49 protein-coding genes (2 of these 49 running past the window's edge) are annotated in these 57,671 nt (G+C 44.8%); 10 read left to right on the top strand and 39 right to left on the bottom strand.

What is annotated here, in order from left to right; all coding sequences use genetic code 11:
• The 3 genes from PRUB_RS22240 to PRUB_RS22230 all read right to left on the bottom strand — a co-directional run.
• Window positions 1-1,128, bottom strand: partial view of an alpha/beta hydrolase-fold protein gene (locus PRUB_RS22240; RefSeq protein ID WP_010384285.1) — the 5' portion only. It extends 57 nt beyond the left edge of the window; the window shows 1,128 of its 1,185 coding nt (coding positions 1-1,128); the start codon lies at window positions 1,126-1,128; its stop codon lies off the left edge, out of view.
• Between the two features lie 375 nt (window positions 1,129-1,503).
• On the bottom strand, window positions 1,504-2,124 hold the full coding sequence (locus tag PRUB_RS22235; protein ID WP_021032874.1) for a glutathione S-transferase family protein: 621 nt from the start codon (window positions 2,122-2,124) through the stop codon (window positions 1,504-1,506).
• A 257-nt stretch (window positions 2,125-2,381) separates the two neighbouring features.
• Entirely contained in the window at window positions 2,382-2,714 is a 333-nt protein-coding gene (locus PRUB_RS22230) for a hypothetical protein (protein ID WP_010384288.1), read from the bottom strand.
• A gap of 656 nt (window positions 2,715-3,370) precedes the next feature.
• Between PRUB_RS22230 and PRUB_RS22225 the strand changes: the two genes are divergently transcribed.
• Entirely contained in the window at window positions 3,371-5,545 is a 2,175-nt protein-coding gene (locus tag PRUB_RS22225) for a phosphatidylinositol-specific phospholipase C domain-containing protein (RefSeq protein WP_010384289.1), read from the top strand.
• A 386-nt stretch (window positions 5,546-5,931) separates the two neighbouring features.
• Window positions 5,932-6,810 (top strand): hypothetical protein, encoded by an 879-nt coding sequence (locus tag PRUB_RS22220; protein ID WP_010384290.1) that lies wholly within the window; start codon window positions 5,932-5,934, stop codon window positions 6,808-6,810.
• 255 nt (window positions 6,811-7,065) lie between these two features.
• Here the strand turns inward: PRUB_RS22220 and PRUB_RS22215 are convergent, their stop codons facing one another.
• The 3 genes from PRUB_RS22215 to PRUB_RS22205 form a co-directional block, all read right to left on the bottom strand.
• Window positions 7,066-8,100, bottom strand: a complete 1,035-nt coding sequence (locus PRUB_RS22215) for a Kelch repeat-containing protein (RefSeq protein ID WP_010384291.1) — start codon at window positions 8,098-8,100, stop codon at window positions 7,066-7,068.
• A 218-nt stretch (window positions 8,101-8,318) separates the two neighbouring features.
• Window positions 8,319-9,347, bottom strand: a complete 1,029-nt coding sequence (locus PRUB_RS22210; RefSeq protein ID WP_010384292.1) for a methionine synthase — start codon at window positions 9,345-9,347, stop codon at window positions 8,319-8,321.
• A 28-nt stretch (window positions 9,348-9,375) separates the two neighbouring features.
• Window positions 9,376-10,350 carry a DUF1852 domain-containing protein gene (locus tag PRUB_RS22205; protein ID WP_010384293.1) on the bottom strand — a complete coding sequence of 325 codons (975 nt, stop codon included), beginning with the start codon at window positions 10,348-10,350 and terminating at the stop codon, window positions 9,376-9,378.
• Between the two features lie 444 nt (window positions 10,351-10,794).
• Here PRUB_RS22205 and PRUB_RS22200 point away from each other — a divergent pair, with 444 nt between their 5' ends.
• On the top strand, window positions 10,795-11,604 hold the full coding sequence (locus tag PRUB_RS22200; RefSeq protein WP_010384295.1) for a sulfite exporter TauE/SafE family protein: 810 nt from the start codon (window positions 10,795-10,797) through the stop codon (window positions 11,602-11,604).
• Between the two features lie 53 nt (window positions 11,605-11,657).
• Here the strand turns inward: PRUB_RS22200 and PRUB_RS22195 are convergent, their stop codons facing one another.
• The 4 genes from PRUB_RS22195 to PRUB_RS22180 form a co-directional block, all read right to left on the bottom strand.
• On the bottom strand, window positions 11,658-12,617 hold the full coding sequence (locus PRUB_RS22195) for a hypothetical protein (protein WP_010384296.1): 960 nt from the start codon (window positions 12,615-12,617) through the stop codon (window positions 11,658-11,660).
• A 274-nt stretch (window positions 12,618-12,891) separates the two neighbouring features.
• Window positions 12,892-13,404, bottom strand: coding sequence for an EF-hand domain-containing protein (locus tag PRUB_RS22190; protein ID WP_010384297.1), 513 nt, complete (start codon window positions 13,402-13,404; stop codon window positions 12,892-12,894).
• A gap of 17 nt (window positions 13,405-13,421) precedes the next feature.
• Window positions 13,422-14,516, bottom strand: coding sequence for a YHYH protein (locus PRUB_RS22185; RefSeq protein ID WP_010384298.1), 1,095 nt, complete (start codon window positions 14,514-14,516; stop codon window positions 13,422-13,424).
• Window positions 14,517-14,702: 186 nt separating this feature from the next.
• Window positions 14,703-15,140, bottom strand: coding sequence for a GNAT family N-acetyltransferase (locus PRUB_RS22180; RefSeq protein ID WP_010384299.1), 438 nt, complete (start codon window positions 15,138-15,140; stop codon window positions 14,703-14,705).
• A gap of 244 nt (window positions 15,141-15,384) precedes the next feature.
• On the opposite strand from PRUB_RS22180, the gene PRUB_RS22175 reads away from it, so the two are divergent.
• Window positions 15,385-16,134: a hypothetical protein gene (locus PRUB_RS22175; protein WP_010384301.1), complete on the top strand. Its 750-nt coding sequence runs from the start codon at window positions 15,385-15,387 to the stop codon at window positions 16,132-16,134.
• Window positions 16,135-16,162: 28 nt separating this feature from the next.
• On the opposite strand, the gene PRUB_RS22170 is transcribed toward PRUB_RS22175, so the two are convergent.
• From PRUB_RS22170 to PRUB_RS22060, 23 genes are all read right to left on the bottom strand, one after another.
• Complete coding sequence (locus tag PRUB_RS22170; RefSeq protein ID WP_010384302.1) at window positions 16,163-16,918, bottom strand: DUF429 domain-containing protein; 756 nt, start codon at window positions 16,916-16,918, stop codon at window positions 16,163-16,165.
• A 50-nt stretch (window positions 16,919-16,968) separates the two neighbouring features.
• Window positions 16,969-17,475, bottom strand: coding sequence for a YfiR family protein (locus PRUB_RS22165; protein ID WP_010384303.1), 507 nt, complete (start codon window positions 17,473-17,475; stop codon window positions 16,969-16,971).
• Window positions 17,468-19,447 carry a TonB-dependent receptor plug domain-containing protein gene (locus PRUB_RS22160; protein ID WP_010384304.1) on the bottom strand — a complete coding sequence of 660 codons (1,980 nt, stop codon included), beginning with the start codon at window positions 19,445-19,447 and terminating at the stop codon, window positions 17,468-17,470. Before PRUB_RS22160 ends, PRUB_RS22165 begins: the two co-directional genes overlap by 8 nt.
• Entirely contained in the window at window positions 19,444-20,691 is a 1,248-nt protein-coding gene (locus PRUB_RS22155) for a sensor domain-containing diguanylate cyclase (protein ID WP_198452411.1), read from the bottom strand. The genes PRUB_RS22160 and PRUB_RS22155 overlap by 4 nt, the downstream gene beginning before the upstream one ends.
• A gap of 528 nt (window positions 20,692-21,219) precedes the next feature.
• The gene (locus PRUB_RS22150; protein ID WP_010384306.1) at window positions 21,220-21,804 is read right to left on the bottom strand and encodes a TetR/AcrR family transcriptional regulator; all 585 of its coding nucleotides are present in this window, start codon (window positions 21,802-21,804) and stop codon (window positions 21,220-21,222) included.
• Window positions 21,755-22,189, bottom strand: coding sequence for a hypothetical protein (locus PRUB_RS22145; RefSeq protein ID WP_010384307.1), 435 nt, complete (start codon window positions 22,187-22,189; stop codon window positions 21,755-21,757). Before PRUB_RS22145 ends, PRUB_RS22150 begins: the two co-directional genes overlap by 50 nt.
• A 348-nt stretch (window positions 22,190-22,537) precedes the next feature.
• Window positions 22,538-23,413 carry a MaoC/PaaZ C-terminal domain-containing protein gene (locus PRUB_RS22140; RefSeq protein ID WP_155946344.1) on the bottom strand — a complete coding sequence of 292 codons (876 nt, stop codon included), beginning with the start codon at window positions 23,411-23,413 and terminating at the stop codon, window positions 22,538-22,540.
• A gap of 162 nt (window positions 23,414-23,575) precedes the next feature.
• Window positions 23,576-24,376, bottom strand: a complete 801-nt coding sequence (locus PRUB_RS22135) for a carbohydrate-binding protein (RefSeq protein ID WP_010384310.1) — start codon at window positions 24,374-24,376, stop codon at window positions 23,576-23,578.
• A 488-nt stretch (window positions 24,377-24,864) separates the two neighbouring features.
• Window positions 24,865-25,749, bottom strand: a complete 885-nt coding sequence (locus PRUB_RS22130; protein WP_040645154.1) for a hypothetical protein — start codon at window positions 25,747-25,749, stop codon at window positions 24,865-24,867.
• 279 nt (window positions 25,750-26,028) lie between these two features.
• On the bottom strand, window positions 26,029-26,676 hold the full coding sequence (locus PRUB_RS22125) for an NAD(P)H-binding protein (RefSeq protein ID WP_010384312.1): 648 nt from the start codon (window positions 26,674-26,676) through the stop codon (window positions 26,029-26,031).
• 16 nt (window positions 26,677-26,692) lie between these two features.
• Complete coding sequence (locus PRUB_RS22120; RefSeq protein WP_010384313.1) at window positions 26,693-27,592, bottom strand: alpha/beta hydrolase family protein; 900 nt, start codon at window positions 27,590-27,592, stop codon at window positions 26,693-26,695.
• Window positions 27,593-27,683: 91 nt separating this feature from the next.
• Window positions 27,684-29,426: a fatty acyl-AMP ligase gene (locus PRUB_RS22115; RefSeq protein ID WP_010384315.1), complete on the bottom strand. Its 1,743-nt coding sequence runs from the start codon at window positions 29,424-29,426 to the stop codon at window positions 27,684-27,686.
• Between the two features lie 64 nt (window positions 29,427-29,490).
• Window positions 29,491-29,769, bottom strand: coding sequence for an acyl carrier protein (locus tag PRUB_RS22110; protein WP_010384317.1), 279 nt, complete (start codon window positions 29,767-29,769; stop codon window positions 29,491-29,493).
• Window positions 29,766-30,593, bottom strand: a complete 828-nt coding sequence (locus PRUB_RS22105) for a fatty acid desaturase family protein (protein ID WP_010384318.1) — start codon at window positions 30,591-30,593, stop codon at window positions 29,766-29,768. The genes PRUB_RS22110 and PRUB_RS22105 overlap by 4 nt, the downstream gene beginning before the upstream one ends.
• Window positions 30,586-31,722 carry an alkane 1-monooxygenase gene (locus PRUB_RS22100; RefSeq protein WP_040645156.1) on the bottom strand — a complete coding sequence of 379 codons (1,137 nt, stop codon included), beginning with the start codon at window positions 31,720-31,722 and terminating at the stop codon, window positions 30,586-30,588. Before PRUB_RS22100 ends, PRUB_RS22105 begins: the two co-directional genes overlap by 8 nt.
• A 4-nt stretch (window positions 31,723-31,726) precedes the next feature.
• On the bottom strand, window positions 31,727-32,758 hold the full coding sequence (locus PRUB_RS22095) for a 2Fe-2S iron-sulfur cluster-binding protein (protein WP_010384320.1): 1,032 nt from the start codon (window positions 32,756-32,758) through the stop codon (window positions 31,727-31,729).
• 20 nt (window positions 32,759-32,778) lie between these two features.
• A complete protein-coding gene (locus PRUB_RS22090; protein WP_010384321.1) occupies window positions 32,779-33,567 on the bottom strand; it encodes an SDR family NAD(P)-dependent oxidoreductase in 789 nt (262 codons plus the stop codon).
• Window positions 33,567-35,246, bottom strand: coding sequence for a choline/carnitine O-acyltransferase (locus tag PRUB_RS22085; protein WP_010384322.1), 1,680 nt, complete (start codon window positions 35,244-35,246; stop codon window positions 33,567-33,569). The genes PRUB_RS22090 and PRUB_RS22085 overlap by 1 nt, the downstream gene beginning before the upstream one ends.
• A 32-nt stretch (window positions 35,247-35,278) precedes the next feature.
• Window positions 35,279-36,613: an NAD(P)/FAD-dependent oxidoreductase gene (locus PRUB_RS22080; protein ID WP_010384323.1), complete on the bottom strand. Its 1,335-nt coding sequence runs from the start codon at window positions 36,611-36,613 to the stop codon at window positions 35,279-35,281.
• Window positions 36,603-38,054, bottom strand: coding sequence for a bifunctional lysylphosphatidylglycerol flippase/synthetase MprF (locus tag PRUB_RS22075; RefSeq protein ID WP_010384324.1), 1,452 nt, complete (start codon window positions 38,052-38,054; stop codon window positions 36,603-36,605). Before PRUB_RS22075 ends, PRUB_RS22080 begins: the two co-directional genes overlap by 11 nt.
• 52 nt (window positions 38,055-38,106) lie before the next feature.
• On the bottom strand, window positions 38,107-40,698 hold the full coding sequence (locus PRUB_RS22070) for an aminotransferase class III-fold pyridoxal phosphate-dependent enzyme (protein ID WP_010384326.1): 2,592 nt from the start codon (window positions 40,696-40,698) through the stop codon (window positions 38,107-38,109).
• 14 nt (window positions 40,699-40,712) lie between these two features.
• Window positions 40,713-41,792, bottom strand: coding sequence for an acyl-CoA dehydrogenase family protein (locus PRUB_RS22065; protein WP_010384328.1), 1,080 nt, complete (start codon window positions 41,790-41,792; stop codon window positions 40,713-40,715).
• A 441-nt stretch (window positions 41,793-42,233) separates the two neighbouring features.
• Window positions 42,234-43,499 carry an NAD(P)/FAD-dependent oxidoreductase gene (locus PRUB_RS22060; protein WP_010384329.1) on the bottom strand — a complete coding sequence of 422 codons (1,266 nt, stop codon included), beginning with the start codon at window positions 43,497-43,499 and terminating at the stop codon, window positions 42,234-42,236.
• 967 nt (window positions 43,500-44,466) lie between these two features.
• On the opposite strand from PRUB_RS22060, the gene PRUB_RS22055 reads away from it, so the two are divergent.
• Window positions 44,467-44,898 (top strand): hypothetical protein, encoded by a 432-nt coding sequence (locus PRUB_RS22055; protein ID WP_010384330.1) that lies wholly within the window; start codon window positions 44,467-44,469, stop codon window positions 44,896-44,898.
• 315 nt (window positions 44,899-45,213) lie between these two features.
• Here the strand turns inward: PRUB_RS22055 and PRUB_RS22050 are convergent, their stop codons facing one another.
• Together PRUB_RS22050 and PRUB_RS22045 are read right to left on the bottom strand one after the other, a co-directional pair.
• Window positions 45,214-45,699, bottom strand: a complete 486-nt coding sequence (locus PRUB_RS22050; protein WP_010384331.1) for a TlpA family protein disulfide reductase — start codon at window positions 45,697-45,699, stop codon at window positions 45,214-45,216.
• Window positions 45,689-47,794 carry a TonB-dependent receptor plug domain-containing protein gene (locus PRUB_RS22045; protein WP_010384332.1) on the bottom strand — a complete coding sequence of 702 codons (2,106 nt, stop codon included), beginning with the start codon at window positions 47,792-47,794 and terminating at the stop codon, window positions 45,689-45,691. Before PRUB_RS22045 ends, PRUB_RS22050 begins: the two co-directional genes overlap by 11 nt.
• A gap of 275 nt (window positions 47,795-48,069) precedes the next feature.
• Between PRUB_RS22045 and PRUB_RS22040 the strand changes: the two genes are divergently transcribed.
• Together PRUB_RS22040 and PRUB_RS22035 are read left to right on the top strand one after the other, a co-directional pair.
• Entirely contained in the window at window positions 48,070-48,453 is a 384-nt protein-coding gene (locus tag PRUB_RS22040) for a nuclear transport factor 2 family protein (RefSeq protein ID WP_010384333.1), read from the top strand.
• Between the two features lie 47 nt (window positions 48,454-48,500).
• Window positions 48,501-49,109: a LysE family translocator gene (locus PRUB_RS22035; RefSeq protein ID WP_010384335.1), complete on the top strand. Its 609-nt coding sequence runs from the start codon at window positions 48,501-48,503 to the stop codon at window positions 49,107-49,109.
• 82 nt (window positions 49,110-49,191) lie between these two features.
• Here the strand turns inward: PRUB_RS22035 and PRUB_RS22030 are convergent, their stop codons facing one another.
• The 3 genes from PRUB_RS22030 to PRUB_RS22020 form a co-directional block, all read right to left on the bottom strand.
• Window positions 49,192-49,692, bottom strand: coding sequence for a GNAT family N-acetyltransferase (locus PRUB_RS22030; protein ID WP_010384336.1), 501 nt, complete (start codon window positions 49,690-49,692; stop codon window positions 49,192-49,194).
• Between the two features lie 131 nt (window positions 49,693-49,823).
• Window positions 49,824-50,453 carry a LysE family translocator gene (locus PRUB_RS22025; RefSeq protein ID WP_010384337.1) on the bottom strand — a complete coding sequence of 210 codons (630 nt, stop codon included), beginning with the start codon at window positions 50,451-50,453 and terminating at the stop codon, window positions 49,824-49,826.
• A gap of 72 nt (window positions 50,454-50,525) precedes the next feature.
• Window positions 50,526-53,330 (bottom strand): tetratricopeptide repeat protein, encoded by a 2,805-nt coding sequence (locus tag PRUB_RS22020; protein WP_010384338.1) that lies wholly within the window; start codon window positions 53,328-53,330, stop codon window positions 50,526-50,528.
• A gap of 285 nt (window positions 53,331-53,615) precedes the next feature.
• Here PRUB_RS22020 and PRUB_RS22015 point away from each other — a divergent pair, with 285 nt between their 5' ends.
• Entirely contained in the window at window positions 53,616-55,148 is a 1,533-nt protein-coding gene (locus PRUB_RS22015) for a hybrid sensor histidine kinase/response regulator (protein ID WP_010384339.1), read from the top strand.
• A 19-nt stretch (window positions 55,149-55,167) separates the two neighbouring features.
• Here PRUB_RS22015 and PRUB_RS22010 read toward each other — a convergent pair whose 3' ends face one another.
• The gene (locus PRUB_RS22010; RefSeq protein ID WP_052026449.1) at window positions 55,168-56,250 is read right to left on the bottom strand and encodes an alpha/beta hydrolase; all 1,083 of its coding nucleotides are present in this window, start codon (window positions 56,248-56,250) and stop codon (window positions 55,168-55,170) included.
• An 84-nt stretch (window positions 56,251-56,334) separates the two neighbouring features.
• On the opposite strand from PRUB_RS22010, the gene PRUB_RS22005 reads away from it, so the two are divergent.
• Window positions 56,335-57,282: a LysR family transcriptional regulator gene (locus PRUB_RS22005; protein ID WP_010384341.1), complete on the top strand. Its 948-nt coding sequence runs from the start codon at window positions 56,335-56,337 to the stop codon at window positions 57,280-57,282.
• An 86-nt stretch (window positions 57,283-57,368) separates the two neighbouring features.
• A protein-coding gene (locus PRUB_RS22000) for a hypothetical protein (protein WP_010384342.1) crosses the window boundary here: on the top strand, window positions 57,369-57,671 show its 5' end (the start). It continues 663 nt past the right edge of the window; 303 of the gene's 966 nt are visible here — the first part of the coding sequence; it begins with the start codon at window positions 57,369-57,371; its stop codon lies off the right edge, out of view.

Genomic DNA, 57,671 nt, shown 5'->3' with positions numbered 1-57,671 from the left:
GTTCAATTGAGTCGATTTTTTATAGGCGTCTAGCGCTAACTTATACTTTTTCTCATACCAATATGCCTCGCCCAGGCTGTCCCATGCGTTATAAGACTCTGGATAATACTCAGTATTCAACTTAAAAAAGTCAATCGCGGCTCCGCTGTTGGTGGGAAACTGGTTGTCATACAGCCTGTTATATCCAAAGAAATTCACTAAACCCTCTCTGGGTTTAAGGTTTACACCTAATTTATCCGAAATACTTTCGAAATGCGCTTTTAACTCTGCAGCAGGCCTAAATCTGATGGCATCATCAATCATGAAGCCACTAAAGATACTTTTCAAACCTAAGTAAAAGCTCATTATTTGCATTGTATGGTGGTTTTGATCTGTACCAAAAACCTCTGAATGGACGTTTAAGCCTTTAACAGGCGATGCCTCTAGTTTTTGGATGAACTCAATAACATAGTTTTCTTTAGGATATAATGAAGGCACTCTGTCAGATGTCGAAACAAACAACTGGCGTTTGCTAAGTTCTTTTTTTGAAAATTCGCTATAACGCTTGAGCATTATTTGATTATCCCACCAAAGGCTTGGATCAATGGCTATATAGGCATTAAAAAACTCCGGTGTTTGGTACAGTGAGTGAATAACCGTTAAACCTGTGAAGGAGTAGCCTGCCAAAATCCGGTAATCCGCGGTGTGATAATTTTGCTCTACGTGGGGTACTAATTCTGTTTGTAAGAACTTTAAAAAGTTATCAGCGCCTCCTGTCGTTTCCAGCGCCTTTGTCGCTACCCCGCCCCATTGCACAAGTGAATTTGTAGGAGCGCTGTCGCGGACACGATTCTGACTGACAATTCCAACAACTATCATTTCAGGAATTTGGGGGCTGGCATCGGAACTCATTTGTTTCGTGATGCCCGAGAAAGCATGAAAAAAGCTATTTAGATTTGCATCAGTGAAATACAGAACCGGATATTTTTTATAGCCATTTTTTCTATAAGAACTAGGTAAAGATACCCAGTATTCTCTGTTTTCATTTAGAACCTTTGACTGTATTTGATACTTTTTACCTATAACAATCTCTTCAGCAAAAACATTCAGTGTAATGAGTGAGAAAAGAAATAATAATAGCTTTTTCATCGTTGCAAACCATTCCTGTGATGATGAGTTTGGGTGTGGTACTTAACACTGTATTCGTATCCATGGCAGTTTAAGCGCATTTTCAAGCAGGGAGAATAACACTCAAGAAATAACGAAAAACTAACACCCAGTTGTTAACAGCTCAAGTCAAAGCATGCCGGAAAAGCCGAGCCATGAGTTTAACTGGACTCGTATATATACAGAAAGAGGCTATGTATCGCAGGTTAATAAGTGCCGGCTCGCAAGCATCCGGGATGACAGCTGAGTTTGTTGGGTTCGACATGAGTAGGCTAACCGCTTTGCCCGGACACCCTCGATAAATGTAGGCTGGAGGGCATGACCAAATGGGCTAACCACAAAGGCGCTAAGCTGCCCCTATGGTTTTTTTAACGTGCAATGCTCGCGGTTATAGAGTCGATCCATATACTCATTAATGTTAGGGAAGTCATCCAGTAGTTTTTGTTCTTGTCCCCAACAAAGTGTGTATGCAAGTACGATATCTGTGGCCGAAAATTGATCGTCAACCAGGTAGTCGTGCCGGGAAAAGTGCTTTTCTAACGCAGCGGCCGCTTTTTTATACAACATGTTATTTTGCGGGACAATTTCCCGAACGTGCTGCTCTGCTGGCAAAACAAAGTCCATAGAGTTGATCTCGGTTGACTGTACAAAAGGCTCCAGCTCACTCAATGTAAAACAAACCCATTGGTTATGTAGGTTTCTCAACCAGCTTGAAGGCTCTGCGATCAGCTTCTTATCTGGCACCAGGTCGGCTATCGCCGTGACAATGGCCGCTGACTCAAAAAGGGGCTGCCCATTGATTAGCACCGCAGGTAGTTTGCCCAATGGGTGAATATTTAACAACTCCGTAGACTTAAATATATCTACTCCGTTTTGCACAGACTCGAATGTTAACCCTGCCTCAAGCAACGCCCAACGTACCCGGGCAGACCTTGTCGGGCCTAATTCAAACAATTTGATGCTAATTTCTTCAACCATAATCGCTCGGTAGTTTTCTTTATCCAAAGTTGTAATAGTTTTGAGCTTGTCCCCACGAACAAACGGCAACTAATGACTCACAAAGATCTTCTTCAGAGCATTGCTGTGACCGCTTCATAAATTCACAAACCCATCGGCTTTTAAGTGGATGTCCACATAACCTCCACATGAGTGGATATCCACACAGTATCTTCCTTGCAATACCTTTTGTTATGAGTTTTGGGTGGGTCTCAACGAAATGGCACTAAGTGTTAACTTTATTTCGCCATTGTCAGCATCGCTATGACACATCGTTTTTGTGAGGGGAAGTAATATTCCTGGGCATTAAGAAACACTTTTACTGGCTTTCCCATCGAGAATGCAGCAAGCGCAGCGGAAACAAGGTGTGTATCACTTTTCCTTATTGCAGCAAGACTTGTATTGCAATCGCCAGACTCAAAACCACCCTCAATTTGTAATTGGACTACATCCGGGTGACTCGACATATTCGCCCCTGCAAATGCAATTGAAGTGATTTTGCCCTCATTGGCCGCAAAAACGCTGGATGAAAAAGCACTTATAAATAGGCCTAACAGTATTTTATTTTTCATTGTTTCCTCAGATATGGAGTGATCGAACAGGCTTGGTTTTGACGTGTATGTAATACACACTAATTATTATTCGTTCAGGCCGCTGCCAGAATGACGTACTCTGCTAACATTCCAGTTGATTTGTTGGAGTAACTTTTGATAAACAAACTGTACGCATTTTCATTTATGCCACACCATTACTCATATCTGTCAGCGCTATCACTTACCTTTATTAGAACCAAATAATTACTAATTTACAAGCACCTATGACGCAATCGGGCGATTTAGAACAAGGTGGTCGTGATGCTGTAAGTTGGTAGACCCCGGCTCGCAAGCATCCGGAAAGACGGCGGGGTTTGTTTGGCTCGGCTGTAACGAGATATTATGGCGCTGTACGTGACAACAGCCCTGCTTTCATAGCTTTATTTCAATCACAGTTTTGTGAAAAATCTTCATTTCCTTTGTCCATAAAACGACCCTGACGTCCAGATTCGGTCCTTTTCTAACCTCAAAATGAAGCGAGTTATATTTCTACCTGCCAACTTTAGAGTTTAAACTCTTTTCTTCACACTTCTTGCACTTTTCACGCCTATATTTGCCGCGGTTGCTCGTACAGGGTGCGTAAACAGCGCCCTGGTTAAGGACCAGCATCACACTAAAAGGAGAGGATTTTTACTATGAAACCAAGCAATACACTGGCGCTGCTGCTGGCAGGTGCGGTAGCGACATCTTGCGTATCATTTGCAGTCAGTGCCGCAATAGATACCGATGATGAGAAAGTCACCCGACTGGACCTGCAAGGGCAAATAGATAACTTTGCACCATTTTCTAAAACTCTGTGGGCCGGGGCGCACAACGCCTATGCCTCACATGCCTGGAGCAAAGGTACTTATACCGACGTCAATCAATACTATTCACCCAAAAGTCTGCTTAAGCGCGGCATTCGGGTAATGGAGTTTGATATTTATCCGGAAGGCACCTTTGACTCTACCCCTATGCTGTGCCACAACTCGCTGGAAAACAAAGCCATTTGTTCAAGCTTTCATGCAAAGCTGTCGGAAGGGTTAGACGACATTAAAGACTTTCTGAAAGACAACCCGGACGAAGTGGTGTTACTGAAAATTGAATCGTACAAGCATAACGACCATAAAAACTGGCACAACAAGATTGGCGAGCGCCTGCAAAAAGACATCGGTGATTATTTGTTGATGCCCTCTGACTGGGGCTATGCCGATAAAAGCTGTGCCTCTTTGCCGGTGTCGCACCTCACCAAACGCGACATTCTGGCAGCGGGTAAGCAGCTGGTCGCGGTGGTGCAAACTCCCAGGGATCACAGCAACCTGTGTTCCTATCACAGCAGTGGCAGTTACTCTAAATTCTGGAATACCGTGTTTATCGGCGTTGATGCCTTCGATGCCAATGGTAACCTGCAAAGCAATCAGCCATTTTGTCAAAATGGCAGCAATGAGTGTGTAAACGGCGATCAGACCGCGCATTACCTTGCCAACAATATGACAGTGATCATTGATGGCGCCACTCAGCTCAACCCGGATGGTCCGAGCTCAAGTAAAACCGGCAGCAATGTGATCAGCAAGTGGGCCAACAAAGGTGCACAAATTCTCGAGCTGGCGCTGGTCGAGGCCAACAACACCAGCGCTGCCAGCGGCTATGGTGCCAATGAAGTCCAGATTGAGAACTTTATCTGGTCATGGAAATCAAATCGACCCAATGGCTCTGGTGACTGTGCGAGTCTCGAAAGCGATGCTGCGATTGTTGACAAAGCCTGCTCCACTTATCAGTACCATGCCTGTGTAGATGACAACCGTAACTGGCAGCTGACCACCAGCAAAGGCAGCTGGGACATGGGCTTTGCGAACTGTCAGAGTCTGGGTGGCAGCTTTCAGTTTGCGATGCCATTCAACGCCTATGAACATGTTCAGCTGCAAAACGCCATTGGCAACAGTTCAGAACACCATTGGGTGAACTATTACAAGGCATTCGACTCTTTCTGGTTGTCTAACTCTGCTGAACATATTGACTGGCAGTACGTGAAAAACAACGCGGTGGGCTCGACCAATAAAGGCGACTCCTTCAACGACATTGCTTTATTGAAGCGTAAAGCCCTGGTAGGCGGCACCTTTAACCTCAGCTCAGTACGGGTTCGCTCAAACAATCGGGTGGATGGATTTCAGGCTTGTTACGAGACCAAACAAAGCCTGTCGCATACCAGTGTCGGCACATCCGAGTTGTGTGTTACTTACGGTGGCAGCGGTGGTAGCTGGGGCAATAAACTGACCTTTGATACCAGCAAAGGCGAGCACCTCAAGACCCTGCAGATATGTAAAGACGACGGGAAATATGGCTACGATACTGTGTACTACCTGAAGCTGACTTCCAGCAATGGCAATTCAGTCAAAGGGGGAAGTGCCTCTGGCAGCTGTACAACCTACTCAGCCAGTGCCAGCCAGCAACTGTTTGCCTTTCATGGCACCGAGAATAAAGAGCTGAATTCACTGGGTGTTTACCGTATCGCCAGTTCACAGGTCAACGGCGGGCTCTATGCCACCGGCTGGCTTGACCGCGATGACCCGGCCAGTGGTGATAACGAGCTGTTTAGTTCACACCAGTCTGCGGGCAACATTGCAGCCAGTTGCAGCACCAGTGATGTTGCAGGTGTCATTGCACGAGTTAAAGGCAGTAAGCTGGACTCAAGCCTGAGTGGCCAAAACCTGGTCAACAACAGCTCTGGCTTTGCCTGCTGGAACTCCAGCAATGGCGGGAACAGCAGCTACACCACCTGTGAAGACTACGAAGTGAGATACTTCTTCACTAAAGCAAGCTGCTTGCCTTAAACTGAAAAGTAAATTCAACGTTTTTATCTACTATATTAGAGCTGACTTATTCTTATTTGCCTTTTCTTTTAGTCAATCATAGATAGTCTGCTCTTTCTTCAAAGACCTTTATCCTTCCTACAACATTTATAGGTTTACAAAACCAGTCCAAAGATTACATCACAGTATAAATATTAACTTATAAAGAAGTAAATCCGAACATCATTGAAGTACAAATGTTGTTGATTGCTGAGGACTAGATATTGTCGAAACTCATAAGCAGTAAAACCTGTCGACTGAGTTCAAACTTTTTCTACTCGTGAAAAGAACAATAATTGAAGAGCTATTGACTATTATAGCAGTGAATATTAGATTAAAAATGTGTAAATTTTAGTAACGAGGAAACCATGCCAGCAAGAATACTTTACGATGGTAGGGAAAGTTGGGACGAAACGGTCAAAGGGATGATTCGTTGGCGAGGTATTCTTGCTGGCACGTTTAGCAGCGTAGTTATTCCAGCTTTGTTAATTTTCTTTTCTACAACAGGAGCTCCGTGGTGGGCTGACTCCCTAACATGGGAAACCGCTAGAGATGCAATGCTCAATGGAGCTATAATCTCACTAACAATTGGAGCAATTTGTTTCTTCGGCTTACTTTATTTAAGAAAGAGAACTATCAGATCATTAAATGTAAAGTACCTATCGCATCAAGTTTCTCATAAGGTAAGAGACTGGCATACTCGATTGAACAAAAATCCAGATGATGTTTCGTTGAGTGATGCATTAAATGATATCTGCAATACTGTACAAAATTTATTTAAGGAACTAATACCTCAAAAAGATATCCAAGTAATAACACGAATCATATCGGAAAAAGATGGGGAGCTTTACTACACAACAGTGTCTAGAACAGGAGGCCTAAGTCCTTCAAGAACAAAAACTTCTGAACCTATTTCTGCAGATTCTGGATTAGCTCGCTACCTTAGAGATCGCTCTGAAGGAAAAGGAGCAATCATTTGTAATGACATTGATAAATCAATTCAATTTAATATACTAACGAATACGCAAAACCACAAAAATTACCCTCAAGAGATAAAAAACTTAATGGCTGTTGGACTAAATGCATGGGATGGCACAGATGAAAACATGCTAGGTATACTATTTATAACATCTAAGAACATTAATGTATTCGGACCCAAACATATTGATTGTTTAGGCGGGGTTGCAGATATAATTGCAGGACTAGTATCTTCAATTATAATTAAGAAAGGCAATATTAGTGAGTGATTCTATATGAGACTATTTTCTTTTTCTAGAGCAAAACCAGAATCTTTTATCACAAATATAGATGATGTAGTATCCGATCAAAAAAATAGAGCGGTGTCTCTCGAGTTTGCTAAAGCATCAACAAAAGTTATTCAGAAGGAGCAATCACGATCGTTAAGGCGTGGAAGAAAGTTATTGTACAAAAAGCCAATTGACACCATATCCAAGAGCACAAAGTAACTTTAAACGGACACCCCCTCTGAGTTGACTAATTGGCTATTCACTTTCTTGTATCGACAACGTCATGGTCGACGACAAGGTTTCTTGTGGCCCCACCTTAGCCGCACCGCCGATAATATGAAGTTGCTCGTTTAACGAGACAGAACCATGTCCGTGACGTGGCTGAGGCAAGTCCGGCAATGCCTGCCACTGGTTGGCCTGCGGATCGTACGCCCAAACATCATCGAAAGCTTTACCTGCCTGCCAGTTGCCTTGAGGGCCAAACACCTCTCCGCCCGACACTATGATTTTGCCATCCAAAACACTGGCCGACAAACCGCCAGAAGCCACTGGCAGCGGTGCAATAGGCGTCCAGGTTTCGGTTTTTGTATCATACACTTCCGCGTAACTAAGGTTAGCCCCATCCGGGCCTGATGTACGCCCACCAATGACATAGATCTTATGGCCAATGACTGCACTGGCGGCGGAATTTCTGACCAAGCTCGCTGACTTCAGCTTTCGCCAGTAGGAGTTGTTAATAAGCACATAGTGGGCGTCGGTATCGACATTTTTACCAGCCTCTCTGGAAACCGTTTTACCGCCAATCACATGAATATTCTTACCGACATTGGCATACACAGATTCAGCCAATGGAATAGGCAGCGATGGGCCGGTGCGCCACACTTGTAAATTACCATCCAGGCGGAATACAGAGCTTTGAATTTCCCAGGCGCTGCCTTTAGCGCCCGTAAAGCCGCCGATACCATAAATGAAGTGCCGATTACTGACCATGCCAAGGTGGTGGCGTGGCGCAGGTAAGGACGGTGCTTTTGTCCAAAATTCTTTTGCCGGGTTAAGTAAAAAGACATCTGTACTTGGGCCCAAGCCCGAAAAGGACGGTGAATCAGAGGGAGTGAATCCGCCCCCAACAAAAATACGTTCATTAAATACAGCAGGATATACCTCTTGCAATGCCATAGGTAAGTCTGGACCTGCTGTCCAGTTGTAGGCCTGGCTTGGTGTGTTGCTCTGGGTGGCCTGAAGTGAACCCGATAGCAGCAGACATAGGATACTTGCTGATAAATGTCGCATTCTTGCTCCTTAAAACTCTGTGATCTGGTTATACGTTGTTGTAATAGCACAAGATCAGATATTGCGCCGTCATCTCACGTACTGTTACCGCAAAATATAACCAACATCAACAAAAAGCCGTTGTATGCACTGCTCAGTGAGTCCTAACCCAGCTTTATGCCACAGAGATAAAAGAGTAAGCAGACACACTCATCGGCATGTCTTGCTCGGGCTTACACTTATTTAGTCAGCTCCTGACGCACGATTTCAGCACCGGCACTGAGCGCATTCAGTTTGCCCCGGGCAATATCACGGGCAAGCGGTGCCATACCACAGTTGGTGCAGGGGTAGAGCTTATCGGCATCTACATATCTTAGCGCTTCTCTGAGTGTTGCTGCGACTTCCTCAGGCGTTTCTATGGTATCTGTTGCCACATCAATGGCTCCCACCATGACTTTTTTGCCTCGAACCAGGGATAATAACTCAACAGGCACCCGCGAGTTGTGGCACTCCAGTGAGATAATATCTATGTTCGACTTTTGCAGCTTAGGAAATACTTCCTCATACTGGCGCCACTCTGAACCCAGCGTTTTTTTCCAGTCTGTGTTGGCTTTAATACCGTAGCCATAGCAGATGTGTACTGCGGTTTCGCACTTAAGGCCTTCAATGGCACGCTCCAGACAGGCAATGCCCCAGTCATTCACTTCATCAAAAAAGACATTAAAGGCTGGTTCATCAAACTGGATGATATCAACACCCGCCGCTTCCAGCTCTTTAGCCTCCTGATTCAGCACCTTGGCGAATTCCCAGGCCAGCTTTTCGCGGCTCTTGTAGTGATCGTCATACAAGGTATCAACCATGGTCATCGGACCGGGCAGTGCCCATTTGATCGGTTGATTGGTCTGCTGGCGTAAAAACCGTGCATCCTCAACAAAGACCGGCTTCTGACGACTGATCGGCCCAACAACCGTTGGTACGCTGGCATCGTATCGATCGCGGATTTTAACTGTTTTACGGTTTTCAAAATCTACGCCGTCAAGGTGCTCTATAAAGGTAGTCACAAAGTGCTGACGGGTTTGCTCTCCGTCGCTAACAATATCAATGCCTGCCAGTTGCTGCTCCTGCAACGACACCCGCAGTGCATCTTGTTTGCCATCAACGAGCGCCTGATCTTCAAGTTTCCAGGGTGACCACAACACCTCTGGCTGTGCCAGCCATGAGGGTTTAGGTAAACTGCCGGCGGTAGACGTAGGTAAAAGTGTTTTCATCATGTTTGCCATTTATTCTCATTAACTATCAGGCGTAATTCGCCGACCACTGCTCAAGGACACTTTGGTAAGGTTTAATAAAGTGCTCCTGGGCAAATTTTCCCTGCTCCACCGCCAGTCTGCTGCGCTCCTCACGGTCATACACAATTTGCGTCAGTGAATGGTCGAGGTTTTTCAGGTTTGGCTGGTAGCGTTGACCTGCCACCGCATTGGCGTTGTATATCTCCGGGCGATAGATCTTCTGAAACGTTTCCATGGTGCTGATAGTGCTGATTAACTCCAGGTTAGTGTAGTCATTCAACAGATCGCCGAAGAAGTAGAATGCCAGCGGGGCAACACTATTTGGCGGCATAAAGTAGCGTACTTGCAGGCCCATTTTCTTAAAGTATTGCTCGGTCAGCGAGGACTCATTCGGCTCATACTCATAACCCAGCACCGGATGGTGATTTTCAGTTCTTTGGTAGATTTTGCTGTCTGACACGCTCAGGCAGATAACCGGCAGTTTCTTAAAGTTTTGTTTATAGGCGCTTGAGTTCACAAAATGTTTGAACAGTTTGCCGTGCAACTCCCCAAAGCCTTCAGGAATGCTAAACTGCGACTTCCCTTTGTTGTGGTCCAGCAGTACCACACTGAAGTCATAGTCTCGTACATAAGATGAGAAGTTATTGCCGACTATACCTTCGATGCGCTCACCGGTTTTATGATCAATGATGTTGGTCTTCAGTACCTCAATCGATGGGAAAGCTTCTTTGTTACCCGCCACGTCGATATCTACAGAGATGATTTCCAGCTCAATGGCATAGCGATCTCCATTGGGGTTATCCCAGTTAGCCAAGGCATTGAAACGATTATCGATCATCTTGAGTGCGTTACGCAGGTTTGCCTGACGGCTTTCCCCTCTGGCCAGGTTCGCAAAGTTAGTGGTGATCCGTGTGCTGTCTGACGGATGGTAGTTTTCATCAAAAATGATGCTTTTAACTGTAAAAGTAAACTCGTTATTCATGGCGTTCTGGTATCCAATATTCTGTGATTAACCCAAATGTACAATGTGCTCTTCCCGGTGCAGCGCATGCACTTAGCCATCGTTAAGCTAGCCTGGCGTTTGGAGCAATTACATTGTTACCCGGACAAGCACTTGAAGAAAAACGGTTTAATTTCACCTAAAACTTGAGTTGTATTCATGGTTACTGCGAGATGCCTGCATTTTGCAGGGGTCTCATGGAAAAACGGGAATAAAAACACCTAGAAATAAAAACATCTAGCCATCTAGATGTTTAAGTTGAATTTACTTCATGTAAAACGTGAGGAATATTCAAAACTTATCTGAAAAGCCACGGACATTATCTTGATATACTCGCTCAGAACGTGGCGAACTGGTTACCAACAGGCTAACCGTCGATGCACTCGCCACCCGTCTAACCCCATATAATATAATGAGAAAAACGGAATGAGTGACTTGTTGTTATTGATTGCATACTGCGCCTTGTTAGGCAGCGGAGTTGGTTTTCTGGCCGGGCTCCTTGGTATTGGCGGCGGACTGGTTATTGTCCCGGTCCTGAGCAGTATTTTACTGTATTTTGCGGTCCTGCCCGCTGAGCAGGTGATAGTTGCCGCCATCGCTACCTCGTTGGCCTCTATTCTGTTTACCTCTACTTCATCAGCCATCGCCCACCATAAAAATGGCAATGTGCCCTGGGAACTCGCCCCCTGGATTATGACCGGGGTTGCGCTGGGTGCGCTGATCAGTGGTTTTTTAGCCGCCATGTTGCCCGAGCAAATCGTGCGCTGGGTCTTCGCCGTCAGTGTGGTCTTGATTGCACTCAAAATGTTTTTTGGCAGTAATAAACCCGCATCAGACGAGCGTAGCATGCCAAACAAAGGACTGTTAACGGGGTTTACAACCATCACTGGCGGGCTCTCAGCCATGATTGGTATCGGTGGTGGTGCATTGCTGGTGCCCCTGCTGACGTTTTTCTCTATTGATATGAAAAAAGCCATTGGCTGTGCTTCAGCCTGCGGTATCGTGATAGCGCTGTTTGGCTCTGTGGGGTACATCACGTCGGGCAGTGCACAGTTTGCCTTGTCAGATGGGTTTGCCGGGTTTGTATATTTACCTGCCCTACTGGGCATAGTGTGTACCTCGTGGTTTACCGCACCATTGGGCGCGAAGTCTGTTCAGCATTTGCCCGTTCCGACCATCAAAAAGCTGTTCGCGGGCTTGCTGGTCGTGGTGGCCGGGAACATGATTGCCTTTTAACCTCATACAGCAGGCAGCGGCTTAGCTGCCTGCGAGTTTCTTACTTGCAACTATCAGAAATCAGGAAACAGGTTGCACGCTTTATCGGAGTATATATAACAAGGGTTTTGGAATACCTTGTTACTCATACTAATGGTAAAGTCTCCGGACAGGTCAACATAGAACGACGCCCCATCCATCTTTTGTACAGAAGAGGACATCTTGATGTACTTACCTGGCAACAAGCTGGTCAGTCTGTTTTTCACAGACACACCCAATGAACCAAATTTATCATCCGGAATTGCCTTGTCCAGCGAGAACATAGCCTTACTCCAGCCATTCGTCTTTGAATTCAGATAGTCTTCAATCTTGTCGCGGATCACGCCTTCGACTCGGCTATTGATGAAATTACTCAGCACAGGGACACTGATACCAAAGATCCTGGAATCAACATCCACATCTAAATGGAGCGGATCAACTTTAAGGTCATAGGCCTCACCTTTCACAAAGTCATATTTTGCGTTAACAGAAATACGCTCAACCTTAACCGTTGCGTACGCGCTCGCAATCATTGAAGGAACATTTTTCAGGGTATATTTTGCTTTGGCGTAAAACCCAAAGCCATTCACATTGGCGAGGATCTCACCATTGTGATTGGCCGTAAGGGTTGTCGACAGGCCACCTTTTAGTTCAAAGTTGGTGTACCTGTGTCTGAGCGAGCTGTTAATGCCATTTTTCAACTCGTCATCCAGCCTGGTTCTGAGTTCCGTCTCCAACTGGTTGCGCAGTGAACGCTGTCGGGCAAGTACATCATAAACAGGGTTGTGAAGATCTGGCGACATGCGTACGCACTTTGACTGACTACCAGCACTGATCCAGAGTCTTTGTACTTCTTCTGATTCATGATAGCGGTTCATTTGAGAAGTGATCATAAAATCATCACACTCTCCGGGCGCTGATGCCTGCGCATCAGTTACAAAAGAGGCAGCAAGGCTACTTACGAGCAGGGGTAAAACGAACTTAACGACTTTCACTGTCATTCTCCTTATATCATTTGTGATGTGAGTTCGAAGAAATGGTACACAGCGAAAAATCGCACAACAATTCAAAATGGGGACAAAAAAGCTCAAGTTTCATCAAGAAACATAAGGTTAGCCATATCTTGTAACAGTTCCTGCTTTCTTGTCACTATTTTTAAGCTTAACTTTATGATTTATAAGAATAGAAAAAGAAATTGTGAGACACTGCTGCATGGCGGAACAAATGCAGCAGTCAACCCTCTATTGTAATCACTGCCCTTGAAATCTGTTAAAACACCTTTGCAATAGGCTGCTTTGCTGTCAGGGTAAAGCGCTGCGTTAACCCCAGGCGCTTATATTTAGCACGCATGGCTAGCTGCTTTTCGTTGTTTTTGCCGTACAAGCCATTGTGAAACTGCAACCCTTGCTGGTGATCAACGCCAACAAATTTACCCATCACCACGATTTGGTCAATTTCGCCCTGGTCGCCATGGTGTGCGGTTTGTGGTGACAGCATCAAACCTTCGATGTGCTTTTGGGTCTCTCCCTGGGTCATAAAAACCTGCGCCTGGATGGCTTTAAACAGCGTATTGTGAGCCTGTTTAAACTCCTCGACCGACAAATGGCCATTCTTATCGGTATCCGCCTTTGGAAAACTCAATGGGTCGATAGCCACCACCAGATAGGCACCTGACTCGTCAAAGTTCAGTGTGCCCTGCTCGGCCACCATTAAATGTGCATGGGCTGCGCTGCTGAGTGAAAGGCCAGCGGCCATCAGTAAACCTGTGATGAAATTGTGCATGCTTAAACCTCCGCTAACTACAACTGGCCTTTGACACAACGCTGAAAATACGGGTATGTGTCGGTGGCATAATAATGATAGATGCCCTGAGGGAACTCAGGCGTTACACCATAGCGGCCATTACATTCATCCAGGTCACCACTGCCTGCCACGTATTCCCAGTCCTGTGCAAACGTCCCTAAGGCGTAAACTGATGTGGCTGGCCGACTGCTGCTGACGTTTTGTACCAATTGATAGCTGCCCGTCATCACCTTCAGGGCCGACTCAGCGTCCTGTGCATCGCTATAACCATACCGGGCATAAATGGGAAAACCGTCAGCTGCCCAGCCAATCAGGGTCATACTGGACTCTGACCCACCGCGCATCGCAATAAAGCCTTCCGGCATGCCATGATAATGATACGAACCATTAGGCTGAACGTGGGCGTTATTGTCGTCGGTGCCAAAGTCAAAGCTCGTCTGACCAAGCGCTTCTATATGCCAGTTACCTGTGTTACCGACCAAGCTACAACTGTTGCCCGCGTCGTCGCAGGAACCCGCAGTATTCGCATCAATCTTAACGCCGTTCAGCACATAACCCGTTGCCCCTCTTGGTCCTCCCAGGGTTGAGACTGTGTCTGTCTGCTCAGGTGTGAGCGTATAACTGATGGCTACCGCCGTTTCGCTGATGGTATTGGGGTTTCCCGGATTAGGAAAGGTGCCGGTCTGATGATCGGGGATGCCATTCGCAGTGAGTTGCCGGGTGGTGCCTGTGCAACTCCAGTCAGCATTGCTGGTCATTTGCACCGACGCTGAGTCATTGAACTCATTATAAAAGTAATTACACAGTACTCCCTCGGTCGAGCCCGACGTTAGCGCAATACCTGTGTCTGTGTTCAATTCGGGGTCTTCTGACGCAGAATCATCAGAGCCGGTGCTATTATCGCCCGTATTGTCTGTCGTACTATCGCTCACTGTTGCAGAGCCTGAACTGCTGCCACTGACCTCACCACTTGGCGAACTCGACTGCGCCTGAGTACTGCTGTCATCCCCAGATCCTGAACCACCGCATGCGGACAACACCCACATCGATACCCACACTGCCAACAACGACCTTTTATGCACTGTATTCATACTAATCACTCCCACAGAGCTGAACATCTGATAGCCTGTTACTATCTCTGATCTCACTATATGAGTGGATTGTGCAAACACCGCGCAAAGAACGTGCAAATACTGTGCAAGGTAAAAACCCTGCACTGCCAGCTAACCTGCAGCCGACGAACAAACATGGAGCCAGGCATCCAGTGAGGCAAAATGTTAGAGTAATTTTTCCATTAGCAGTAGCGGCTTGCCCTGATACTCGCTGCGGTCAAACTGATCGTATCCCTGCTTTTGATAAATATGGATCCCTCGGGTATTTTCGGTAAACACATCCAGCCAAACACGTTTACGCCCCAACTCATTGACGCAATAGTGTTCCATGCAACGCATTGCGTGTTGACCAATACCAAGACCCTTTTCGCTAACCACAATTCTGCGAAATTCCACACTGGTCGTATCATCCAGTGAAAGAATGATAAAGCCAACCAGGGTTTGGCGCTCGTAGATAGATAAATAAATAATCTGTGCCTGCGCCATCGCGGCAAGGTGTTGCTCTGCGCTGCAGGGAATAATAAACCCGGCAGTATCATCCGCACTTTCCATCTCCACAAATCGCGCTATTTCTGATGGTTTTGATTTTTTTAGTTCTATCATAGTACTCCCCGGCTTCTGAGCTCAGGCATCCTGACTTAAATAACATCGGCAAAAAGCCCACTAAATGCCCAACATTCATCAGTCATTAACTTTACAGGATCAACTGTATGCTGGCGATGTGCTTATTAACGCTAAACCTGCAATTGCAGCGCGCAGAAAAGGCAAAAATACAACCCCAGAAACTTGACAAAAAATATACATAAAACTAACTTATATCTCACTAATCACAAGGAGAGGATTTGAAATGAAAAAGTTACCACTGACCGCATGGATACTTGCGGCATTACTGAGCCATAGCACACTTGCGCACACCAACAGCCAGATTAATAAGCAGGCAATGGCTGAGTTCAAAGAAATGCAGGTGGCATTTGATGAAGGCGCCAAAACACTTGGGATAAGTGTCGAGCGCTATGCCAATGTCACTCAGAAGTACGAACGCTTTATGACCAAACTGGCTGCCCCAAAGGGCTATCACGACAGTGAAGTGCCTGATGACATCTTGCCTTTCAACCAGATCCCTGCGGTACAGGAAGCAAAGTACCATGCTGACGGCTATTCCCCGGAATTTGAACAACGCCTGAGAGCCGAGATCAACCAAAATGATGCCCGCCTGGCCACCTATCTGGGTCTGACAACCGAACAGCTTCACCCGTTTGTGAAGCAGTACGCTCAGTTTGTGATGGATGGCAGAGTCATGAGCGACAACATGATGGGGAAAGATAACTTCTCCGTCAAGGCTATGGAAAGATTCGAGTATGTGTGTCGCTCAGAATGCGGCAGCTTTGGTATGACTAGTCTGGATTATCTTCACTTACGAGAAGGACTGCGAGCACTGCATTCAGGTGGCTATTATACCGACGTTAAAGTTGTTACCCGCAATCGTGATGGCTCTTACCATGACACAGCTATCTGGCGCGTGCGTATGGATGGGCGCATATGGCGGGAGCGCGCTGCAAATTGCGACAGTGAGTTTGGTTGCCACCAGGAACCCTAGCCGCTTCAGGTTCCCTTGGTATTAAATTCTATAAACACTTTTTCAGGCTTGGCGACCACGAAATACACGATATTTGCGGCACCCAGATATACCCTTGCTTGTGACAGCCATAGGTCATCCCCTGAGCCTTTATCTGGTACAGCCCGGCTATGTACAAACAAAAAATGGCATCCAGTGCGTCTTCATTACTTTTGAGGGCTTGCCCGCTTAACGATTCAATATAGCTCTCAGACAAGATATAAGAGAATGGCTCTGGTACCTGGAGTGCCAAGACCTTTGAGGAAGCGAGCTGTGCAATTAAACTGGCCAGCGCAATCTGGCCGGACTTTCGAGTGGCCACATCCCCTTTCTTATAAAGCAACCTTTCAGGCAACTCAAAACACTCGATCATCGCAGGATGTGGATAACACTCAATTTGCCATTGTGAGTCAGTCAAATGCCCAAACCCAAGCTCCTGCAATGCCATAGAGAGTACAACACTTGACGCATCGGGATATAAGGTGGTGTTTGAGGTATGGCAAGACGCCTTTCGAGACCCATACTCTCTGCTGAGCTGTTTTTCACACTCCCGCTGACCGGTTTGATTTTCAATGATCAACGGCGCATCGATCGCAATACCTGTAAGCGAAGGTTCGTTCGCGATGAACGCCATCACATCCGCGATCCCAAACAATGCAGGCTCTAGGGCCTCCAGAGACAATACGCCCTGGTCCAATTGCCCTATTGCCGCTGCGGATGGATTCTTTTCACTATGCCAGGCCAGATCGACTCCCATCAACTTCATTTTACTCTCCTTTACGCTTTGCTATTTTTATTTGCCGCGCTTTACCTGATTCACCGTACCTCAGTGGCCAGCTTTAGTAAATGTGCACTGAAGTTCAGGCCATGCCGTTTTGCGTCCGTCAGGTTTACACGAAAGCTGAGATTATTGGTATCTGCTATCAGGCCTATCATGGCCCCCTGACGAAACCCTTCGCTGGTATCTGCCACCACCAACACCGGAGACTGTTCCAAATCTTCCAGCCAGTACTGGGTTTGCTGTCTGTTTTGCTGGCTTAAAAACAGAATATCGCATCGTGATACTTGCGCGTTGTCTGGCAGCTCAATAACCTCTGTGTCATCATCCACTTCCTGTTCGTGCAGCAGTGAATTAATGGCCTTAAAAAGATCCGGGTTACCGACCACACAAAAGCGCAGTTTGTCGGGCGGAGGTGGCGGCCACTTACTGAACTGGCTAAATCGATATAAAAACGCTGCTTTGAGCTCGTTCTCACTCAGGTTCTGAGCCTTACCCTCAGACCAACACAATAACAAAAACACAGCAACGAGCAGCTTAATCATTGTTCCAGCCCCAGTTAACCGACAAGTGCACCTGACGACGACGCTGCAAATAAGGCACAAATCCGTCGTCGGTAATATCAAGTATTTCTTTGTCGGTGATATTCCTGACTCCAAGAGCAATGAATAAGTCCTCCTTATTTTGCCAGTTTACACTGACATCATGGCTGGCAAAGCCTGGTAAATGGCTGTCAAAAGTTCTTCGTTTACTGACGGCATAAGAATTCAAACTCAATGTAAAGCCTGAGCGGCCAAGCGGTAAGCTAAAACGCACCTTACCGATAAACTCCGGCGAGTTGGCAATACCAAATCCGCCTTTTAGCCGCGAGCGCTGAATAGCCGTGCTGGCGATCAGTGACATACCATTGGCCCAGCGTTTGTCTGCACCAAATTCAAAACCATGACTGCGAATGGGCGGCGGATTAAAGTAGATTGGCCGAAAAAAATCCTGATGGATGAGGTTGTCTATGTTGGCGTAGTACAGCGTGCTAAACGACGACAGCGAATCGCTCCAGCGCTGTACCAGGCTGAGTTCATTATAATCAATGGTTTCATTGTTCGGATTTGGCTCATTGAATACGTTGTTCGCATTTCGTTCCAGAAAATTTGCGACTCTGAACGCCCGACTGTGACGCAATAGCAGGTGGTGCCCCTCTGTGACACTGTATTTGGCTGTAAAACTAGGAGACCATCTGGCTGAACTAAAGTCAGAGTTATCATATCTCAGCGCCCACTGAAATTTGAATTTGGGGGTAATACGCCACAGATCCTGAACATACACGCCATAGCGATTCTCGTTACTTTTTTGCTCAAAGTTAAACTGGGTGGGCAGGCTTGAGCGAGAACTAAACTCCTGCCGGTGGTCTTTTTGAAAGTCTATTCCCACCATAAATTCGTGATTTTCGACCCCCAGAAAGACTAGCTGCCCATCCACATTACTCCAGCGTCCCGAATTCATTGGGCGGACAAATTCAAGCCCGCCATCAGGTAAGATAAGCGGAAAGTTACGGATCAGGTCGTTACCATGGGTGGAGATATGAAAATACGCTTCTATGTCATCCGAGATGGTGTCATCAAAGGTCAGCGCCACAAAATAGGCTTCATTATCGAGTGTCTCTAGTTCCGGCGTCATATTCACTGGCGCTCCCGAGCGCAGTACACTGAAACCATCAGGGAAGCTGCGTTGGCGCCGTGAAGCCGCAGCCTGAAACTGAAAGCTGCCACTTTGATGGCTGAACATCGCCCTACTGCTGCTTTCTTTGTTCAAATGTTGCCAGGCCAGCAGTTCGGGCGGTGCACCCGGTACAGGAAAGTTGATAGAGCGTAACTTAGAGCCGCTCAGAGAAAGCCAGCTATCCGCGCCGCCTTCTGAACGAAACCCGGCTGTAATCCGGCCATGCTGTGTCTCATCGTTGGTCACAGAGAATGCGGTGTTCAGACCACGCAGTTTGCTGCTGGTCTTAGTGACGATGTTAATTACCCCAAGCAACGCGTTGTTCCCATACAAAGCAGCAGATGCACCTGGGCTATACTCCACCCGCTCTATCAGCCCCACATCGACAAAATTTTCATACCCAATAAGCCCGGCATCCAAAAGGTTCTCGTTCATCCTGGTGCCATCCAGCAAAAACAAAAAGCGCGAATTAAAATCCCCGGGCCGGCCTATCCCCCTTGCGCCCAAATAGATGAAAGAGCTGTTATCCCGAGTCGTGATCCCCACAAACATAGCCAGAATGTCTGCCAGTGATTGTAAATTGAACTGCCTGATGTCCTTATCAGTGATCACGTGAGTCACGGCCATACTGTCACTACTGGAGCGTTCAATTCTGGACCCCGCTGAACTTTGCGTGTTACTGGGTAACTGGTTGAGCTGCCGACTCAGTAAATCTTCCAGATCGGGGAGCGGGTCATTTTGCGCCTGAGCAGAGGCGCAGAGCATGTAAATCAACCCGGCGATAAGATACAGCTGTTTCATACTGGTGCCTGTTTGCTGAATACCTTGAAGTTATTTTTCCCGGCACGTTTAGCAGCATACATGGCATCGTCGGCACAATTGAGCAAATCCATGGGCGCATCCGCATCCAGCGGCGTATAAGCAAGGCCTATACTGATCCCAATTGGCATCACAGTATCTTTAACCATAATGGGCCGGTTAATAATGGTGACAATCCGCGCGGCCAGTTTTTCAGCGTTTTCTGTGGATTCTATGCTGGGCAGTAATAGCGCAAACTCGTCACCGCCCAGTCGACAAAGCAGATCATCACTACGGATCATAGCGCTGATCCGGTTTCCAACCTCAATCAGGGTTTCATCACCTGCATCATGGCCATAATTGTCGTTAACGAACTTAAAATTATCCAGATCAATGAACATCAGGCAACTCAGCGGCCTGGGGTTGCATCCCTCGCAGGTTATTTCTTTGAGTAACTGATTCAGCGCAACCCGGTTGGGTAAGTTGGTGAGCGGATCGGTGCGTACCATTTGTTTGAGCTGCTGACCCTGAGCTTGCTCTTGCTCTAGTTGCTGTTTTAGTTCAGCCTGGGAAATATCCACCCGCTTGAGTAACTCATTGAAGCTACGCGTTAGAATGCCTATTTCGTCATCCCGGATCACATTCGCGCGCAACTGAAAGTTATGCTCATTGGATACCCGCTGAGCCAGCTCCGACAAAGTGATCAGGGGCATCAGGGCCTGGCGCTGCACACGTGTCAGCAAGAAAACAGAGCCTGTAAATAAGGCGGCGATCAGCAACGCCAACATCAGCACCAGTTGTAAATACCAATACATCATGCCGGTTAAGTCGAGCACCATGATCAAGTCACCCTCAAGCTTACCTTTGATTGACACCGGGTAATATAAGCGCATTCGCACGCCTTCGTATTCGCGCTGAGATTCAGTGCCAACTTGTTGATATAAAGAAGAAGACGGCACAAAACTAGGCTTGGCATACTCGCTGAAAACCTCACCTTTGGCATTACGCAAAGACACAAACAGCACATCTTTATTAATCCCGACTAACTCCAGCTCTTTGCTGGCTGTATCTGCGTCATTAAACACCAGCATAGGTACTACGTTATGCGCCAGCTGAGCGAGGTTAATTTCCGCGGTTTCCGCCTGACGGTCTCGGACCACAAACCACAACAATATCGAGGTTAGCGAAAAGACCAATAGCATACTGCTCGCCATCACCGACAAGTTAAGCTGAGTTAATCTCTTCACAAGAGACATAGAAGGTAACGGCTCGCTCAAGTGCCCCCCAACAAACCAGACGACTGTATTATCTTAATAAATATAGAAGAGAGCTGTTCAAAAAACAGTAAGTAGCAGGTAATTAGGGAAATTTATTAAGTTTATTACAACAAACGATAGGTCATAAAATAGCCAGGTAGATATGTTACTCAGTAATCGAAGTACCTGAGAGGCGGGCTCAGAGACACAATACAACTTGATACGCTTTTCGCAGCTATCAGCGTGAGTGAGGCTTCTGCGAGCGCTAACCTTGAGTTACAACACAAATTTCTCTTGGTTATCAATCTTCGACGTCATTAGCACTAGCAAATATGTTGCTAATATCTTGTGCCAACACGCAAAACAGCCCATAACTGTTTTTGCCTGCACCCTATCCAGCTAAATGTTATCTTTGCCGGGGCCAGTTGTTATCAGGCAAATCGTTCCATCATTTGCTTCTGGCGCGTTATCAACTTTCAATAAACTAGGCCAGAGTCATTGAGTTACGAGAGTGAGTTTCTAACTTTTATATCGATTAATGAGGTTATCAAAAGCACGCCAAAAGTGCGATTGTTCACTGTCTTCAAAATCAACCCATTTCAATTGCTGAGAACCCAGATACAGTGAATAGAATTCAAATACAAAGTGTTTGGCATCTGTGTCCTGTTTAAAGTCACCTTTTTCTATTGTTTTATTCACCAGATTCTCAAGGAAAGAAAGTAACAAGGTTAAATCTCTTTTCAACTTGTCTCGTACAGGCCCGGGTTGATCATCAAACTCACTCGTAGCGCTGATATAGATACAGGACTGGGCCTGTTGGCCATACCACTTCTGCCAGAGTTCAACCGTTTTAAGTAATCGCTCAAAGGGATCTTCAATATCGTTCAGAGGCTCGATAACCTGTTCGCGAAAAACCTTATGGGCATACTCCAAAACCGCGAGCTGTAAATTCTCTTTGGATTTGAAGTGGGCAAACAATCCTGACTTAGACATCTCAGTAGCCGCGGCTAAACTGCCTATCGTTAAATCGTTTAAGCTGGTGCCTGTGGCAATATTAAGCGCAGTTTCTAAAATTTGTTGGCGGGTTTGTTTGCCTTTTCTCATTTGATGCCTCGATGCGATTAAAATTAAGTAGGTCTATTAGTACACTCGATAAACAGGCAATGGCTGTTAACATTAGCGCGACAAAAGCTACGTTATGATTGACGGGTAATTGATGAAAAATAGCTGAGTGTATAATGCCCCACCCCATCCCCAAATGGAATAATATACTGATAATTCTAACCTCTTTCACCTGTATCTGCTTTTCTTCAAAAAGCCAAAGCGCCAGGCTAAGTGTTAAATAGGCAGCACCTAACAGCCGTACAAACATTGGAGAACCCACCGCATTCAGTCCCAAACCTTCCAGTAGCTGCATTGGAAAGAATGTGAATGGTATCGCCCAAAATATAACCAGCAGTCGTGCAGATAGTTTTAGTCTTGAAGTCATTTCGGTGTTTCCTTTTTTTTAGATAATAGCACGAACGTTCGTTAATACAACTAAAAAGTTGACGGAAACTTAATCAAAATTGTCCAGCGTCACCTGAAGCACTTAACCGCCTCGCTACAAGGCTCAGGGGATGGTCTGACAGCGATCCAGGTAGATGCCACAAAGCGCCATGCACCGGGAAGATAAGGGAAGCAAAACGTGATAGGCTGACTTTGATAAACAGTCTCTCAAAACCAGCAAGCTCCAGACATAAGCCAATCTTGAACAATTGACACATGCATTAAGCGAAAAACAAAGATTGGAGCCTGACCATCGCTCTGATACCTGATAACACTTGCCAGCAAGGTATCAAAGTGACAGCCAGTGGCCCGTCAAATGTTGTTGCAACAAATTGTTTGAATACATGCTAAATTTTCCCTGGTTTTGTTCTGACTGATGAGAAAAGATAATCTCAGCAGGCAAAAGTATGGGGTTTTTAAACTTTACATGTGCCTCAAAAGCGGGCGGCAGTACATCGGACAAAGCAGACAAAGCCCTGCCTTTACTCCACATGCCATGAATAATATGCCTTTGAAAACCATATAACTTTGCAGTCAACGGGTACAAATGGATCAGATTGTAATCACCTGATACTTTGGCGTAATTGCGCCCCAGATTATTGGCTAATGTCCAATTTTCTGTTGCTCCCTTAGGCTCAATGGGCTTCCTCAATGCAGGCATATTGCCACGGGCAATCGTTTGAACTTCTTGCCTGAGCAAGTTTGTGCTTGCAGAACGCCAAACGAGTTCATCCCCAACATACGCTTCTGTATTTAAAGTAAATTGCCATCCTCTTTTATGAGAGATCAAATCAGATGAGTAACATTTGATATCGAGACTCTCATTAATATGGATCGGACGTAGTTGACTGATAGTATTTTTTATATGCACTAATCCCATCAATGCGAAAGGAAAAGATTCTTCCAATACCAAAGACATCTGTAACGGAAACGCCATAATATGCACAAAAGTAGGCGGAAGTTGCTCACTTTTATTCCATCCGATCACCGAATTAAATTGCCGTAGTTTCTGTTCAGAAACTCTCATCCCTTGACACTTTAATACGGTTACAGGTAGTGAAGGAGCACCTATAGCTACTGTTCGCTTGCAACTAGCCCGACCTAGCAAACCTATCGTATTCGGTAATGCTTCGGGCTCTATTAATAATGTTGAATTATCTGACACTATTCCTCATCTCCATTGATGCCAGGGATTAAGCCGGCCTTAACCAGATCTTTGTACGACACACAACTTCAAATATTAATATTTACAAATAAAACGCCATGGGTTTGTGCTGAACGTTTGGTGTTAAAGGGGCGTTCGTAACGCCCCCTTTTAGGTCATAATTTATTGAAGCTTTTCCCAAGGCTCTCCTTGAGTGGAGTATTGCTTAGGATTCTGATTGAAGTTCCACCATTTCGCACGATAACGCACACCCTCGTAAACGACTTCGTCTCCACCTACGTACTCCCGGTCAGCCTGCCAGGTAGTGCCAACAGCGGAAATATCTGTCCATTGATTCGCTAAACAGATAACGCTGTCAATTTCGCTATCAGAAGACTTAGTGCCGTCTGCAAAATCACAGTAGTTTTCACTTTGCTTGTAAGCACCAATGATTCTTTGTGCAAACTGAATCGCTTGTTCCTTTGTGGGTATTGAGCATGAGCCGTCTTGCTTAACAACGGCCTCCCACTTCCAGTAACCTTTACTGAAATCCATTGGCCCACCACTGTTTACGTGCCAAAAGCTACTAGGTCGAGTCGCTCTGTCCAAAGTGGCCGCCGAGTAATCAGTTACCCACATATAGACCCGACGTGTTGCACCTAAGTCTTTAAGCGTTTCGAATTCCTGAGGAAGGCTTACCAAAAACTCAGATAAGGCTGCATATGAAGATTCAGCACACGCCAGCGTGTTACCGGGGATCTCTACATTGTGACCGTACGTATTGAGCTCTCCATAAAAACCCCATTGAACGTGGTTCGGAAAGGCAAACTCTTCATAACCAAGTATAGGAAGGTATTCTGCTCCAGAGATTGTGTACCCTTTGATTTCAACTTTTTTCATATCACTTGCTTCAGCATGTGAGATGCCAGCAATCGGCAAAGATAAAAGCATAGCCATGGAGAGCATTTTATTTTTAATATTCATTGGAAAGTTCCTTAAACATAAACCCTTAGAAATAAATCATCTCAAGTGAAAACCACTCACCCGTTTTTATAATAAGCACCTGATTTTCTCTACTTACAGGGATAACACCCAAAAGAAAACCACGCACAATTTATAATACTTCTAAAACCAATCAACTGAGAAAGCTCTTAAACCCGACAACGCCTTTATTAAAAACCCACTAAGACCTGGAAGCTCGCTCCGAAATTTATTGCATCAACCGCACACACAACTGGCAATTGAGAAAAAGAAATAACCAACAAATAAAAACAACTTAAAAATCAAAAAACAATAAAAGCGTAAAAACTAATGGCAAATAAAAACCTGTTAAATAGAGACCAAAAGCCTTCCGCTTACTTTTAAAAAAACGTCATTTATAGCAAAACCAGGGAGTTGGCTTATCTTAAATAAGCTCAGGCCAACTCCAACTGCATGCTTAATTAGAGAATCACTTTTTAAAAATATTATTTTTATTCTGGCTGTTCTAATGCGCCCCTGTTTGAAAGAGAAGGGTCAATTTGACTTTTCCTTGTTCGTGAGTAAAGCAAAAGCGCAAAAGTGACTGTACACCCAATTAAGGAGAAGTACGTGAAGAATGAAACAACATGTGGAACTGATATGAAATCAGGGATCCTGGCAAAATCATAACCTTGATAATTAATATCATATAAATAGAGTAACTTTGCATTAATGATCATCAAATGACTTGCCGTCAGGATTCTGGTATGGAAGAAGTCTCCTGATTTCATCGCTAAGACAACTGAAGAAAGGTGTAATATTGGCACAATGACCTTAGGGAGGTAACTATTGTATTCAACAAGTAAAACACCTGATATCCAGAATAAGTATAATACTTGAAGTAGTTTTGGCTCATTCACTCCAAATATTAAAACTCTTGATGAGTCTGTGACCTTAGCGCTAAGCCCCTTAGTGTCTTTGAAAAAAAGAAGGATCCCCACAAAAAGCATGAAAGAATTCAACATCAAAAGGTAAACTTCTTTGGTATATTGAGCATAGATGAACCCACCTACCTGTAAGAAGAACCATCCACCAAACAGGAGCTTCAATCCCCTTTTAACATTCTCACCCAAATTGATTTTATGTGAAAACAACAGTAGCAAGACAAATATATTAAAAACTGTTTCCAGCACAATCAGTCGACGAGTGTAAAAATCAGCATAATCAATAAATGGAATTAAAAGAACAGGAATACCAAGAACTATTAACACTTCATATTTAAAGCCTTTTCTCGCGAAGGCGAGAATCCCACTCAAATAAGCGTAACTGACTATATAAACGATAGCCACGGAACAAAGAAAAAGAATAACTTGAGAGACCACTTGGTTTTCCAACATACTTACGTCCATTTCTTTTCATCTATTACACTCTTACTTCTAGCCTATTAAAAACTTAAGCACAGAGTATTATTATTTATTTCATGCACCCATGGTTACATAAAAGGCAATTGCTGTAAACAGTATAATTTACGAATCTTCATTAATAAATTAACACGAAAAACAGTTGAAAATAACTTGACTCTTTCAGCCAAGCTAAAACCCACCACCTACATAATATTAAAAGCGATGAGAACCCATTAAAAATACAAAATACCTATTCTATTTATTTATAACTTATTATTTTATTAATCTAAAAACATCTTCCAATTCATAAATATGATAACCACCTTGGTTTTCTCGTGCAGCGTTGATCATGGCACTTGCAACACACCGGCCATCTATTGGACGATATTTTCTCATCCAGGGTATCAATGATAAAACCCTGAGTACTCCTATCAGGAGTGTTTCACCAATTCGCAGTGATTCCCGACTTCCACCTAAAACAGAGGGTCTGATAATGCTGATCTTTTCAAATTTGAGCTTTTTGACTGCTGTATCTAGCTCACCTTTCATCCTTGAATAAAAGACAGCAGATTGAGTATCGGCGCCATAAGAAGACAACAAAACATAGTTTTTAACCCCGCTTTGGCAGGCCAGTTCAGCGACTCTATATTGCATATGAAAATCGACGTTGTACTGAGCAGCGCGCGTTTTTGCGATTTTAACCGTTGTTCCTAAACAAGAAAAAAGCACATCATAACCGTCAAACATATTGTCATCGGGTAATTGATCAAAGTTCACAATACTCTGTGATAAACGAGGGTGGGTGATCCCCGTTGCCCGCCGTGCCAGGACTTTAACGTGCTCAATAGAGCTATCTGCCAGCAGTTGCTCAAGCAAGCTTTTTCCCACTAACCCTGTCGCACCTATAAGAATCGCTTTCACATTAAATTCCAACTAGTTAGGCATATAGCTTGTGATAAAAAACAGCCAAGGATTCCGCAGATCTAATAATGCCACGATGCCCCAGATTATTTGTTTCTATCAGGCTGGCCTCAGGCCATGCATCGACCAGTACTTCACTTTCAATTTTTTTCACATACGTATCATGATTGTCATGAATGGCTACTAACGGAATGGATATATGCTCGATATTTGCGTAACCACTGTAGGTATCCCAGCTACTATCACAAATACCGTATCTATTCAGAACAACTTCCGACAGGTGGCGCTTCATTGTTTCAGATAGATTTAATTGGGCAGAGAGCTTTTCAAATATGCCATAGAAACTGGACGGAGCACTGATAATGCCTATTCGCTGGACTGGCAGGCCAGACTTAACTGCGTTAACAGCCGCAAGCCCCCCGAAGCTATACCCGATTATGCTTCCTATGCTATTGAACTTTTGATGTAGTTGTTGAATGCAGCCGACAAAGTCTAGCAGATCTGATTGCTTACCTTCCGATTGACCATGAGCGACCGAATCAAATGCCAGCACACAGTGATTTTTTTCCACAAGAAGCTTGATCAACGTCGAAAAATGAGAAGACTTGGATTCCCACCCGTGAACCAGAATCACGTCAGGCTGTTTCCCTCCCCATATGTAGTATTTACAGTCAACCCCGGGCCTTAAAGTAAACGTATCAGTGACATCAGCGGTTTTTAAGAACTGATCTTTAGGATCATTTTTTTTAACTCTGGGTCTAAAAATGAGGTCACCCATCATGTTCTTTGTGTAAGTTGGCAAGATAACCTCGGCCACTCTGACAAAGTTACGGAAGCATTTCAGAGTCAACCCGCCTTTGAACTCAGGTCCATCATATTGCTTGTATGACAAAGAAATTCTATCTCTGTATTCCATCGTAGACATTCTCACTATACGTCTTTATAAAAATATACTGACCACTCAGATAGCCCCTAAAAACACCAATTTCTTAGGGGCTTTAGCACACTTAGAGTGAACTATAACTGCCCTGTAGGTAGTTATTTTTCACCTGTAACCGCTTTACCTTGCCACTGGTTGTTTTCGGTATGGTGGATTGCTCCACAATGACAACCTCACCTGGGCGAATGGCATGTTGTTCAAAACACTGTGCGACTATCTGCTCTTTGAGCTCCTGTAACTCAACTTTTCTTTGCCAGGACCTTTCGATCTCCTGCACTATGATAAGTTGTTCACTGTCCTGATCGATGGAAATGGCAGCGCCACTATCGGCCCTCAATGCAGGCGATACAGACTGAACCGTGTTTTCAATGTCAGAGGGGAAGTAGTTTTTTCCATTGACAATGATAAGCTCCTTCAGGCGTCCGGTAACAAATAGCTCTTTCCCATCAAAGAACCCATAATCGCCGGTTCTGGCAAATGGTCCTTTACCATCAGAGGTGTACGCCTGAAAAATATCTTCGGTTTCGACGGGCTTTTTCCAATACCCATCGGCAATACTCTCACCGGCTAGCCAAATCTCGCCTATTTGCTTTTCACCCAGTACTTTTTGTGAGGAGGGGTCAACAATCAACACTTGGTTTTCAAGCACATCACCGGTACTGACCAGCTCCCGACTCTCATGGCCCGGTTCAGTGAGTATGACCTGATGAGACTGTAGCGCTGTTTTATCCACATTAACGGTTTTGTATGCTCTCCCGGAATCACATCCGGAAATAAACAATGTGGCCTCCGCCAACCCATAACAGGGATACATGGTTTCCTTTTTAAATCCATAGCGGGAAAACACTGCGGCAAAGTCCTTAAGGGTTTGAGATTGGATTGGCTCTGCACCATTAAATGCCACTTGCCAGGAGGACAAATCAACGTCCTTCATTTGCTTTTCGTTATGATGCTTCAAACAAAGCTTATAGCTAAAGTTGGGGCCACCACTCGATGTCGCACCGTAACGTGAAATCGCTTGTAACCAACGCATAGGTCGTCTCAAAAACGTCATTGGCGACATGATATTAGAGGTAAAACCACCGAACAGAGGTTGTATAATTCCGCCAACGAGTCCCATATCATGAAAGGGTGGTAACCAACTCACTACCTCAGAGTTAGGTGTGTGCCCAAACTTTCTATAAATCACCCCAGAGTTATGCACCAGGTTGCGGTTAGGCACGATCACCCCCTTGGGGTTACCGGTTGAGCCAGACGTATATTGCAAAAACGCAATTTTTTGCGTGTCGATAGAGTGGCTCTGCCCGGCATATATACCCAGTTCATCTACCACGATGATGTCAAACGCATCCGGTGACAAATTTTCCTGTTTAAGCCAACTGAGCAAACGATCTTTGAGCGCAGAGTTTGTCAAAATATAACGAGGCTTACAGTCATTGATTATTACGCGTAGCCTGATACTGTCCGAGTGAGATAACATCGGATACGCTGGAACAGCCGTCACACCGCCGTATAGACAGGCATAAAAGCTGGTGATGTAATCCAAACCTGACGGAAATACAAGCAGTGCACGATCAGCCTCTAGCCCCTCAGAAACCGGCGAAAAGCTTGCTGAAATCACTCGCATTCGTAGCAGCAACTCAGCATAAGTTAACTCTTCATACTCATCCAGCCCATTATGTAAAAACCGGTAAGCAACCATGTCTGGCTGATTTTCCCCTCGCCACTGACATATTTCGGCAACTGAATTGGCCGTCAACCCAATTTCAGAATGAGGAACATGATAAAAATCATCAGTATTTTGCGTCATTGTAATACGACCCTTTAAATAAATTGACCCAATGAAAAACACTCAGTGTTGATACCGTGTGTTTTTAGCAAACCCCATTTTCTTCACACAGTGACCTTAACTCTCCCAGCGTTTTGCACTCAAATACCTGGGCATCCGACAGAGTTATGGAAAAAAGATCTTCAATGTTGCCAACCAATTCAAATATTTGTACTGAATCCAATCCGAGCCGTTGAATACTCATATTATGAAGATCGTCTTCACTTTCTAAAGACGTGAATACGCTTAATGACTCTGCCTGTACATTTTCAATGGCTTCACATAAAACCCGATAAAAAGGTAGATTTTCAATTTCGCTTTTCATGAATTATCCTTACTAAATAGTCCTGCTAGATGACAGCCTTTTACGACTTTGCGTTCTGTTTCAGCAAGCATTCGTTCTCTTGCCTGAGGTAGTTTGGTCCAATGAATCTCCGGCTCATAATGGTGCTCCTGGTGATACCCATTATTAAACCAAAGAAGGTTATATACGGAGGTATAGCAACTGACTGAGTTACTCAGTTTGTTATCAGGGCTGCATCCATGGTGCTCAGCATAATTTTCTAATGACGCCATTGAGGTGCCGATATAATGAACTGGCAAGACAAAAACCAATACAGCCCATGGATTAATGATCGTAAGACCGGTGATGAACAGCGCTAACACCACGATTTCAATCAGAACAAGGCTCCCATTGCGCTGACTCGAATCTTTATATAAAAATGCGATTGATAATCTGAAGTAGCTTAAAAGTGTATACCGAAGCATTCCTTCTTCTTTGCCATTTTTGCCGTAATAATATAAAGATGACTTATCTTTAGGCGGCTCACCGTTTTGCCACTTATCATTGTTATGAACGTGGTGATTTATGTGATGCGACTTATAAAATGATTGAGGCATGATCAATCCAAGGGTATTTAAAATCGAAAACCACCCATTGAGATAATCAGATTTAAAGAATGTATTATGAATAAAGTTATGAGCAATACACTGATAGTTTGTACACATCAGCATGATATTTGCCAACGCAAACATGCATAAATTCATAATTGATAGTTGCTCAAAATAGAGTACAGGCAAAACCCAGCAAGCGACATGCAGCATACTCAATATGACCAGAAATAAGTCTCTTCTGCTGTGCTTAAACATCTTGCTTTCTCCAGTTCTGTCTCTGGGTAGCCATTACTTTTCGCTCAGCATCCGTGGCATAGTTCTCTTCCCAGTAAATCAGTTTGTCTTCCATCATTCGGAACCAATAACCCGGGACGAGCGCCTTCATCATCTGGACAACATATCCATGCTCAATCATCATGTTTTCGTTTGTTGATCCCAACAGCCAATATTCTTTGTTGGGATTGGCATGGTGATCGGAATGTCGAGTCAAATTTAACAATGCCGAAGAAGAGTATGAGGCAATACAATCCCAGCTATGCTCAGGTCTGACTTTGGTCTGAGGGATACGCACCAATCCATAATGCTGGATGTAATTGGTACTTTCGTAATTGGCCTTAGACACAAGCATGATGATCAGATACAGCATCACTCCCATCCAACCTGCAAGGACAAATGTACAGGCAGCAATTGCCAGCGTGACAAAATACCAAGGCAGGAGCTTGTTACCAAAACTGAACGCTGAGCGGGATGATCTTGCTAACCGAGCTTTTTCAAATTGCCAGGCTTCTCGGTGCTGTCCGAGCGCGGAGCGCAGAATAAAGCGGTATAAATTTTCACCACGACGCGCTGTTGCGGCATCTTCTTCTGTACCAATATTCTTGTGATGGCAGTGAACATGCGAGATAGCAAACTGGCTGTCACCAACGATTGCCAGGGACACATGCCCCATAAACATATCCAATTTACTCAGCGTGCGATGCGTTAATTCATGGCCAACCACCATATTAATGCTTATCACAAACCCGGTTCCGACAGCTGCAACTACGGAACTGATAAGAGATGGATTTGCCAGCTCAGAAAGAGAGATGCCGGTCAGTTCCATTATTTTGCTTAATACCAGGCCATGATAGTCACTGGCGGTTACGCACACCGAGGCAACGGCCACGAAAGACAACAGAATATGCAAATACATAAACCCATTCAAAATGAAAGGAAAGCGGGTCGGCTCATCGTTTTGCATGGAGTCTGTAATTCTGTCGAATACTAAATAACAGACAAGAATGAAGAGAAAGTTAAGTAGCGGATACCAACCCCCTAACAAATTAGCGATAATCAGCAAGGGTAAGTAGAGTAAAGGCACTATAGAAAATCGTATATATTTCATTTTATTACCTAATATCAATTGTGTTATTTCCAAACGATTCAGCTTCTATGCTTGAGGCTCGGACTAAATATCCTTTGAGTAGCTCAACACATGAGTTTATGAGTGGCTCAGAGCCGCACATTAGAAAGTGCTCAGTACCAGTCAGCTTTTCTGCCGCTTCTAAGCTAAACATGTTCTGCAAAAGTTCTGGTGCTCGGACTGGTACAAACCCGCCCTGTTCATAATTTTCACGCGACAAAGCAATCTGAAAATCAAATCCAGGGTAAGTGTCTTTAAGGTGGTTTAAACGGCTAAGGTCGTAGGAGTGGGCTTTATAGCGCACCGCATGAATGAGATGAACATTAGAAACCTTTCCAGATTTCATCCATTTTTCCGCGATACCTAACACCACCCCTAAAGCCGATCCTCCGGCAATAGCGACACAACGATTAGTATCGGGAAACGCATGGCCAAACTTGCCTTCAGGCTGCCCCAGCTCGACGGTTTGGTTTACATTGCTTGCATCCGTCAGCCAAGGGGAGCAAATACCTTGCTCTTTAACGGCAACATCAATGCTAATCCGGCCTTCATCTACGCCTGCCACAGAATAGTAACGACCTTGCCCAAGCGCGGGTATATTTACCTCCAGGCTCTGCCCGACTTGCGCTTCTAATGCTGTCTTCAATGTGATCCGAGAAACGTTGTCACTCAGCGTTTCAACCGTCTCAATCAAAGCGGATTCAAGTAACACATCCTGGTCCACTTCATTCACAAAACTCAATTTAAGGTCACTTTCAGGAACCGCCTGGCAAGAAAGAATGTAGCCTTTGCTTTGCAATTCTGGAGAGAGATAAGCCTCCAGGTCTACCAACGAGCTACACTTGCCGTCCGTGACTTTGGCCAGGCACTTTTGACAAGATCCGACCTGACATGAGTATGGGACTTCAATGCCTTCATCAATAATACTGTCCAAAATGGTACGTTTTCTGTGCAGCTTAAACGACTGACCTTTTACTTCGCCGTATATAGGTGGTTTCTTTTTAAAAAGCGAAAACATGGTACTTTCCCTGCGTAAAATTACTGATTAATCTGTGCGGTTATTTGACGAGCTAACCACCTAGGTGCCAGGCGAATCGAGAACATGGCTATCTTGTTAACCATCCCGGGAACCACGACAACGCGTTTTTTAAAGAGCCCTTTTACACCAGCAGCAGCAACCTCATTGGCACTCATCACGATGCCAAATAACCCTTTAGCTAACCCTGTATCAGTCGAGCCAGCACGATGATGAAACGGTGTGTCCGTGGTTCCTGGACACAAGGCACTGCAAATAACATTGTGCTTTTTAAGCTCAACGGCTAAACCTTCGGTAAAATGCAATATGTAGGACTTTGTTGCGTAATAACTGCTGTAGTAGGGCCCAGGTTGAAAAGCAGCCAGCGATGCTACATTCATGATGTAGCCACGTTTTTTAGCAATAAAATGTTTCGCGATAAAATGGCTGAGTGTGACTGTGGCCTTGATATTAATATCCAGTAGCCTGTGTTGCTCTGACAAGGAATTGCCCACAAACTCCCCACTCAACCCGACTCCAGCATTGTTGATAAACACTTCCACCTGGTCGATGTAAGGCTCCAAAGCTTGCATAAGCTGCTCAATTGAGGATTGGCACGTCAAATCATATGCCAGTGTAATAACGCCTACGCCATAGTTGGCGACCAGCTCATTACTGACTGTTTCAAGCCTGTCAGTGTCTCGCGCTACCAAGATCACGTTATATCCACGCATCGCAACCTGACAGCTTAAGGCATAGCCAATCCCAGAAGATGCACCAGTAATAACGGCATATTTATTGTTTTTCTTCATCACTTTGAATCACTTCCTTTCGTACGAATTAATTTTAAGATCTCTCGGATCTGCTCTTCTGTGATTTGAATAAATTGGGTGGCTGAAATAGGCAGTAACTTTTGCTGACAATAGAGTACTTCTAAGTAAATTCCGTCGTGTTCGACTCGATACCCAACCCCTATCATATTTGGCAGATGACAAATGGTACCAAACCCCTTTACAGGCGATTTAGCTGTACCATTTGAAACCATCATGTCCCGGTGATATATAAACTTCATTGCTGGCAAGAAAGTAAAAACGATTTTTCTTAAAAATTCTTTTAAGTGGGTATTAAAGTTGTTTCCAAACGTAGAATAGTAAGTCATACCTAAAAGATGACCTATTAACCCCAACCCTTGCTTACTTCGCTTTATATTCGCTCTATGCATTTCTGATCCCCGCTGAAGTAATGCGAATTTTTTATCTTCGGAAGAAGCGGAGCTATAATGCCTAAATGCGCCAGACACAGGATTTATAAAATCTAAATTACGACTTGTCATATGCGACAAAGAGATCGGTTCAAAGACTGTAGGTGGGTGCCCGGCACTTTCTCTGAATGTTTCATATACACAAAGCTGTATCAGCATATCTGGTGATATGCCATTATCATGAGCACAGCTAAAATCAGTATCTTTAATATATACTGACGCGTTTTGTGTCGTAGATATAAGCGCTGTCAAATAGTGCTTTATTTTATTGGCTGATTTTTTTCCAAGAAATAAGTCACTGGCATCATTATCGTAACGAACGGGTTCCGGTAGCCTTTTATCCATGCCATCCGATAATTCATTTGTGGAATACTGAGAAACTCTCTCAAACAGCTGGTTTGCTTTCATTCCATCTACGCTGGCATGCTCACACAAAAGCATAATACTTTGGTGATAAAAGTTAACGCACAGCTGAATAGACTTATCACAAAACCGATTGTCTAAATGGTCAAATCTGCTTGGGTAGTCAATCTCTCTGTCAGGTGTATTATCTAAGCACACGACAAAACGACTATCTCTCAACATGTCTAAAGTACATTTTAAGGATGGGTGCTTGTCCATATTGTTCGACCACATAGCCCAATCCCGCCGCTTGTAAGAAGCACACTCAGATAGTGTGATAGCGACTCCTTCTTTCTTCGTGACATTGCCTTCAGCGAGCAGATCATTAAGCGTTTTTGCTAAACGACCTGGGTCCTCAGCGTAAGCTAATGGCACCTGGAAAACAGAGCCTTGGTATAGCAGAGCAAAATAGTCGTTTTCTTTAGGTACATATAGCCGATCACATATTCGACCGGGGATCCTACACCTTCTGAACTCTTCTGAGATCTCCGTATCTTCCTCAATAGCCAGGAATAGCTTGTTGATTAGTTCTGATACTTCTTGGGTAAACTTTTTACTTTCTGGTGACTGGGTCACCAGCAAAGGAAAGTTATTGTAAAATGGGAGGCTTTCTCTGCAGGACAAATACAGCTGAGCCACACTTTTTCGATGATGCAAGCGGCCAGGAGTACGCAGCATATCGACAAAATAAAAAAATGAAATGCTCAACACAAACACTATTGAGTTTAAATGACTGGAGAAAACATTGCTTCCGTTAACCAGTTTAACGTGCTCACAGATCTGCCGATAAAATCGGATAAAGCTTACTTTTTGTCTTGTGCTATTCATTTTGCTACCTACTATTTTTTATTGCCCATGACTTACCCACCACGCAGGTTATCCATGATATTCAGGTAACGAATGTACGAATTACTGGCAATTGGTAATAATGGGATAGGTGACAAATAAGGTGCTTTTTTTCTGTGCCAATAAAGGCCAGCCTGAGATGACGATTCTTTTTGTTGCTGTGCGTATGCAGCACCATAAGCGAGTGACAGTGCCAGGCCATGGCCACACCAGCCAATCACACTGTCGATACTCTTGCGATATGAGCTGATCACCGGGAAGTTATCCAGCGTGACACCAATCGTACCTGTCCATACTTTTTCAATATGGAGCCCAGTCAGACCTGGTAAGTACTTATTTACTCCGGCAGACAGTTCTTGATAGACAGAGCCTGGCCCATCACTTCCACGGCGTTGTTCGGCGATAATGCCGGAGGTGGAATAAAACGGTGCTCCACCACCAAAAATTAACCGATTGTCCGCTGTCAGCCTGAAGTAATTGAATATCTTCCTGTTATCAATTACCGCATTTTCAGTTTTAAGTGCTAGTTGCTGGCGTTGTTGTTCAGACAAAGGCGACGACATCATCAATGAAGTAGAAACAGGGATCACACGCCCTTTTTGAATACCCAGAGAATGAGAAAATCCGTTCGTTGATATAACGGCGCGCTCGAAATTTATACGCTTTTTACCAACCCACGCATGCCCTTCTTCCAGCTCCGTGCAAGCTGAATTAAGGATAATTTCACCGCCCAGGGCGGTAATTTTATCGGCCATAGCGCGTAACAACTTCACCGGATTGATCGTCGCAGTATTGCTGTATTCAAGGGCATATCGGTAGCGCGGCCCATTGACGATCGCCTGTACCGAATGTTCATCATAGGTATTTAACTCAAACCCATTTCGATGCAAGGCATCGGATTCAAGCCTCAACTGCTGATCATTCGATGAGTTTGTCGATACTTTAAACTGGCTGCCAACGGTCAGGTCGCAGTCAAAAGCTTCCCTTTTTATCAAAGCGATACTGCTATCAACAGCATCTAGCGTATGCTGGAACATGGTGCGCGCTTTCTCTGGGCCAAACTTTTTTTCTAATCGGTGAAAAGGCGCACCAATGCCAGGACCAAGCATGCCCGAATTACGTCCACTGGCGCCCGAACCAAGCGTATGGGAGTCTATCAGCACGACCTTTTTCTCTTGTCCAAACTGCTTAAGCAGGTTGTACGCTATGGACAGACCCGTAAAGCCCGCGCCAATGATCAAATAGTCACATTGGATGTCTCCACTTAAACTTCCGCCCTTAAAGGCATCAATAGAGGGGACCCAAGGATTACCAGTGCTGCGGATATCTTGATTTGTTTTATAAGGCATTGGTCAACCTCATCAGTCGAATCAAATGCTTGAATCGAAACTTCCCGTGTACCACAAAATACTCAGGCGTTTGTTCGATGGGCTTCCACTTGTTCTTATAATTCACCTGATCCAATGCCGGATAAATTTTCTGTCCATGGCGCTCTAAAAAGCCAATAATGCGCTTCAGAAGCGGGCTTCTGGAAGGGAAGGTATCTTGTGCATCGTTCACACCGAAGAATGGCGTAAAGCCAAAATTAAGATAACGTTCGCCCTCAGACTTAAACCGATTAATCGCTTCAGCGTTAATAAGCTCCATCGTTCCCGGAGGCGCATCATTAAGGCGACGAGTCAAATCATGCATCCACCCCTGATACTGGCCAAAACTAGGCACATAACTGATATAGCCGATGATCTTGTCATCTTTAACTGCGACAAAAATACGTTCTTTGTCCAGGTCATTGGCTTCCAGATCGCCGACCATAAATGACAGCAGCTTTTTGTTACCTTTTTCCTGAAGCCATGAACGAGTAATCTCACTCAACATCTCTTTTTGCTTTTCGCCTTTAAAGATATCAGCGCCCAGTTCGTGGACCGTCACGCCAGCTTTCGCCGCTCTTTTAATTTTATTTCTCAGGCTCATAAAGTGCTTACCAGCCAAAGTAAACGACTCAAGGCCCAGCGTGTAGGAGCAACCCATCTGGTTAACCTGAAACCCTTTTTGCTCAAATAATGCGGCCTGTTCCTGACGAATTTGAGCCCCCGCAACTTCCCGTTTGTGCGTCTTCGCGAAATCAATGAAGCCGTCCAGTAAAGCCGCTTGATCTTCATTGTCAGCAACAATGCCAGCTAAAATAAACAAGCAGCTGCCGTCGTCCTCATAGGGGATATAGCCAACAACGCCATCTATGCAAAAGGTTGATATGTTCTTGTTTAAAGCCAGGAACAATGACGGATGATCACCGTACTTTTCAGTGATCATGAACTGTCTGACTGGGTCAATAGGCTGAGATGGTAATTTTCTCGCGTCTGTAATCTGTTGCTCGAACTCTTTATAAATAGGATGTTTCACCGGTTCAAAAGACAGCATTCGGGATTTAAGTCCATTACCAAACAGACTGCGATCGCCAAACAGATGTATCAGAATACCCATTAATGCCCACTCTGGTTTAACAAAGTAGCACCAGGCTAAGGCAACCAGACCTGCCGTGAAGAAGTTGTGCGCAAAGTTATACAAGACGTAATAGATTTCGGGCACTTTCCCCTTATATTTGCGATAGGCGATGGCACCAGGCAGGTAACCTATTAAGTCAATGTAAGCAAACAGGAGAATAAACGGGATGATCCGTACTTCCTGCCAGTGGTAAAGTGTCACAGCAACACTGATCAACAGTAAAAAGCCGTACTCCAGTCTTCCCAATAATCGGGTATTTTTGGTTTCAAAATTATTTACAGTATCCATATCACCACTCCAAAATCACACGTTGAATGTTTCATCGATAAGCACCTTAACTTCAGACATTCGTAATGGATTTGTCTCGATTGATGAAGTGGCGAAAACCATGTTTTTCAGCGATTTTGCTGACATCGATTGCCTGCTTATATGAGATTTCTTTACCCAGACTGTAATTTTGCTCAACACCATCCATACCGAGTAAAATGGTCTCAGACAGGCACGCCAAATTCACGCCTGGACGGCAACCTATGATATTACAATCACTTAGCATAGCCCGGCGGTCAGGTAAGTAGACGAGGCCGCCTTCATGGACTTCTCTGTCTTTATGCTCATCCAACACATCAAATGGCCGGGCCACATCAAATATTTTGCAGTTTTTAGGGAAGATTTCGGCAGAGATGAACGCTTTCCCTTCACTGGTCGCTGACAGAACACAGTCGAGGTTTTCGCTGACGTTTTCTGTGTCAAGACCAACAAACAGGTTAAAGGTTGACTCTCCCTGAGCATGCCCGTGCTCAATCACCTTACGCATCATGTCTGGGACTTCGGGCGGCTCACTCTGAATAAGCTGTTGTTTAACATTCAGAACATCTGCATATCGCCAGAATTTACCCGCTGCGGAACCTGGGCTAATTTCCGGAATTTCATTTAATACCTCAACCAGTGCATTTCTGAGGTTGACGTATTGCTCATCCAGTGGCGTATGTTGACTGCCAACCACATCCACGACGCCAAAACGATGAGACAGATCCATGAGTGCAATCCGGCCCACAGAACCTCGTGCACCAATGACCATCAGATGCCTGTGCTCAATATCATCAGCAAACATTTCTCTGATGGCGTTACACGTTGATATCGCTGTCCAGCAATTACCGGTCGTCAAATGAAAGTCGTCTGAGGCGATATCCAGTCCACCGCGAGTGATCACCGAGGTATACGCGCCAAGTCCTATTAGATTCGCGTCAAAGTGTGATGCCTTTTGCAGGTACTTTTTCATGAGTTTTGCCTTGTTGGCTCGGCTCAGCTTTAACATACCCGTTGGGCTTATAGGACTATAAATCATCGCCGCATTGACGACGTCTCCCTGACCGCCGGTCATTGAGAACTCAAACACAGCTTGTGGTTCGTTTTCGATATCTCCCAGTGCAAACAGCCACTGTGACAATTCCATCTGCTGTTGTTCAGAGAAGTTTTCTTTGACTTTTTGCGGCAACCCCCGACGGATATCTTCCGCACTGGTTGAATGGAACAAAAAGGCAAGGCGGTATTCTTTACCCTCAGTTGGTGCAGGGAGTAATTGAATTGGTTTAGGTTTTTTCTTTTGCTGCTTTTTGGTTTTTTCTATTTCAACAACCGGTTTATAGCCAACCAGGAATCCCATGAGCTGGTCATAGCGCTTCTCACTGAGCAGCTCACAGACTTCTTCAAACGCGCCTAAAAACCGGCTAACTTCACTCCTGCTCACATTCAATGCTGGCTGAAAACGAATGGCTCCACCAAGCTCTGTTCTGTTAAGCATGGGCATGCAAAAGATGCCTTTAACATGGACTAAATAGCCGCAAATTAGCAAAGGCAGCAGGTCGCTTCTGTGTGCGTAGCTGACAATGTAATTGCCTTTAGTCTCGAGATCCTTGAAGTTTAAGGCATACATCAAACCCAGGCCGTTAAACGAAAAGTGCTGTGGGTAGCGTTCCTGTAATCGCGTTAAACGCTCAACGATAACCAGTTCAAGCTCTTTCACATTATTCAGAACTAAGCGATCCTGTGCCTCCAAAGCATCCAGTACTCCCAGGCCAACGGCACACGCTAAGCCACCATTAGCGAATGTAGAGCTGTGTTTGGAGTCAAACTCTTGCTCATATGTGCCCCGTTTCATGATCATGGCACCAATGGGAATAAGTCCTCCACCCAGGGCCTTAGACAACAGCAGCAGATCTGGCTCGATATTAAATCGGTGCGCCGCTAATATCTCACCGCTCCGACCCATGCCAGTTTGGATTTCATCGAGTATGAACAAAGTGCCATACGTCTTGCACAACTTAGCCGCATGCAGAAGATACTCTCTGTCTGCCGGGAGCATGCCACCTTCCCCCTGAACAGGTTCAATGATGAACGCAGCATATTTCCGGGTTTTGAGGGCCTGCTCTAGTTCAAACAGGTCATTCAACTCCACTCGGTCATATTGATTTTTATCAACGATAACTGGATCACTGTGGCGGTCACTGCCTGTTGCCGACAAAGCAGCAAACGTTTTCCCATGAAATGAGTTATTGACCGAGAGAATATGACTTCTTTGTGTTTTCAGGCGGGCCAGTTTAAAGGCCGCTTCCACCGTTTCAGTTCCTGAGTTACTAAACGTTACGTATTCATATTTATCGCCTGCCAGTGCAACCAAACGCGCTGCGAGCTCTTGCGTACTTTTAGGCAAAAATGGCTGAATAAAATTAGGTTGTTCCGTTGCTAGATACTCAGTTACTATTTGAGTTAGTTCACTGGAGTTATGACCTAACGGTAATGCCCCATATTGAGAAACACCATCAAGTATTTTCCGACCCTCATTGTCATAGTGATAAGATCCCTTACTACGAACAATGCTCAAATCTAACTTAAACTGTTCTAAAATCGACTGGCGATAAGGTTGACACTTCACGACGCTAAAACCTTTTAGTTCTTTAGTTGTTGTTCAAAACCGAATTGAGTTACCGGGTGAAAAGCCAGTAAATCGATTGTTCTGGATAAGTAATGAGCGGTATCATCAGAAAGGTACTTATGTGCACCAATACTTTCAAAAACGATATTCCTCACATCTTTAAGCGACTTCTGTATTTGATATCGTAAAGACAACACTTCCGGCACCAACCACTCCAGGTTCTCTGGCGCAACTTTGTGTGACAACCCGCATACACTGTAACGGCACTGTGCCAGCGTTCCTGTAACGGGAATGAAAATAGAAGGCGCCTGAAGCGCAGCAGGGTTAAGACGCCCGACTAACGATTTACACACGCCTGTATACGCAGCACCAATAAATAAATTGAAGTTCACCAGGCCTGTACTCAGATACATTTCAAATGAATCGTCTTGCGCAAGCACAGACCATTCATTAGGCACAATGACGTTATTAAAGATCACTTCATGACTGTCAGTACTTTTGAGGATGTCTCCCGGCCAAAAAGGCTTTCGTTCCAACCCTTCAGAGCCATTAGAAACAATGGCCACCCCAGGTATGCCTTCTGCTGTAATGATAGAAACAGCAAAATAGTCAGCTACATGGCTCATCGTACAAGGCTTTTTGCTACCGGATATGATGATGTAATCTTCCTCGGTGCTGGTCGCGGCTACACTGGTATGAAATATATCTTGGTTCCCTGAGCTTTCTGCAAAGGCAGAAGCGACTAAGGCATTGTTTTCAGATATGTCTTTGAGCAATGGCCCAGCAAACTGAAAGGAATTCGGATACATGGAAATGGTAGAAACAACGTGAAAATGCATGCACAACATCAATGCAGCTGAAGGGCAAACCATGGCGACGGAGTACACCACTTCCAATGCATCTTTCATTGGCATTTCCAGCCCGCCAAACTCTTTTGGCACGATCATAGAGGGCAACTGAGTGCTTGAAATCAGTGCTTTAATTTGCGCTGGGGTCATAGATTCCAGCTCAGACAATTCATACTCTCGCGTCAGGGCATAAAACTGCTCCAACGGAGCCAAAACAGGCAAAGAAGAATGGTTAAATGAATTCATGATAGAACAATCCTTTATAAAAATTTTTAGTGTAAATGCCTTCACATATAAACCCGAAATTCGCTTTTTCCTCAGTCACAGTTGAGTTGGTAAAGCATTTTAATTTCGAGTTATGTACTGGTTATCTGTCTCCAATAAACACAAAGCAAACCTCAAAGAATAAGCTTTAATTTTTGCTTAATAGCTTAATAAAGAATGTCAGACACCTTTAAAAAGTGACTCATTATCAATGTAATTTATTATGCAACCACCCTACTTTAAAAAACACGCAGCTAGCCCCTATGCGGTTGTTGTATACAACCACACCCACCAAAAAACACAGAGTTTAGTTCAGTAGCCTTTTAAGAAAATAAAGGCTCAATGTGAAAATAAAAAATCATTTTAATTACATAAAAAATAACCAAAAACAACAATTAATTAAAAGAAAACCAAGTAAAAGCTTTACGCTTTAAACGCTCTTAAAAACTGAGCCCTTACCAATCTGGCAAGAAACGAAAATGTAATAAGGTCACTTAAATTGACTTCACGATTCAAAAACAGATCAAGTTTATTTGCAACTTTCTGGTCATACACCGCTGAGGAAAGCACCGCTCTTTCAGGTGGAAATATGTAGTTGAACTCTCTACCAGATGAGTAACTTGAAATAATAAATTCATGTTCTTTTAATTTCTTTTTATGTATAATTTCATAATCTCTTACACTATTAAGTAACGCTATCGGGTCATTTTCTAACAGGCTACGGCACGTTTTCTCTACCAGCCAATCAGCGCTTAACAGGCCAAATGCAACGCCAGTTCCAGCATAGGGATCGATTGACAACATGGCGTCTCCGATCAGCGCAACACCTTCAACTTGATGCACGGCCCTTTGAGTATCCATATTAGGTCCAACCGTGATATTAGCCACACGTTCTGCGCTATCCATATCAGGGCCATCTGGTAACTCCTTGAAAAAATTATGAAAATTAGATTTGTAGTCTTTTTTGAATTCTGCTAATTGCTCATCATGTAATCCAATACATAATAAGGTGAGATCACCATCACAGGGGAATGCGTACGCAACATGTTTTCCCCAAAACCACAGTTGTGAGATAAGGCCTGATGTAAGTTTCAGGTCTTTATAATAAGACACATAAAATGTTCGGTTATTTTTTCTTTTTTCGTAAGATGCGTTAATCTTTTTAGCGACAACCGAATTACGCCCGTCCGCTCCAACGATAAGATTTGCGAAAAGTTTGTGCTTTTCGCCTCCGTCTAAATCAGCAGCTTCTACACCGATAACTTTTTTAGGGCCCGAAAATATAAGCGTTGTCATTTTGTAACCTTGTAGTAAAGTTACATTTTCATGCGCCGCAGCCCTTTTTCTTAAAATGGGATCTAACGTTTTACGACGAACATTGTATCCATGATGCTCAGCACTTACAGCTGGGTCTGGTTTTATCCAACCCCACTTAGTCCACAACTGTATAAAGTTTTTAATTGCCCCAGATTTTTCAATCTCATCAACAACCTTTAACTTTTTCAATATAGGAGTGGCTACTCCTTGTAAAAAGTGAGTACAAACAGGTTTATAGCTATTGATGTCTTTTGACTTTTCAATCAGACCAACCGACAACCCTTGTTCTGCATATAAAATTGCCGCAGCACTGCCAACAGGCCCAGATCCGACAATTATTACATCATACTTATTTTTACATTTATGTTTCATTTCGAGCTTCACCGAACATACAACATACATTGGGTTAAAATTTATAATACATACGGGTACAAAAGACAAGCAATTGGGGAATAAATGTCTAAAAAAATGAAAGAAATAATAAAACAAACACTTAAAATGAAACATTAAATTAACAAAACATTGGGAATATTTATGATGAACCTATGCTTTTACAGGAATAAATTAACTCTCAAATGACCGTAATTATGAGAATTTGCATATACATTTAGATGAATTATTAAATTATTAATAGAGCGGTTCAAATTGACGCTGATTATATACAGAAATCATCGTTCCTAACTTAATGTGAGAAACCCGCATCGTCACCTGTGACGGGAATTTAACCGCTGAGGCAAAGTTCGTGACACGATTAATCAGACTCAGGTCATCACCTGTAAAAATGGACAGATACACAACCCATTAATTTGTTACCGAAGAGAGGAACCCGGCTACAATCAGCAACCAGGTAAAAGTGTCGAAAAACTGTACGCAAAAAACAAAATCGTGTGTATAAAAAATGTCTACATATATCTAACAGGTGACGTGCCGTACTGATTCTCCAAATAAACACATGCTCCATGCGTATCACACGCACGCTTACTTTGGGGTCATAGGTTGTACTCTTGAACGTGAACATGAACGCTCAATTTAATACAAAAAAACTGGACAATCCTTGGTTTTCAATCACAATTTCCAATCACAAAATAAGAAGGGTAGAGCGGGTATGAATGCCCATGTTGATGATTTTTTGTGAAGTCAATTTTTAACTTGCCTTTTTAAACAGGTACGGGTACTTTTTTTCTGCGTGGAAGAAAATGACGCTCGTCAGCTTACAAAAGCATACGCCAGACGGACAATTTGTGCGGTAGGCCAGTCTGACAGCTAAACACCCATATTAAGAATGATTAACAGGATCAAGGGTGTTGATTCCACCTACCCACAACACATAAGGAACATCATGATAGAACTTACACAGATAGGTGCGCACCTCATCTTTATTGGTATTGCCTTCTTCCTGGTCGGTTTAATACAAGGTGCGCTGATACCAGCTGCAAAAAATTCCCGTATGGCGCTTTCTGGCCACCTCACCGCTGTTCAGTGCGCCATGGCACTGGCGATCTTTGGCATTATCTGGTCACTGGTTGAACTGCCTTATTATTTGGAAGTTTTTGCTGCGTATGGCTCTGCATTGGGGTTCATACTTATTTGGATCGGCATCACATTTGCCTCATTGACAGGCGCAAGTAAAGCTCTGCCCATCGCTGGTGCGGGATTCTCAGCAAACGTCTCCGCAGAAATTATGTTGAAAGTATTGGTCGGTATTGGGTCGCTATTATCGTTAATCACCTGTGCTTTATTGGTGTTTGGATTATTGTCATTACTTAGTTAGTGAGTAATTGATGGCTGAAAAAGCTAGGAGTAGCCGTTAAGAAGCCCTGGCTTTAGTTAGCAATAATATATAAATGCGAACAGCAAAATGCCCACATTGACCAGTGGGCAACAAAGCGTGACTTACAGGCAACAGTGCCCAGTCACACGTGTGAGACATCAACTCGATAAAACACACCCCATTACGTTGAAGCACCAATGTGAATTTTTTTAAAGTTACCAAAGTGGTTTCTACGTCTTCTTATCATAGCCTGACCAGTGCTATTGATTGATTTAACAACACATCAATCACTTTATGTTATGTCTGATTGCTAACTCAGAGGCACTGTGTCACTTGATGCGCTTTCAGCAGTGTAGTTAAGGTTTGCTGTGAACGATAACCCTGGGTGTAAAACACCAGCTCCCCTTGATTATCAAAGATCAAGGTCATCGGGACCGGCGGTTTTTTTCCTAACGCCTGAGTAAATTCACGACTGCTTAAAAAGGCGGGGAACTCATTGTGTTTTCGCTTAAGTGCGCGACGTAAATCACGGCGATTACCATTCACGCCCATCATCACGGGCTGAACGCCGGTACAAGACTCGACCAGGTTGCTCAGTGCGACATGCTGCTTTTCACACCAGCGACAGTTTGGCATAAAAAAAGACATCAGCACTGGCGCCCCGGTAAACGGGGCCAGGGTTTGCAGTTCGCCATAAGCAGCGTCATCAAGACGCTGCATGGGTTGTGTATAAAAGTCAGTAGCCTGACTCTCATACACCAGGCAAGTGGTCAGCAGCATGGCCACCCATTTAAAATTCATAGGTGAGCCCGAGGTAAGCCTGTCTGCCTCTCAATGGGCCATGAATATACACCACATCATAACCACCTTCAGCATCATACATCAGCGGACTGCCCATATCTTCAGCCTGATTATAATCAAACAAATTGCTGGCACCGGCATACAAACTGAGTGCTTTGGAGAGTGGCTTAACCACTTTTAGGTCAACCGTGACATAACTCTCAGCTGTGGTGGGTTTAGCAAACTCGCCGCTGGCATCGTTAAAACCTTCATAGCCATATTCTGTCAGATCGCGACTCGCCACCCAGATTGCGCTGGTTACGATTTCCCACTCATTAATATGCAAGTCGGTGCTAAGCGTCGCGCGTTTTTCAATCGGTGCGATGCCAAATGAGGCTTTGAATGTTTCGTCGTAATGATACTGCTCCGCGATTGCTGACACAGTCAAAGTATCTGAAACCTGCCAGTTTGCCGAAATATCCACTGCGGTCACTGCGGCGGTTTCAGTCAGCTGAGTGAGCACCGGCGTGCCTGAGTCAGTATGAGACAAAGCGGCCAGATGCTCCACTTTGGTATGCGCGGCTGAGGCCGTAACAGTCAGCATTTCTGTCTCATAGCTGAGTGAGTAAGTCGCCGATTTTGAACGCTCTGGTTCACTGACCTCTACCTGAAAACCTTTACCGGAATCCAATATGCCGTGGTCACTTTCAAAAAAAGATAAAGGTGCGCGATAACCCTGCCCTAGTGACAAACGAGAGGTAAAAGTATCATTGTGGAAATAACGCATATCGACCCTGGGAGACAGGATGGTTTTGTCGATTTCAACGCCAGGTTTTTGTGGGTCAACGAAGTCGGCCTGGATCTGATCCAGACGTAACGCGGCAGAGACCTCTATTGACTCGTTTGGTAACCAGGTATCCTGTATATAAAGGCCGGTTGTATCGTAATCAAAGCTATCCGACACATAATTTGCAGTGCTTTCGAGCGCAGCAGACGAGGAGCGCATCGTCTCATCTCGCTTGTCCGCGCCAAAAGTAAGCAGGTGCTCAGCATTCAGATCATAGTTAAAGCGCACCGAGTAATAATACATAGTGTCTTCAGCATAGTAATCGGTGCTTTCATAGAACGAATCCTGAATATGATCCACATAAGCCAAGCTGGAGGTCACGTTCAGGCGGGATGAAATCTCATGTAACCAGCTCAGGCTGGCTTCTTCACGCTCCGTTTTTACCCATTCCGCAGTTTCCCAGGCATTGCCGATGTAGCGATTTCGCACATCATCACTCACAAACAAAGCATCCGCTTCACCCTGGCTGACACTGGCCAAGGTAGCAGAAATACTGGTTGCAGTATCACCCAGAACCGGGCCACCAAACACTTCTGATTGGGTTTGATTCAGCCGCACACGAATATTGTCTGAATAACCAATATCATGAGATACCATTAAAGTCAGTGACTGATTGGTCAGGGCCGGATTTTCACTTACGCCGTTACCATCACCGTCAAACTGATCTTTGTTATCATACTGACCAATCAGGGTTGCCCGGGTGTTGCCGTCAGTACTGATGCCACTTGCCAGCGCAGAGATCAGCTTATATCCACCGGTACCCGTCGCCATATCCAGTTCAATTTTATCTTCGCTGGGTTCAGCTGTAACCAGGTTAACCGTACCGCCAATGGCTTCCGGCGCAGTAAGTGATGCACCAGCACCACGGGCAATTTCAATACGCCCGATGCCAGATGCCGCTACTGAGTCCATGCCGTAAAAGCCAGAAATCATAGTATGCATGGGGATGCCATCAACGAGAACATTAGTATGCTCTCCTTTTAATCCATTGATCATGATCCGCTTTGCACCACACATAGCACACTCATTAGACACGCGAATGCCAATGGCATTTTGGATTGCATCTGCCAGGCTGGAGGACTGAGTGTTTTTTATATATTCGTTTGAAAGCAGCTCCGTTTTGGCAATATCGTCTTTTAATGCACCTGACTTGATCAGGCGTGAGCGCACCCCTTGTACCTCAATTTTTTCTACTGACTTTTCCACCCCGGTTGCAGGCGCAGATGCAGCTGACGCAATGACCGTCAGCGTTGACAAAAGCAATGACATGTTTGTGAGATCCTAGTTCTTATCTTAGTTACAACGCGCCAAATGTTATAATATAACATTTCAGTTTTCATTAAATTGGGGTTAAATACTAAAAACGTAAGACGAAGTGAATAATTTAGTCACAAGACGGCGCACAGATCTGCCATAAAAATCCAGCATACTTAGGCTGTTTTTTACCATTGAGCCTCTTGCCAAACTGTACCTCAGCCGATTTAATAACTTCAGCCTTGCGCAAAATCGCAGCGGCAAACATGGTTTATATAAGGAGAATTGACATGTCAGAACCCACTCATATTGATCTGGTTGAGGCTTATATTCATGCCTACAATACATTTGATATTGCTGCGATGCTGGCACTGTTAGATGAGCAGATCGTTTTTGAAAACGAATCTAATGGCGAGATCACGGCCAGCGCGCATGGTAAAGCGGCGTTTGAGCAACTCGCTGTAAAAGGGGCTGCGTTATTCGAAACCCGCCAACAGACAATCACAGAATTAGCACTCGAAGAGCAGGCCGCCACAGCCTACATTCAATACCAGGCAACGCTTGCAACGGATCTGCCGAATGGCTTAAGTGCCGGAGACACGCTCCAACTTGAGGGCGAAACCCGATTCCGTTTCCAAAACAATAAAATTAGTTACATCAAAGACGTGAGCTGAGATACCATCAGCCAAGATAGTTTATTCAGCCCTGAAGGAGCAATTGCATGACCTTTGAACACTATATGGCATTATTTATCGCAATGTTTGTTGTCGCCATCATACCCGGACCTGCCGTATTCGCCATTACATCGGCCTCCCTTGCCAGTGGATGTAAACGAGGCATATTTATGACTGCGGGCTTACTGCTGGCCGATTATGTGTTCATTTTGCTTGCAATTTCTGGTCTGGCGGTCGTTGCCGAAGTGTTGGGTGGCGCTTTTGTTATCATCAAGTATCTCTGCGCCGCCTACCTGATCTGGATGGGCATTTCCTTGCTACTAGCAAAGCCTGGTGCTTCGGCCACTGACACGGCAACTCATAGCACCCAATCGGCCGTACTGAGTGGTTTTTTGCTGACGCTGAGTAACCCCAAAGCCATTGTTTTTTATGTTGCTTTGTTTCCTACCTTTGTCGCAATAGAAAGTATGACCTATACGGACATTTTAGGGATCATGGCATGTGCAACGCTGGCATTTGGCTCAGTTAATCTGGGGTATGTTTATTTGGGCGGTCAGGCCAAAAAGCTCATATCTACACCACGACGACTGACCATGCTCAATCGCTGTGCCGGCTCGGTGTTAGCAGCATCGGGCGTGACGGTTGCTGTTCGCTAATCTGATCAACAGAGGCCACACCGTTATACGTGTGGCCTGAACAAGGCTTAACTGAGTATCAGAGACACTGTTAAATTCACGTTCAAAGCTCTATAGCCAGAATACAGCTATTTTGTGAGCCCGCACTCCGTTTGTCCGGATCATGAAAAGTATCAAGGATATGAAATCCGGCTTTTCGCATCATACCTGCCGAAGCCAGATTCTCCTCATGTCGCTCAATTAACACTACTTCAGCGCCAACTTGTCTGGCCTGTGTGATACACGCCTGTAACAGGGCTGTGGCAATACCTTTACCGCCATGCTGACTTGCAACCACCACATCGCCGATAAAGTACATCAATTTCTGGTGCGTATATTTGTTGAGGTAATCCGGGCTATGTGTTGCGTCAATCAATACCGAGCAGCCGATAATTTCGTCATCCTGTACTGCCACCACGGCACTTGCAGCCCCACGTTCGAGCAACTCAAACTCAGCATTCACCCCGTCTTCGGTGAGGTAATTCCATTCATTCTGACCATGCTGCCATAGCAGGGCTTTTAGCGTGTCGGCTTCGGTCGGCAAAGCGAGTCGATAGGTGATCATCTGGGTATTCCTTACGTTGTTATTATCTGTCAGACCTGATTTAACCGCCTTTCCAAGAGCGTACCATACACTTTGTCTTTCAAAGTCGTGATGATACACGCAAGTGTAAATGCCCTTTACACTACACCCGGTCAAAGCGTGGTCATCGGTCCCGATAACTGTACCACTATTTCCTTTAAGACCGGTAGTACAGAGATCACCAATAGTCCCGCCATCGCCAGATTAAAGCGCTTACGACTGGTAGCACTGTTCAACCAGGTTTTTAGCAGTGAACCAAACAACAGCCAGACACCAACACACGGAAAGGACACTAACAAAAAAGTGGTGGCAATCAGCATAGTCTGAGTATCAACGCCACCACCTACAGTAGTAAAGGCAGCGATCGCGCCAGTCGCCACCACCCAGGCCTTACCATTGATCCATTGAAACAAGGCGCCTTTCAGGAACGAGAGTGGCTCACCCTGGCTGTCCGTATCCTGGGTGTCTGCTGAACGCGCGATCAACCAGGCCAGATACAACAAATACAGCACGCCCGCACATTTAATGATCATATGTAGCGCTGGAAACCACTCAAATAAGCGAGAAAAACCAAGCCCAACTAACAGCAGCATGAAGGCAAAGCCAATGCATATTCCGCTCAACAAAGGCAGACTCTTTTTTACGCCAAAGTTCACGCCAGAGGTCATGACCATAATGTTGTTAGGGCCAGGTGTAACAGAAGACGAAATCGCAAAGAGGATAATTGCGTAGAGATATTCCATTATTTTGTATTGTCCGAAAAAGAGACTGTTTTATAGTTATAAAGCCTCGAAAATCAACTTCCAAGTAGAAATTTAACTTGTCTCAATCATTTGTGGTATTTGGATAACAAAACATGCGCCGCCCTCTGAGCGAGCCTGATAAGTAATTTGCCCACGCAGCAGATGAGTCACCTGAGAAAAAACAATATACAAACCCAGACCTACATGGCCATCGTGTCGCTTGGTTGTATAAAATGGATCGAATAGACTAGACGCTGATTCGCTTTCGATCCCCTCGCCGTCATCCGAAAAATAAAGTATGACTTTCTGTGAGCAAATCTTTACTTGTATCCAGATGTTGCCCTCAGTTTTATTCACGAACCCGTGGTCAACCGAATTTTGATAAAGCCCTTCCAATACAGTGCTCAGTGTTTGACGATCTGAGGTGATCGCCAGATCCGCCGGACAATCACAGTGAACCGTAACCTTATCGTCACTTCGATGCAGCGTTTGAAACCCAGCCAATAGGTCACTCATCATAAATCGCTGTTCAGGCTGGCTACCATCATCAACACAAATTAACTTGAATCTCTGTACCAGTTCTGCAGCGCGTGTGATATTCGCTTCCAACAGAGTTATACATGAAGACGCAACTTCCATGAATTGCTCAGTATCATTGCGTGTTAACGTACTTTCATTTAACTGACTTTGAAACTGCTTAAACTTGTCCTTTAACAAGGAATTTGCAGTAACCGAGGTGCCCAACGGCGTATTCAGTTCATGAGAAACTCCCACAACTAATCGACCCAGAGCAGCCATTTTGCGCGCTTCAAACAAATACTCTTGCGTTTTCGTCAGCTCTTCAAGCGCCATAGCAAGTTCATCTCTCGAGCGTTTCAGGGTCTCTGTCCTTTCTTCCACTCGCTGCTCTAAAGATGCATTAAGCTCCGAGAGCGCATATTCCGAAGCTTTTATTTTGGAGATGTTTTTAAAGGTACCAGACAAACGTAAAGCATCGCCGTGTTCGGAACGTTCAGTAACTCGTCCCCTGTCCAAAATCCACAACCAGTCGCCTGTATTCGTGAGTACCCGATAACTGACTTCATAAAACTCACTTCTCCCTTGGAGGTGATCCGTAAATCTCTGTTTCAACTCTTCAAAATCGTCTGGGTGAACAAGGGGTTTGAATACGTCGATATGAGTCCCGATCACCTCAGGTGGTAAACGCAGCCCCTCCAATTGATTTTCCCGAACCATGATCCCATTAACTAGATCCCAGTCCCACAAAGTGTCGCCACTCCCCCAAAGTGCCAAACTAAGACGTCGGTTAGCCGTTTTTACTTTCTGTAAAGCGGCAGCTTCAATCTTCAACTGGGTGTTTTTCGCCCTCCAATTGTAGAGAAAAAATAGCACCAGAAAAACCAACATAAGGCCAATTAAGTAGAGCCGATTTTGAATCTTTTGTTGCTCAAGTTCTAGCGCCTTGATTTTGTTTTCTTGTGTTAATGATTCAATCGCAAGCGCTTTGTCTTCCAGATCATGCTCAATAATCAGGGACTGAATTCGATGTTGTTTACTCCTTTCAGCTAACACCTCAGACAAAGATAAATAGGAATGGAGAGACATCAACGCTGCGTTGTAATCCCCTGTTGCTTTATATACATCTGACTGTTCACGGTAGATATTGGTGAGCAACGCTTCTGAACCATGCAAACTGGCGATGCGCTCTGCGTTATCGAGCTGAATAATTGCCTTTTCAAGCGCCTCATTTTGCGTATATAAACGCGCTAGCTCCAGGCGGACCTTAGCCAAACTCGCTTCTCTGAAGCTTTTGCGGAATAGCTCAAGACTTTTAAGCAAGTGGGATTCAGCCAGAGACATGTCCCCTTTCACTCTGTACACTCGCCCCAAGTAAAGGTATGCACTTGCAACGTGTGTCGGCTTCTCCAGGTCGCCTGCTAGTGTAATGGCTTGGGTTATGTAATATTCGGCACTTTCGAGATCTCCAGCCAGGTAGTGGAGATTACCCAGCTGGTTATATGAATGGATTATCCCTCGCTGATAGTTAAGCGTGTGTTTAATCCTCAAAGATTCCTGATGCATTTCAATAGCACGCTCATAATCCCTCACATCTTTATAGTAAGTACCAAGATTACTTGTGATCACGGCAATCGAGCGATTATCCTCAAGCGCCCTGGCCATTTTGAGCGCCTCCCGTTGATGCAGTAGTGTTTTTTCAAATACCCCCATTTTTCGATACAAAGAAGCCAGATATTCGTGACTTTTTGAGGCGCTAAGCCTGTCGTTAAGTTTTAAATAGATGTCTAACCCTTGCAAATAATGACGTAGTGATAAGTCATACTGCAACAGGGATTTATAAAGCTTACCCAACACCCCATGAGCACGCCCCTCAACGGCTCTGTCTTGCACTTGATTTGACCGCTCAATAGCGAAACTAATCAACTTCTTAGCTTGTTCATAATCCCTGAGTGTGAAGGCAATTTCTCCGCGTACCAGTGCGGCTGACGCTTCAATTCCCCCAAGTCCGCTGCGTTGAGCAATTTTTTCGGACTGCATAGCCCATATTTTAGCCTGCGACAAATCGTCTTCATACAACACGGCGCGTGCCATGTATAAGTATACAAGTGCAGCCTGTCGATTATTTGGGTAGCGCTCCAGAAGCTTCAATGCTTGCTCGCCGTATGCTAATGCCAATTTCGACTTAAAGAAAAAAGACACTTTCATATAAGCAATAATCGCATCCACCTTCTGGCTTTGCTTACTTGTCTGTATCTGCTGCTCCAGCTCTGTTACATGATCAGGTTCAGATGAGCACACCGACACTGCGACGAACAACAAGGTTGTCAGGAGTAAAGTGTTAGATATAAATGAGCGCACGACTCAATACCTATTGGGGGAAAACAGCAATAAGGTTGCATGGATTTACAGCATTTCATCATGATTTCTGCCACCTAGTGCATTAAGCTTAGTTCATCAGGCGTGTTGTTCCATTCTTTATATCGCCACAGGCACTCAAGCTTATCTACTCATGCTGATAAATCGTATAGGTAGAATTTTATTACTGACAACCAAGCTGTTTTGATATCAAAAGCTAGGTTTTCGTACGAGTAAATCTAGAACTATACTCTATCGAATTAAAGTATCAGGTGACGATTAAAACACATGCACAGACTAGAAAAGGAACTTTACGAACGCATTAAAAGTGATCCTGCGCTGTTTGAGTTTGTTCAGGAGTCTTCGCTGGACGGGATCTGGTTTTGGGATCTTGAAAACCCCGAAGAAGAATGGATGAGTGATAAACTTTGGCGGACGCTGGGCTATGATCCCGACACAAAAACACATAATGTATCTGAGTGGCAGTCAATTATTAATCAGGACGACTTAGCAAATGCCATGGAAAACTTTAACCGCCACGCCGAAGACCCAAACCACCCTTACGACCAAATCGTGCGTTATCAGCATGCCAATGGTTCAACTGTGTGGATCCGTTGCAGGGGGATGATCCTCAGAAATGCACAGGGAGAGCCCATACGTATGCTCGGCGCGCACACGGATGTCACCAAAGTGAAAGAAAGCGAGCAACAAGCCATTGAAGCTTTGCGTGCCAGAGATCGCTTTTTTGCCCGTATGTCTCACGAAATTCGCACGCCTTTGTTTGGTATGCTGGGCGTTGCTGAATCACTAAAAAGCAGCGTACAAGACCCCGATATTTTACGTGATTTACACACTATTTTAGATTGCGGTGAACAACTACAATCGCTGCTCAATGACATACTCACACTGACGAAACTGGAAGCAGGAAAACTGACCACCAGCCTTGAAACCGTATCATTGCAGCACGTGTTTTTGCACCTTCAGCGGCTTTATGACGACACGGCAAGAAAGAAAGGGCTGACCTTAGAAGTCGCACAGGCGGATTGCGAAACATTATTTTGTCAAACTGACAAGGTCCGTCTGACTCAGATCCTCAGCAATCTTGTAAGCAACGCCATAAAATATACTAAACAAGGTAAGGTCTCACTCTCAGCCAACTATCACAATGGCCAATGTGAACTCATCATTCACGACACCGGTGTTGGTATAAAAGACATAGTCGCAGTGTGTGAGCCCTACTCGCAGGAAAAACATGCGGATCTCACTGGAATTGGCAGCTCCGGCCTGGGGCTGGATGTAGTTATACAGCTGTGTGATATGCTCGGCTACGAATTTTCGCTGCAATCAGAAGTAAACACAGGCACTACAGCCACCATAGGTTTGGCGGCGCAGCAGGATTTATCACAACGAAACAGCGAGCAGAAACATCAACAGCACAATCTTGAGTTAACTTTGCAACTGGGTAATGTGCTCGTGGTTGACGATAATGCCATCAATCTGATTGTGGCAAACCGAATGTTAGAAGGCCACTGTGCATTATTAGACAATGCTCAAAATGGGATAGAAGCCCTTAACAAACTCCAAAGTGGTCCGCACTATGACGTTGTGTTGCTTGACATCAATATGCCCGGTATGAGCGGCTATGATGTGCTTAAACAACTCACAGCACTCAGTTTGCCGACCACACCAAAAATCGTGATGTTATCAGCAGATGCTTATGAAGCCACCAAAGTCACTTGCCTTGAGCTTGGTGCACATGATTATCTGGTAAAACCTTACTCACAAAAACAACTGTTTGCTGTTCTCGATAGGTTGCTGTAGCACATATCTACTGACAGTGTTACAGCTCAGCACGTTCACTAAATACGGTCGCAAAATGTGGCAGCACTCGCTGGCTGATGCGCTCACCAAAGCGGCTACTGTGGTCGCCTTCAAACACTTCTACCTGTACCTTGCTATTGCTGGCCCGACTCAGCTCGCCAAGGCGCATATTCCCTTCTGAGATCCAGGGGTATTCATCTTTATTACCCACCTCTACATGTACAGATTGCAGCTTGCTCAGAACACTCGGGTTTGTATATAACCTGAGTAACTCACCAAACCCGCCTTGCCAGGCGCCTTTGCTGCTCTCAACCTCAGTATAATGGGGACCAAACACCTCACTTTGTGTGCCTGCAAACGCACTGCCATAGGCAAGCACGAGCGCCAGGTTTGAGTGATCGACCCCTTGCTGCCAGAGTTTTAACCCCTGGTAGTCGGCAAATGCATTTGCCATAAATGCCGCCGGGTCGGCCGCTTTTGCCAGTTGCTGACGAAACAGCTTATAACCTGCCACCGCTTTCTCATCAGCCAGATAGGAGTCTTGCATGCCCTGTTCGGAAAACATACCTGGGCTCATTGCATAAACATGGCCGAAGTGCTGCGGATATTTAGCGGCAAAACGCAATGCGCCTGTCCCACCCATAGAAAACCCGGCAATGGCGGTGTCTTCAGGTTGCTTGCTGATCCGATAATTTGCATCCACAAAAGGCAGTGCTTCTTTCATCACAAAGTCTTCAAAATTACCGTGCGCTTTTGAATTTACGTAGAAGCTACCACGCAAAGGGGTATCCCCGTCTAGCATGACAACAATAAAGTCCATACTGTGTCCGTCTTGCACGAATGTATCAAAACGCTTGGCCAGACTCTGAGCAAATCGAGCAGGCCAGTTATAAGCGCCTAAAAAATACAATACCGGATAATTTTGTGTGCTGGTGTCATAGTCTTTGGGTAGATAGACACTGATAGTTCGGTTTGGGTCGGTGTCGATATAACTGCCTTCAATGGCCTGAGAATAGTAAGCGTGTTGTATCAACTTTGCCTGAACAGTTGCACTTACCAGGGCTACACATGCCAGCAATGTGGTTAATAGTCTCTGCATCATCATTATTCCTTTTTATTATTTGCATCTAAGTTACCCAAAGCATATTGTTTAATCCAATATATAAATCACCTTAATTTATATCCAATGAATATAGATTGGTTCGACCTTAGAAAACTCCGCTATCTGGTTACCGTGGCCCAGGAACTCAGCTTCAGCAAAGCAGCTCGGCGACTGAATATGGCCCAACCCCCGTTAAGCCAGCAGATCAAAAAAATTGAACAACAACTGGGGTTTACTGTATTTGAACGCTCAACACGTCAGGTCTCATTAACACGCAGAGGTGAGCGGCTGATCCAACATGCTGATAAAGTACTGGAAAGTCATTATGCGTTAATGCGTTATCTGGGAGCTGAGCAGTCAAGTGAGCTACTCCCTTTGCGCTTAGGTGCCATCGGTCTGGCAATCGACGTGTTAATTGCGCCCCGTATTGCGCCATTTCACCAACAGCATCCGGACTATCTGATCGATCTGGAAGAAGGCACCACCCAGCAACTTATCTCACAATGTCACGCCCAGTTGCTGGATGCCGCGGTTATCAGGTTGCATCAACATGCCCTGTCTGATGAGCATTTATATCTTCTGAAAAAAGAGCCTTACGTACTGGCAGTGCCGCGAGCATGGCAACTCACCGCAGCAGAGCTGTGCCTGTCAGCACTGGCCAGGAAACCCTATATTAGCTATCCACGCGATTTGCACCCTGAGCTGTATGATGAAATTAACCAGGCATTTGCCATCGCACATGTGCGTCCCAAACTGGTTCAGCAAGTCAAAACCAAATCAGCCACACTGGCGCTGGTTGCTAATCAGGTTGGTTTTGCAATCGTGCCGGCCTCATTGTCTGAGCCAGACAACAAGCACATTGATTTCATACCGATAAAACAAGCTTTGCCCAGCGTAGATTACTACCTCTATTGTCGTGATTTAGAGCGGCATCCTGGGCTCAGAGCACTGCTACGTCTGCTGAAAGAAGAGCTAAACGACATGACTCCTCCTGTGCGTGAACCTGAAAAAGATGATCTAGATTTAATTTAGTTAAAAATTAATATTTATTCCTTTGACATTAGGCAACAAAAGTAGATAGCTTGTTACCGAAAATTAAAACACAAAGGAAATGAAAAATGATCACAAAAGTTAAAGCATTCACACTTGCAGCGGTTTTAAGCACTGGTTTTGTGCCAGGTATGGCATCAGCCGCTATCAACAACAATATTGGCGAGTGTGATTTCTACAGCTTATTTGAGCAATACAATCGGGACGATTATGTGACCCGGGTTAGCGCATCTGTTTCTTACAAAGGCTATCAGGATTGTGCGCTGGACAGAAACAACTATGTGAAATCTGTGCTGGCAAAAACCTCTGCGCGCAGAAATGCACTTGAGGCAGACATCCGCCAAAAGATTTATCAGAGCGTCGACGCTAAC

Origin of the sequence: Pseudoalteromonas rubra (genome assembly GCF_000238295.3) — a bacterium.
In the GTDB taxonomy this organism is placed as follows: domain Bacteria; phylum Pseudomonadota; class Gammaproteobacteria; order Enterobacterales; family Alteromonadaceae; genus Pseudoalteromonas; species Pseudoalteromonas rubra.
Note: the sequence above shows the minus strand (reverse complement) of the source record. Positions and strands in the feature narration are given on the sequence as shown.

Excerpts from the sequence above, each read along its gene's own strand:
- PRUB_RS22235 (WP_021032874.1), bottom strand. The coding sequence starts at position 2,124 with ATGGTTGAAGAAATTAGCATCAAATTGTTTGAATTAGGCCCGACAAGG.
- PRUB_RS22230 (WP_010384288.1), bottom strand. The coding sequence starts at position 2,714 with ATGAAAAATAAAATACTGTTAGGCCTATTTATAAGTGCTTTTTCATCC.
- PRUB_RS22225 (WP_010384289.1), top strand. The coding sequence starts at position 3,371 with ATGAAACCAAGCAATACACTGGCGCTGCTGCTGGCAGGTGCGGTAGCG.
- PRUB_RS22220 (WP_010384290.1), top strand. The coding sequence starts at position 5,932 with ATGCCAGCAAGAATACTTTACGATGGTAGGGAAAGTTGGGACGAAACG.
- PRUB_RS22215 (WP_010384291.1), bottom strand. The coding sequence starts at position 8,100 with ATGCGACATTTATCAGCAAGTATCCTATGTCTGCTGCTATCGGGTTCA.
- PRUB_RS22210 (WP_010384292.1), bottom strand. The coding sequence starts at position 9,347 with ATGAAAACACTTTTACCTACGTCTACCGCCGGCAGTTTACCTAAACCC.
- PRUB_RS22205 (WP_010384293.1), bottom strand. The coding sequence starts at position 10,350 with ATGAATAACGAGTTTACTTTTACAGTTAAAAGCATCATTTTTGATGAA.
- PRUB_RS22200 (WP_010384295.1), top strand. The coding sequence starts at position 10,795 with ATGAGTGACTTGTTGTTATTGATTGCATACTGCGCCTTGTTAGGCAGC.
- PRUB_RS22190 (WP_010384297.1), bottom strand. The coding sequence starts at position 13,404 with ATGCACAATTTCATCACAGGTTTACTGATGGCCGCTGGCCTTTCACTC.
- PRUB_RS22185 (WP_010384298.1), bottom strand. The coding sequence starts at position 14,516 with ATGAATACAGTGCATAAAAGGTCGTTGTTGGCAGTGTGGGTATCGATG.
- PRUB_RS22180 (WP_010384299.1), bottom strand. The coding sequence starts at position 15,140 with ATGATAGAACTAAAAAAATCAAAACCATCAGAAATAGCGCGATTTGTG.
- PRUB_RS22175 (WP_010384301.1), top strand. The coding sequence starts at position 15,385 with ATGAAAAAGTTACCACTGACCGCATGGATACTTGCGGCATTACTGAGC.
- PRUB_RS22170 (WP_010384302.1), bottom strand. The coding sequence starts at position 16,918 with ATGAAGTTGATGGGAGTCGATCTGGCCTGGCATAGTGAAAAGAATCCA.
- PRUB_RS22165 (WP_010384303.1), bottom strand. The coding sequence starts at position 17,475 with ATGATTAAGCTGCTCGTTGCTGTGTTTTTGTTATTGTGTTGGTCTGAG.
- PRUB_RS22160 (WP_010384304.1), bottom strand. The coding sequence starts at position 19,447 with ATGAAACAGCTGTATCTTATCGCCGGGTTGATTTACATGCTCTGCGCC.
- PRUB_RS22150 (WP_010384306.1), bottom strand. The coding sequence starts at position 21,804 with ATGAGAAAAGGCAAACAAACCCGCCAACAAATTTTAGAAACTGCGCTT.
- PRUB_RS22145 (WP_010384307.1), bottom strand. The coding sequence starts at position 22,189 with ATGACTTCAAGACTAAAACTATCTGCACGACTGCTGGTTATATTTTGG.
- PRUB_RS22135 (WP_010384310.1), bottom strand. The coding sequence starts at position 24,376 with ATGAATATTAAAAATAAAATGCTCTCCATGGCTATGCTTTTATCTTTG.
- PRUB_RS22130 (WP_040645154.1), bottom strand. The coding sequence starts at position 25,749 with ATGTTGGAAAACCAAGTGGTCTCTCAAGTTATTCTTTTTCTTTGTTCC.
- PRUB_RS22120 (WP_010384313.1), bottom strand. The coding sequence starts at position 27,592 with ATGGAATACAGAGATAGAATTTCTTTGTCATACAAGCAATATGATGGA.
- PRUB_RS22115 (WP_010384315.1), bottom strand. The coding sequence starts at position 29,426 with ATGACGCAAAATACTGATGATTTTTATCATGTTCCTCATTCTGAAATT.
- PRUB_RS22110 (WP_010384317.1), bottom strand. The coding sequence starts at position 29,769 with ATGAAAAGCGAAATTGAAAATCTACCTTTTTATCGGGTTTTATGTGAA.
- PRUB_RS22105 (WP_010384318.1), bottom strand. The coding sequence starts at position 30,593 with ATGTTTAAGCACAGCAGAAGAGACTTATTTCTGGTCATATTGAGTATG.
- PRUB_RS22100 (WP_040645156.1), bottom strand. The coding sequence starts at position 31,722 with ATGAAATATATACGATTTTCTATAGTGCCTTTACTCTACTTACCCTTG.
- PRUB_RS22095 (WP_010384320.1), bottom strand. The coding sequence starts at position 32,758 with ATGTTTTCGCTTTTTAAAAAGAAACCACCTATATACGGCGAAGTAAAA.
- PRUB_RS22090 (WP_010384321.1), bottom strand. The coding sequence starts at position 33,567 with ATGAAGAAAAACAATAAATATGCCGTTATTACTGGTGCATCTTCTGGG.
- PRUB_RS22085 (WP_010384322.1), bottom strand. The coding sequence starts at position 35,246 with ATGAATAGCACAAGACAAAAAGTAAGCTTTATCCGATTTTATCGGCAG.
- PRUB_RS22080 (WP_010384323.1), bottom strand. The coding sequence starts at position 36,613 with ATGCCTTATAAAACAAATCAAGATATCCGCAGCACTGGTAATCCTTGG.
- PRUB_RS22075 (WP_010384324.1), bottom strand. The coding sequence starts at position 38,054 with ATGGATACTGTAAATAATTTTGAAACCAAAAATACCCGATTATTGGGA.
- PRUB_RS22065 (WP_010384328.1), bottom strand. The coding sequence starts at position 41,792 with ATGAATTCATTTAACCATTCTTCTTTGCCTGTTTTGGCTCCGTTGGAG.
- PRUB_RS22060 (WP_010384329.1), bottom strand. The coding sequence starts at position 43,499 with ATGAAACATAAATGTAAAAATAAGTATGATGTAATAATTGTCGGATCT.
- PRUB_RS22055 (WP_010384330.1), top strand. The coding sequence starts at position 44,467 with ATGATAGAACTTACACAGATAGGTGCGCACCTCATCTTTATTGGTATT.
- PRUB_RS22050 (WP_010384331.1), bottom strand. The coding sequence starts at position 45,699 with ATGAATTTTAAATGGGTGGCCATGCTGCTGACCACTTGCCTGGTGTAT.
- PRUB_RS22045 (WP_010384332.1), bottom strand. The coding sequence starts at position 47,794 with ATGTCATTGCTTTTGTCAACGCTGACGGTCATTGCGTCAGCTGCATCT.
- PRUB_RS22040 (WP_010384333.1), top strand. The coding sequence starts at position 48,070 with ATGTCAGAACCCACTCATATTGATCTGGTTGAGGCTTATATTCATGCC.
- PRUB_RS22035 (WP_010384335.1), top strand. The coding sequence starts at position 48,501 with ATGACCTTTGAACACTATATGGCATTATTTATCGCAATGTTTGTTGTC.
- PRUB_RS22030 (WP_010384336.1), bottom strand. The coding sequence starts at position 49,692 with ATGATCACCTATCGACTCGCTTTGCCGACCGAAGCCGACACGCTAAAA.
- PRUB_RS22025 (WP_010384337.1), bottom strand. The coding sequence starts at position 50,453 with ATGGAATATCTCTACGCAATTATCCTCTTTGCGATTTCGTCTTCTGTT.
- PRUB_RS22015 (WP_010384339.1), top strand. The coding sequence starts at position 53,616 with ATGCACAGACTAGAAAAGGAACTTTACGAACGCATTAAAAGTGATCCT.
- PRUB_RS22010 (WP_052026449.1), bottom strand. The coding sequence starts at position 56,250 with ATGATGCAGAGACTATTAACCACATTGCTGGCATGTGTAGCCCTGGTA.
- PRUB_RS22005 (WP_010384341.1), top strand. The coding sequence starts at position 56,335 with ATGAATATAGATTGGTTCGACCTTAGAAAACTCCGCTATCTGGTTACC.